This is a genomic window from Ancylobacter sp. G4_0304 (assembly GCF_047501495.1).
Lineage (GTDB): Bacteria > Pseudomonadota > Alphaproteobacteria > Rhizobiales > Xanthobacteraceae > Ancylobacter.
This window is the reverse complement of the sequence record NZ_JAZDRM010000027.1, coordinates 1-54,875: the sequence shown is the minus strand read 5'-3', so window position 1 is coordinate 54,875 and position 54,875 is coordinate 1. Positions and strand designations below refer to the sequence as shown.

Here is a 54,875-nt window from a genome sequence, read left to right as displayed (position 1 = left end):
TCGACCACCGCGGGCGGGCGGCCGCGCAGCGGCGTACCGAAGGCGAGCGGATTGGTGCCGAACACGGCGCGCCGCCCGCCGGCCGGGGCGATCGAGGCCGGGGCATTGGTGAAGGCGAGCGCCACGAGCCCGCGCTCGGCGAGCTTCTCCACCGGCTGGCCGGCAACGCCGAAATGATTGGAGCGGCGCACCGCCATCAGCCCGATTCCGGCCTCGCGCGCGATCGCCTCCAACTGCGGCAGGCCGAGTTCCAGCGCGGGATACGCGAAGCCGTTGCCGGCATCGACCGCCAGCACCGCCGGTGCCGCCCGCCAGGCGCGCGGCACGGCATGGCCGTCGATCTTGCCGCTCGCCACCATGGCGGAATAGCTCGGCAGCCGGGTCAGGCCGTGGCCGCCCAGCCCGTCGGCCTCCGCCGCGATCAGCGCGCGGGCGGTGGCCGTCGCGTTCGCCGCATTGGCGCCGAAGCGCTGCAGCACGCGGGAGGCGTAGTCGGTCGCCTGCTCCAGGGTGAGATGTAGATCGGCCAGCGCGGCGGGGGAGGCATGGTCCATCTAGAGCGCTCCTCCGCCCAGCGGCCCGGCAGCAAGCCGGGACAGATCGAATCTCTGCACATCGGCCAGCAGCTCGACGAAGGCGCGCGCGCCGTAGAGCGCGCAGGCCTCGCCCTTCTCAAGGCTCGCCTGCGTCGCGTCGCCCATCGCCCCGCTCGGCTGGATATCCTGCGACATCCAGCCGAAGCCGGCCGGCGTGCCGGCGCGCAGGAACGCGAATTCCTGCTCCATCGCCAGCGTCACCGGCGGGAAGTCCGCGATCTCGTCCTCGTTCACGGTGTCCGGGCGGAAGGCGAGCATCAGCGAGGTCTCCACCCCGCCGGCATGAATGCCGTGCTGGCGCTCGGTATTGGTGAACAGCCCCTCCGGGTAGCCGAAGCGATGCCACGACACGGTGACCGCCAGCATGCCGAGCCGCGCGCGCAGGTCGCGCGTCACAATGTCGAGGATCGGCACGTTGCCGCCGTGGGAATTCACGATCACCAGCTTGCGCAGGCCGGCGCGGTGCACACTCTCGCCGATCTCGGTCCACAGGCGGATGATGGTCTCGGCCGACAGGGTGAGCGTGCCGGGAAAATGGATGTGCTCGTTGGACTTGCCGATGGCCTGCATCGGCAGGAACACGGCCGGAATGTCGGCCGGCAGCAGCTTCATCGCCTCGTCGAGATAGCCCTGCCCGATATAGGCGTCGACGCCGACCGGCAGATGCGGTCCGTGCTGCTCCACCGCCGAGACCGGCAGAACGGCGATCCAGTTCTCGGTGTCGCCGGCCGCGAAATCGGTCCAGGCGAGTTCGGTCCAGAAACGTTTGGGAGGCATGGCGTCAAGGTCCGGCTGCTGCGCTGCCGCGCCTTCTAGCAAGGAACGCGCCCGGCCCCAACCATTCCGCCCGGGACGGCGGCCGGCAATCTGGTTGACAAGGAAACTTTATATGAGTAGTTTCCTTGGCAACAAATGAGGCTGCCATGTTGCCCACCCCCGCGCCGCTCACCGGCCATCTCGGCTACTGGCTGCGCCTCGTCTCTAATCAGGTGTCGCACAGCTTCGCCCGCCGTTTGGCGGAGCACGACGTCACCACGGCCGAATGGGTGGTGCTGCGCGAGCTATACGACGCGCAGGCGCTGGCCCCGAGCCGGCTCGCCGACCGGCTCGGCCTGACGCGCGGCGCGGTGAGCAAGCTCGCCGACCGGCTGATCGCCAAGGCGCTGCTGGCGCGCGCCGCCCATGAGAGCGACGGGCGCGCCCACACCCTCGCCCTCACCCCGCGCGGCCGGGCGCTGGTGCCCGCGCTCGCCGCAACGGCCGACGCCAATGACGCGCAGTTCTTCGGCCATCTCGCGCCCGACCAGCGTCGCGCGCTGGAAGAAACACTGCGCGAGATCGTCGCGCGCCAGGGGCTGAGCGCCCATCCCATCGACTGAACCACGGGAGATCCGAATGAGCACGCCGACACAGGACGCCATTCGCCGCTGCCACGACGCCACGGCGAGCGGCAGCATGGATTTTCCTCAGATCGTCGCCGTCCTCGCCGCCGCCGGGGTCGAGGGCTACATGGTGGATTTCCGCCGGGCCACGCAGACCTACTACCTGCCCGACGGCGGCAGCGTCGAACTCCCCGCCCGGCCGGTCGCGCCGCCGGCCGCCGCCTTCGACGAGGCCGCCATCGCGGCGGCGGTGCGCGAGGCGCAAGAGAAGGTCGCGGGCTACAGCTATGCCGGCTTCTGCGCCAAGGTCAGCGCCGCCGGCTGCGCCGGCTACATGGTGTCGTTTTCCGGCCGGCGAGCGGTCTATTTCGGCCGCACCGCGCAAACCCATGTCGAACACTTCCCGCAGGCGGCGTGAGCGGGGCTACGCCTTCGCCGCCAGCACTTCCACCTCGACCTTGAATTCGGGCCGTGTGAAGCCGGAGACGATCATCAGCGTCGAGGCCGGCGGCGGATCGACGGTGAAGCGGTCGCGCGCCGCCATGTAGCCGGCCATGTGCGCGCGATCGGTGACATAGGCGTTGATCCGCACCACATCGGCCGCGCTCATGCCGGCCTCCGCGAGGCAGGCGGAGATGGCGCGGAAGCAGATCTCGGCCTGTTGTTCCGCGCTGTCGGGAATCGCGTCGTCCGCGCTGATGCCGAGCTGGCCGGAGACCAGCAGCAGCCGGGCGCCCGCCGGCACCTCGACCGCGTGGCTGTAGCGCGCGAAGGGGCGGCGGATGAGGGCGGGGAGGAGATGGCGCAGCATGCGCGCAGTCTAACGGCCCGGACTTTCCGCGCACAAGCGCGCATCGCGCTCCAAGCGGTATCGGCGGAGGGCAGGCACGGCGCCCCGCGCGCGTGCGAACAAGCTGGGCTGCAATTGGTTGAAATCCGGGCACTTTCCCGGCCACGCGGCGATTTATTCGCTGCGCGAACCGCTCTACACTGCGCCGCCGCCCACGCTCCACCGGGAGATTTTCGATGCGCTTCGCGCCGCGCCTGCGTTCCGCCATCCTCGCTTTTGCCGCGCTCGCGACCGCCGCCTTCGCGGCCCAGCCCGCCAGCGCCGCCGACAAGGTGACCTTCGGCACCAATTGGGTGGCGCAGGCCGAGCATGGCGGCTTCTACCAGGCGGTGGCGGACGGCACCTATGCCAAATACGGGCTGGACGTCACCATCGTCCCCGGCGGACCGCAGGCCAATAACCGGCTGCTGCTCCCCGTGGGCAAGATCGACTTCTACATGGGCGCCAACATGCTGCAGGCGTTCTCCTCGGTGGTGGAGGGCATCCCGACGCTCATCGTCGCAGCGCTGTTCCAGAAGGACCCACAGGTCCTGATCGCCCACCCGGACGTGACCAAGTTCGAGCAGCTCAAGGACAGGACGCTGTTCATCTCCAAGGAGGGGCTGGCGAGCTATTACCAGTGGCTGATCGCCGATTACGGCTTCAGCGAAAGCCAGGTGAAGCCCTACACCTTCAACGCCGCCCCCTTCCTCGCCGACAAGAACAGCGCCATGCAGGGTTATGTTACCTCGGAGCCTGACGCGGTGGAGCGCCAGGGCGGGTTCAAGCCCAGCCTGTTCCTGCTGGCCGATTACGGCTTCGACACCTATTCCACCACGATCGAGACTCGCAGCGAGTTGGTGAACAAGGACCCCGAGCTGGTGCAGCGCTTCGTCGATGCCTCGATCATCGGCTGGTACAATTATCTCTATGGCGACAACGCCGCCGCCAACGCGCTGATCAAAAAAGACAATCCCGAGATGACCGACGAGATGATCGCCTTCTCCATCGCCAAGATGAAGGAGTTCGGCATCGTCGATTCCGGGGACGCCAAGACGCTCGGCATCGGCGCTATGACCGACGCCAAGATCAAGAGCTTCTACGACAAGATGGTCAACGCCAAGGTCGTGCAGGCCAATATCGACTACAAGAAATCCTACACCACCCAGTTCGTGAACAAGGGCGTCGGCAAGGAGCTCGGGCCGAAGTGACATTGGCACCGGCCCATTGTCGTCATCCCGGACGGCCGCAGCCCGATCCGCGATCGCGTGAAATTCGGGAAACCATCCCGGCTCGCCTCTTCGCTTCGGCCGGGATGACGCGATGACGCCCGACACCCTTCCCGCACCCCTGCTACGGCTCGACGCCGTCGAGAAGCGGTTTGCCAATGCCGTCACCGCCCTCAAAGGGCTGGACATGGAGGTGCGGCAGGGCGAATTCCTGTCGCTGCTCGGTCCTTCCGGCTGCGGCAAATCCACCGCGCTGCGGCTCATCGCCGGCCTGTCGGAGCCCACAGCCGGCCGGCTCATCTGGAACGAGAAGGAGCGCGCGCCGAACTCCATCGGCTTCGTGTTCCAGGAGCCGACGCTGATGCCCTGGGCCAGCGTGTTCGGCAATGTGTACCTCCCGCTCAGGCTCGCCGGCCAATCGCGGCGCGCGGCGGCGCCGGCGATCGAGGAAGCGCTGGAGCTGGTCGGGCTCGCCGGCTTTCGCGATGCCTATCCGCGCGAATTGTCCGGCGGCATGAAGATGCGCGTGTCCATCGCCCGCGCGCTGGTGACGAAGCCGCGCCTGCTGCTGATGGACGAGCCTTTCGCCGCGCTCGACGAAATCACCCGCTTCAAGCTGAATAACGACCTGTTGGAAGTGTGGCGCCGGCTGAACTGCACCATCGTCTTCGTCACCCATTCGGTGTTCGAATCGGTGTTCCTGTCGACGCGCATCCTGGTGTTCCGCGCCCGGCCGGGGCAGGTGTCCTCGGCGCTCGACATCGATCCGAACCAGCCGCGCGACGAGGCGTTCCGCACCTCGCCGGAATATGCCGGCCTGTGCCGCGATACCTCGCTCGCGCTGGCCCGCGCCATGGAAGCGGGCGAGCCCCTCTCCCCCGTCTCGCAGGCCGGCTGACGGAGGGCGGGGCGATGAACGCGAGGAGCTTCGAGAATTCGCCGTTCCGCTGGCTGCTCCCCGTGCTGGTGATGGCCGCCTTCGTTCTCGCCTGGGAGGCGGTGGTGCGGGTCAACGACCTGCCGCCCTATATCCTGCCGGCGCCCTCGCGCGTGATCGAGACGCTGATCGCCGACCGCGCCGTGCTGTTCGCCTCAATGCTGGTGACGCTGAAGACCACGGCGCTCGCTTTGCTCGTCGCCATTGTCGGCGGGGTGGCGCTGGCGCTGGTTTTCGCCAGCGCGCGCATCGTGGAATTCTCGCTGTTCCCGATTGCGGTGATCCTTCAGGTGACGCCGATCATCGCCATCGCGCCTTTGATGCTCATCTACCTGTCCACCGACACCGCCGTGCTGATGTGCGCCTTCATCGTCGCCTTCTTCCCGATCCTGTCCAACACCACGCTCGGGCTGAACTCGGTGGACCCGAATTTGCGCGACCTGTTCGCGCTGTCGGGCGCGAGCCGGCTGCAGACGCTATTGCAACTGCGCCTGCCGACCGCCCTGCCCTATTTCCTCGGCGGCGCGCGCATTGCTGGCGGGCTGGCGCTGATCGGCGCGGTGGTGGGCGAGATCGCGGCCGGCTCGGCGGGCCAGGGCTCCGGCCTTGCCTTCCGCATCGTGGAATCCGGCTACCGGCTGAACATTCCGCGCATGTTCGCCGCCCTGCTGCTGATATCGCTGGCGGGCATCCTGATCTATGCCGCGCTCAGCCTCGTCTCCTGGCTGCTGCTGCGGCGCTGGCACGAGAGCGCGCTGCAACGGAGCCGCTGACCGCCATGGCGTTCGACCTCGCCCATCCGCCCCGTCATTTCGCGCTGACAGGGCTGCGCGCCCCGGCCTGCCTGGTGCCGCATCTGCGCGCGGAGCCCGACCGCGAGGGGCTGGTCGCCCTCGATGTCGCGATCGACGACGGCGACATTTCCCGCGTCGTCCCGGCGGGCGCGCTGGACGGCGACGTCAGCAGCGATCTGCCCCGCCTCGCCATGGCCGGCGCCCTCGTCTTTCCGGGGCTGATCGACGCCCATACCCATCTCGACAAGGGCTTCATCTGGCCGCGCGCGCCGAACCCGGACGGCAGCTTCGCCGGCGCGGTGCGGGCGGCCGATACCGACCGCACCGCCAACTGGAATGCGGAGGACGTGCGCCGGCGCATGGAATTCGGCCTGCGCTGCGCTTATGCGCACGGCACGGCGACGATCCGCACCCATCTCGATTCCATCGGCCCGCAGACCGCCATCTCCTGGCCGGTGTTCGACGAAATGCGTGCGGAATGGGCGGGGCGCATCGCGCTCCAGGCGGTCAGCCTCACGCCCATCGACCTCGTGCTGGACGATGCCGAGTTCGACGCGATGCTCGCCGCCGTGCGCCGCTATAACGGGGTGCTCGGTGCCGTGACCTATGCCGGCCCGCATCTTGATGCCGGGCTGGAGCGGTTGTTCGACGCCGCCGAGCGTTTCGGCCTCGATCTGGATTTCCATGTCGACGAAAGCGCCGACCCCATGGCCCGCTCCCTCGCCCGCATCGCCGAGGTCGCGAACCGGCGGCGCTTTGCCGGGCGCATCCTCGCCGGCCATTGCTGCTCGCTGGCGCGGCAGGACGAGGCGTCGATTGACCGCACGCTGGACGCGGTGGCGCGGGCGAACATCGCCGTGGTCTCGCTCCCGATGTGCAACCTCTATCTTCTGGACCGCGCGCAGGGGCGCACGCCGCGCTGGCGCGGGGTCACGCTGCTGCACGAGATGGCGGCGCGCGGCATCCCTGTCATGGTGGCGAGCGATAATGCCCGCGACCCGTTCTATGCCTATGGCGACCTCGATCTGGTCGAGGTCTATCGTGAGGCCACCCGTATCGCCCATCTCGACCACCCGCTCGCCGGCTGGCCGGCCATCGTAACTCGCGCGCCAGCGGAGGCGCTCGGGCTCGACGGACACGGGCTGATCGCGCCGGATCGGCGCGCCGATCTGGCCATCTTCCGCGCCCGCAGCCTCAATGAGATGCTCGCCCGCCCGCAGGCCGACCGCATCGTGCTGCGCGCCGGCCGCGCCATCGACACCACGCCGCCGGACTATGCCGAGCTCGACGATTGGATGGGAGGCTGTGATGGCGCCTGAAGCCCGCTACGACCTGAGCGCCTTGCGCGCCCGCCTGCCCGGCATCCGTTTCGAGGACAATCCCGCGCTGGTGCGCCAGAAAAGCCGGGACTTCTACTGGTACTCGCCGACACTCAAGCGCCAGCTCGACGCGGTGAGCGCCGACCTCGTCGCCTTCGCCACAAGCGAGGACGAGGTCCTCGATATTCTGCGCGCCTGCTACGCCCTGCGCATCCCGGTCACCCCGCGCGGTGCCGGCACCGGCAATTACGGACAGGCCATGCCGCTGGCGGGCGGCGTGGTGCTGGACCTCTCCGGCCTCGACAAGGTGCTGGAAATCGCCCCCGGCCGGGTGCGGGCGCAGGCTGGCGCCATCCTCGCCGACATCGATGTCGCCTGCGCGGCCAGCGGGCAGGAATTGCGGCTGCACCCCTCGACCTATCGTACGGCAAGCCTCGGCGGCTTCATCGCCGGCGGCTCGGGCGGGGTCGGCTCCATCACCTGGGGCGGGCTGCGCGACCTCGGCAACATCATCGCCCTCACCATCGCCACCATGGAGGCCGAGCCGCGCGTGCTGGAGCTTACCGGTGATGAGGTCTCAAAGGTCGCCCATGCCTATGGCACCAACGGCATCATCCTTTCCGCCGAGGTTCCGCTCGCCCCGCGCTATGACTGGGTGGACGTCATCGTCGGCTTCGAGGAATTCGGCGCGGCGGCGTCCTATGCCAACGCGCTCGGCGAGCAGGATGCCATTCTCAAGAAGCTGCTTTCGGTGATCGCCGCCCCGGTGCCGCAGAGCTACTTCCTGCGACACCGCAAATATCTGCCGGACGGACGTCATGTGGTGCTCGCCACCATTGCCCCGATGGCAATGAGCGCGTTCGAGGCCTTCACCGCGCGCCATGGCGGGGGGATCCTGCTGCGCTCGGATCAACTCGCGCCGGAGGAAGCCAAGGGCCTGCCCCCGCTCTACGAACTCGCCTGGAACCACACCACGCTGCGCGCGCTCCGCATCGATCCGTCGATCACCTATCTGCAGGTGCTGTACCCGTTCCCGAACCAGCTTGACCTCGTGGCGAACATCCACGCCGCGCTCGGCGACGAAGTGCCGGCGCATCTGGAATTCGTGCGCTTCGACGGCAAGGTGACCTGCTTCGGCCTGCCGCTGGTGCGCTATTCCACCGAGGCGCGGCTGGAGGAGATCGTCGCGCGGCACGAGGCCATGGGCGCGCCAATCTTCAATCCGCACCGCTACACGCTGGAGGAAGGCGGCATGAAGCAGACCGACGCCGCCCAGCTTGCCTTCAAGCGGGACGCCGACCCTGTCGGCCTGCTCAATCCGGGAAAGATGATCGCCTGGGACCAGCCGGATTTCGACTTCGGCGCCGGGCGGACCTATCTGTTCGCCGGGCTCGGCAACTGATCCCGGAGGCCGGCCGCAATGCGCATCCTCGTCGTCTACTGCCACCCGGTTCCCGACAGCTTTGGCGCGGCGGTGCGCGACGCGGTGATTCGCGGCCTCGCCAATGCCGGGCACGAGGCCGATCTGCTTGATCTTTATGCCGAGCGTTTCAATCCGGTGATGAGCGAATCCGAGCGCCGCAACTATCACAGCGAGGGCGGCAACATCGCGCCGGTGGCCGACGAACTCGCGCGGTTGAAGCGCGCGGACGGGCTGGTCTTCGTCTATCCGACCTGGTGGTACGGCCCGCCCGCCATGCTGAAAGGCTGGCTCGACCGGGTGCTGGTGCCCCATGAGACCTTCGGCATGCCCGGCCCGCTGCGCATGCTGGAACGCCGGCTCACAAACATCCGCGTGCTCGCCGCCGTCTCGACGCTCGGCTCTCCCTGGCTGTGGTGGCTGTGGATGGGCCAGCCCGGCCGGCGCATCCTGCTCTCGGGCGTCGGCGAGATCGTGCATCCCAAGGCGCGCCGGCTATGGATGGCGCTGCACAGCATGGATTCGGCCAGCGCCTCCCGGCGCGCGGCGTTCCTCGCGCGGGTAGAGGCGCGGTTTTCCCAGCTGCGGGCCAAATAACGTCGCCTTACTGATAATTTTGACGGCGAAGCAGATTGCAGCCATGCTCCTGTCACGACATATCGTTTCTGTTACAACAAATAGTTGCTGCAATGGAGCGTCGGACGGAGGCCCCTATGAAGGACGGCTTCGATAAGAGCATCGGCAACCGGCTGCATCATGCGGCCCGGCTGCAGCGCGCGCTGGCGGCACGGCGGCTGACCGAAATCGGCCTGTTTCCCGGCCAGGAAACCGTGCTCAAGCTGCTCATGGAATCCGATGGCCGCACCATGACCGAGCTCGCCGACGCTCTCAGGGTGCGCCCGCCCACGGCCTCCAAGACCGTCGGCCGGCTCTCCGCCCAGGGGCTGCTGGTCCGCCGCGCCTCGGAGGGCGATGCCCGGCTGGTGCGGGTCCACCTCACCGAGGAGGGCCGCTCGCGCGCCGGGGCGATCGATGCCATCCGCGACTCGCTGGAGGACCAGATGGTCGCCGGGCTCGACGGCAAGGACCGCAAGCGCCTGCGCAAGCTGCTGCGCCGGCTGGAGAAAAACCTCTCGCTGCAACTCGGCGCCACCATTTCGGAGCCCGATGACGAGCCGGACGGCCCGGAAGAAGCGAGCTGAACCGACGAACCGGCACGGCGGCCGATCATTCCGCACGCATCGCGTGATCGGATGGAAACACATGATCGATAAAATCTGTTTCTTATCGTAATTTCCGTCGCCGCCCGCTTGTGGGGGCCGCCCGGCGCGCCTAATCCATGCTTGCGCTCCCTGAGCCGCTGTCGAGGGGGCGCGTCGGCACGGCCCGGCCCACGAGACCGACGCCTGCCTGCCGACGCCTGCCCTCAAGCCCGCGAGTAGCGCCTTGAAGCCCGCCTCCCCCGGCGCCTCGCCGAGCCGACTGCCCGATTCGGACGATCCCCGGACGCGCCTGACCGGCATCGGGCTGATCTGCGTGGCCTTCGTGCTGTTCACCCTGCTGGACACCACGGTCAAATGGCTGAACCACACCGTGCATCCGCTGGAGATCGCCTGGGCGCGCTATGCCGGGCAGTTCGTGCTGTCCTTCCTGGTGCTGAACCCGTGGTCGACGCCCGGCTTCTGGCGCACGCGGCGGCTGGGGCTGCAGATCACGCGCTCGTTGCTGCTGGTGGGAACCACGCTGGGCAATTTCTTCGCCCTGCAATATCTCCAGCTCGACCAGACCATGTCGATCACCTTCTCGACGCCGTTCCTGGTCGCGCTGTTCGCCGGCCCGCTGCTCGGCGAATGGATCGGCGTGCATCGCTGGCTCGCGATCATGGTCGGCTTTGCCGGCATATTGATCATCGTGCAGCCGAGCACGCAGGGCCTGCATCCGGCGGTGCTGGCTTCGCTCGGCGGGGCGCTGTGCTACGCGTTCTACAACATCTCGACGCGCATGCTGGCGGCCACCGATTCCACCGCGACGACGATGTTCTACACCTCCTTCGTCGGCACCGCGGTGCTCACCGTGCCGCTGCCCTGGTTCTGGTCGGTGCCGGGCGAGGCGCTCGTCATTGGCGGGCTGTCGCTGCTGGGCATTTTCGGTGGGCTCGGCCATCTGCTGGTGGTCATGGCCCATCGCCGCGCTCCGGCGGCGGTGCTCTCGCCCTTCCTCTACACGCAGATGATCTGGATGATGCTGTCGGGCTGGCTGATTTTCCACCAGACCCCGGACACCCCGACCCTGATCGGCGCCGGCATTGTCATCTGCTCGGGTCTTTACCTCCTGTGGCGCGAACGCGTGCGCCACGCCACCCGGTCGCTGGAAGCCAATCTCGGCGAATGAGCCACCTCCGGGTGCTTGAAACCGTCCCGGCTTTGATGACGAATAGCCGCGCAAGCGGTTTCCCGTGCCTGTCCGGAAAGCCGCCCGTACCAGAGGGAATGACGCCGATGAGCGATGCCGAGAACCGCCCCGACCTGCTGCAGACCGGCCCGATGATGCCGATGATCGAGGCGCAGCTCGCCGAGCATTTCACCGTGCACCGCCTCGATGCGCCCGACGCCGAACAGATACTCGGAGAGCTTGGGCCTCGCATCCGCGCCGTTGCCACTGGCGTCAATTCCACCAGCGGCGGCAAGACCCGCGTCACCGGCGCGCTGATGGCGAGGCTGCCGGCGCTGGAGATCGTGGCCAATTTCGGTGTCGGCTATGATGCGGTCGACGTGGCGGATGCCGCCGCGCGCGGCGTCATCATCACCAACACGCCCGGCGTGCTCGACGACGAGGTGGCCGACCTGTCGGTCGCGCTGCTGCTCGCCACGCTGCGCCGCGTGCCGCAGGCCGATCGCTTCGTGCGCGAGGGCAAATGGCCGAAGGGCGGCTTCCCGCTCTCGCCCACGCTACGCGACCGCACCATCGGCATTGTCGGCATGGGCCGCATCGGCCAGGCGATCGCAACGCGGCTGGAAGGCTTCGGCCGCCCGATCGCCTATCACAGCCGCCGCCCGGTGCCGGGCCTCGCCTACGCCCATTATCCCGAGCTGATCGCCATGGCGCGCGATGTCGATGCGATGATCGTCATCGTCCCCGGCGGGCCGGCGACGCTGAACATGATCAATGCCGAGGTGCTGGCGGCGCTGGGTCCGAATGGCGTGCTGATCAATGTCGCGCGCGGCTCGGTGGTCGACGAGCCGGCGCTGATCAAGGCGCTGGCCGACGGCACCATTGCCAGCGCCGGGCTCGATGTGTTCGCCGACGAGCCGAACGTGCCCGAGGCGCTGCGCGCCATGGATAATGTGGTGCTGCTGCCGCACATCGCCTCCGCCACCCATGTGACGCGCAACGCCATGGGCCAGCTCGTGGTCGACAACCTTCTCGCCTGGAAGGCCGGCAAGCCGCCGCTCACCCCGGTGCCCGAAACCCCCGTGCCTTCCGCCTGAACCGGGTAGGGCGTGACCTCGTAGCAGGGCGGTGCTAGCCTGCGGCGACATCTCCCTCGATGAAAGTGCCTCACATTCATGCGCGGAACCGTCCTTCCGGCTGTGAAGCTGCTTCTGGCGGGCCTGCTGGCGCTTGCCGCCCTGTTGCCGGCGCATGCCCAGACGCCGCCGCCCGCGACCGAGGCGGCCGGCGATGATGCCCATCTCGTCGGGGACTATCAGCTTGCCAGCGCCGACGGCATGAGGGCCTGCCCGATCCTGCTGTCGGCCCGCGCCCTGCGCGCCCCGGCGGCCGACGCGCCCACTCTCCACGAGGTGACGCTCGATCGTGCGGCCTGCGCGCAGACCATCGCATTCAGCGTCGACATCGCCGGCTGGAGCATGGGGCCGGGCAACGCCATCCGGCTCCATGACGCCCGCGGCGCGCTGGTGGCGGAGTTCACCGAGGGCGTGGGCGGCACCTGGGAAGCGCTGCGCGAGCGCGACGGCGTGTATTTCCTGATCAATCCGCGCCTCGCCGATCCGGTGGAACAGGCGCGGCCCGACGACATGTTCGGCCTGTGGGACGTGGCGCGCGCCTATGGGCGGCCGGTCTGCCGCATCCGGCTGTCGGATGCCTCGGCGCGGCAGGGCGCGTACCGGCTCGACCCGGACGGCGGCTGCCGCCTACTGTTCGGCCGCTTCATGCCTGACCGCTGGCGCATCGAGCGCGGCGATCTGGTGCTGGAATCGGCCGCCGGCGTCGCGCTGCGTTTCGCCAGCAACGAGGAAGGCGGCTTCACCAAGGTGCCCGAGGACAGCCGCCCGCTGTTCCTTTCCCGCGTGCGCTGAGCGCCCGCGTCTTCCGCTATCCCCGCTTCTGGTTGTAGACGTCGAGGCACACGGCGCCGAGCAGCACCAGCCCCTTGATGACCTGCTGGTAGTCAATGCCGATGCCGAGGATCGACATGCCGTTGTTCATCACGCCCATGATCAGCGCGCCGATCACCGCGCCACCGACCCGGCCGACGCCGCCATAGGCCGAGGCCCCGCCGATGAAGCACGCGGCGATCACGTCCAGCTCGAAGCCGAGGCCAGCCTTCGGCGTCGCCGTGTTCAGCCGGGCGGCGAAGATCAGGCCGGCGAGCGCCGCCAGCACGCCCATGTTCACGAAGGTGAGGAAGGTCAGCCGCTCGGTCTTGATGCCCGAGAGCTTGGCCGCCTTCTCGTTGCCGCCGACGGCGTAGATCTGCCGGCCGATCGTGGTGCGGGTTGTCACGAAGGCATAGAGCGCGATCAGCACCGCCATGATCACCAGCACGTTGGGCAGGCCGCGATGCGAGGCGATGAGATAGGCGAAATAGGTGATGATGGCGAACAGCACGACATTCTTGGCGAGGAAGAACCCGTAGGGTTCGGTCTCGACATTGTGGGCCTCCTGCCGGGCCCGTCCACGGAAGTTCAACCAGACCAGCGCGACGGCGAGTGCCGCGCCGAGCGCCAGCGAGGTCGGGTAGAGCGTGCCGGCGTCGGGCACCAGTTCCGGGATGAAGCCGGAGGACAGCCGCTGGAACCCGGTCGGGAACGGCCCGACCGACTGGCCGGCGAGAATGGCCAAAGCGAGCCCTTTGAACACCAGCATGCCGGCGAGCGTGACGATGAAGGATGGTATCCTGAAATAGGCCACCCAATAGCCCTGCGCCGCGCCGATAAGCCCGCCCAGCGCCAGGCAGATCACCACGGCGGGGATCGGGTGCAGGCCGTACCTCACCATCAGCACCGCCGCCACGGCACCGATGAAGCCCGCCACCGAGCCGACCGAGAGGTCGATATGGCCGGTGACGATGATCAGCAGCATGCCCAGCGCCATGATGACGATATAGCTGTTCTGCAGCACGAGATTGGTGAGGTTCAGCGGGCGCATCAGCGTGCCGTCGGTCACCACCTCGAAGAACACCATGATCGCGCAGAGCGAGATCAGCATCCCGTATTCGCGCAGATTGTTCTTCAGAAAGCCGGCATGGTGCGGCTTGTTCAGCGCGGTCTCGCTCATGCGCGTGCCTCCATTGGACGATGTTCTCCCTTGCGCATGATGGTGCGCATGATCCTCTCCTGCGTCGCCTCGGCGGCCGGGAACTCGCCGACGAAGGCGCCCTCGGCCATCACGCAGATGCGGTCGCAGATGCCGAGCAACTCCGGCATCTCGGAGGAAATCACCACCACGCCCTTGCCGGCATCTGCCAGCTCATTGATGATGCAATAGATTTCGTATTTGGCGCCGACATCGATGCCGCGCGTCGGCTCATCCAGGATCAGCACCTTGGGATCGGTGAACAGCCATTTCGACAGCACCACCTTCTGCTGGTTGCCGCCGGAAAGCTTGCCCACCTCCTGATAGACGCTGTGGCTGCGGATGCGCATGCGGCCACGATAGTCTGACGCGACGCGCAGCTCCTGAAGGTCGTCGATTACCTGTCCGGAGGCGACAGCCGGCAGATTGGCCAGCGTGATGTTCTTGCGGATGTCCTCGGCGAGCAGCAGGCCGAGCTGCTTGCGGTCTTCGGTGACATAGGCGAGGCCGGCGTCGACGGCGCGGCGCACCGTCGAGAGGTCCACCTCCCGCCCCTCGATCTCGGCGCGGCCGCTGATCTTCTGGCCCCAGGAGCGGCCGAAGACGCTCATGGCGAATTCGGTCCTCCCGGCGCCCATCAGGCCGGCAATGCCGACGATCTCGCCGCGGCGGACCTCGAAATCGACATGGCGGATCACCTGCCGCTCGCCATGCAGCGGGTGATAGGCCGACCAGTCCGAAACGGTGAAGATCGGTTCGCCGATATCGGGCGTGCGCCGGGGGTAGCGGTGTTCCAGATCGCGATCGACCATCTTCATGATGATGCGGTCTTCCTCCACTGCGCCATTGCTGCAGTCGAGCGTGTCGACGGTGCGCCCGTCGCGCAGCACGGTGATGCGGTCGGCGACCTTCGAGACCTCGTTCAGCTTGTGCGATATGAGGATCGAGGCGATGCCCTGCGCCTTGAACTCCAGCAGCAGGTCGAGCAGCGCCGCGCTGTCCTTTTCGGAGAGGCTGGCGGTCGGCTCGTCGAGGATGAGCAGGCGGACCTCCTTCGACAGCGCCTTGGCGATCTCCACCAATTGCTGCTTGCCGACGCCGATATCGGTCACCAGCGTGTCGGGCGCCTCGTCGAGGCCAACCTTGGCGAGCAACGCCTTGGTGCGCTGATGCACCGCGCCGCGGTCGATGACGCCGAAGCGTCCGGGCGGATTGGCGATAAAGATGTTCTCGGCGATCGACATCAGGGGGATCAGCGCCAGTTCCTGATGGATGATGATGATGCCGAGCCGCTCGCTGTCGGTAATGGCGCCGAAGCGGCGCTCCTCGCCGTCGAAGACGATGGCACCCTCATAGGAGCCGTGCGGGTAAACCCCGCTCAGCACCTTCATCAGCGTCGATTTGCCGGCGCCGTTCTCCCCGACCAGCGCGTGAATCTCGCCGGCCTCGACGGTGAAGCTGACCTCGTTCAGCGCCCGCACGCCGGCGAAGTGCTTGCTGATGCCCCGCATTTCCAGAAGCGCGCTCATGATGCCGCCTTGCCTGTGAGCTGAAGATGTCGGGCGCCTTGATGACGCCCCTTCCGGAGAACCGGCGCTTCGTTCACGCCCTCCGGCGCGAGGTTGCCCGGCGGATGCGGGGCCGGGAGACGCTCCTCGGCCCCGTCCAATCCTTAGGTACCAATCAGTTGACCTGATCGGCCTTATAGTAGCCGGAGCCCACCAGCACCTGCTCCCAATTGCCCTTGTCGACGACCACGGGCTTGAGCAGGTAGGACGGCACGACCTTCACGCCGTTATTGTAGGTCTTGGTGTCGTTCACCGGCACGGTCTTGCCGCTCAGCGAGGCGTCGACCATGTCGGCGGTCACCTTGGCAAGGTCGCGGGTGTCCTTGAACACGGTCGAATATTGCTGGCCGGCGAGGATCGACTTGACCGAGGGAACTTCCGCGTCCTGCCCGGTCACCACCGGCATCTTCATGTTGCCGGAGCCGTAGCCCACGCCCTTGAGCGAGGACAGGATGCCGATCGACAGCCCGTCATAGGGCGAGAGCACGCCGTCGAGCTTCTTGTCGGTGTAGTAGGCGCTCAGCAGATTATCCATGCGCGCCTGGGCGGTGGCGCCGTCCCAGCGCAGCGTCGAGACCTTGTCCATGCCCATCTGGCCGGAGGCGATCTTCAGCGTGCCGTTGTCGATCAGCGGCTTCAGCACCGACATGGCGCCATCGTAGAAGAAATAGGCGTTGTTGTCGTCCGGCGAGCCGCCGAACAGCTCGACATTGAAGGGGCCCTTGTTCTCAGGATAGCCGAGCCCCTTGAGCAGGGATTCCGCCTGCAGCACGCCGACCTGGAAATTGTCGAAGGTCGCGTAATAGTCGACATTCGGCGTGTCGCGGATCAGGCGGTCATAGGCGATGACCTTGATTCCCTGGGCCTGGGCCTGCTTCAGCACGTCCGAGAGCGTCGTGCCGTCGATCGAGGCGATCACCAGCACCTTCGCGCCCTTGGTCACCATGTTCTCGATCTGCGAGAGCTGGTTGGGGATGTCGTCTTCGGCATATTGCAGATCGGTGCCGTAGCCGCGTTCCTTCAGCACCTTCACCATGTTGTCGCCGTCGGCGATCCAGCGGGCGGAGGATTTGGTCGGCATGGCGATGCCGACCGTGCCCTTGTCCTGCGCGGCGGCCGGGAGGGCGAGCGATAGGGCGCCGAGCGACAGCGCGGCGGCGGAAAACAGCGTCGTGAGGCGTTTCATGTTCAGCTCCTTGAGCGTTCCGTGGTCTGCGTTTCCTTGGACGCCTTCGGCGTGCCGGGTTGTTGGCGGGAATGTCCCGCTTGAAGGGATCGCGCCTCACCGGTCGGCGCGCAGTGTCTCCCGTGACAGGGCGAAGGCGGCGTCATAGGCCGCGATCACGGCGCGTGCCTTCGCCTTCACCTCGCCGGGCGCGGCGCCGGGCCGGTAGAGGCTGGAGCCGAGGCCGAAGGTGCGGATGCCGGCGCGCGCATAGGCGGCGAACTCATTCGCGCCGACGCCCCCGACCGCGCCGACCACCGTGCCCGGCGGCAGCACCACCGCGATGGCCTGGATGAGGGCGGGGCCGAGCAGGTTCGCGGGAAAGAACTTGAGCGCGGAGGCGCCGGACCTTACCGCGAGCAGCGCCTCGGTCGGGGTCAGCACGCCCGGCATGGTCACCATGCCGTGGCCGGCGGCCCGCGCCAGCACCTGCGGATCGACATTCGGGCTGACCACGAGGCGTCCGCCGGCCGCCGCCAGCCGGTCGACCTCCGCGCACTCCAGCACGGTGCCGGCGCCGATCAGCACGCCCTGTGGGGCCAGCCGCGCCGCAATCTCGATAGAGGCGAACGGCTCGGGCGAATTGAGCGGGATCTCGATCGCCTCAAAACCTTCCTCGATCAGGGCATCGACGATGCCCTCAGCTTCGTCCGGGCGCACGCCGCGCAGGATCGCGACTAGCGGGCGCCGCATCGTCGGCCAGGGAACGCGGGCGTGGATCGTGGTCGTCATGCAAGGCTCCTTTCCGGCCGGAAGGCGGCGCACGCGGCGGCGTGAAGGCCGGCGCGGACGAGTTCGTCGGCGTCGAACGCCGCGACGCCGACGACCCCGGCGAGGGAGAGCGCCGTGCGATAGGCCGGGGCGGCCGGGCCGGACGCCACGAGCGCAAGACCGTCGAGCCCGCCGAAGCTCGACCGCGCGCCGGCGATTTCCACCCCGAGCAGCACGCCCGACAGGCGGTCGAGCGCGGCTTGGGGCTTTTGTCCCGCCAGCAACCAGGACGCCCGCAGGCGGAACAGGTCGCTGGCGAGCCGCTCGGGCGCGTCGAGGCCCTCGCGCACGCCGGCCGCGAAGGCCGGGGAACCGGCATCGACGGTCTCGGCCCCGGCAACCGCCGGCAAAATCACCGAGGTGCTGCGCAGCAACTGGAACAGTTCGCCGGTCATGAAGGTGGCGAAGCTTCGGACCGCGCCATCTTCCACCACCACCCATTTGGAATGGGTGCCGGGCAGGCAGGCGAGACCGCCGAAGCCCTGCCGTGCCAACCCAAGCAACTGCGTCTCCTCGCCCCGCATCACGTCCGGCTGGGCCGGATTGCGCTGGGCGAGGCCGGGCAGGATGCGGATGGGGCGGCGTGCCGAGGGCACCTCGACGGCCTGCCCGACGACATGTTCGAGCCTTGCGGGCATGTCGACATAGGCGGCCTCGACCCAGCCGCCGCGCGATCCCACCATGCCGCACATCATCACCGGCACGCCCTCGGCAACGCCGAGCGCGGCGAGATGGCTCTCCAGCACGTTCTCGAACCCCGCCTCGGCCGAGGCGGCGAGCCCCTGCCCGCTGCGCCGCTCGCCGAGCACCCGGCCGTCGCCGTCGAGCGTCCACAGCCGGAAGCTCGACGTGCCCCAGTCGACCACGACATGAGAGAGCGCGCACATCACACGCCTCCAAGCCTTGCGCGCGCCTCGGCAAGCCCGCGCACCCCGATGTCGAGCACGAAGGTCCGTCCGTGATGCGGATCGGCGGCGCGGGCCGCCTCGTCCATGTGCTGCCAGGCCGAGGTCACCAGCACCCGGTCGAAGCCGCGCCCGACGAAGACCGGGCAGCTCGCCTGCGACGCCGGAACGGCAACGCTGCGCACGAGTTCGCCTTCCGGCGAATAAGCGTTGAGCCGCGCGTCCCCCCAGATGGCGCACCAGAGCCGCCCGTCGGCATCGATCACCGCGCCGTCCAGGCCGCCTTGCCCGCGGTGGCGATGGAGCACGACGGGCGCCTCCAGCGGCAGCCCGGTCGCCGGGTCGAGGCGAACGCGGTAGAGGGCGTTCTCCGCAGTGTCGGCGAAGTAGCCGGTCGCGCCGTCACGCGAGAAGCAGATGGCATTGGGTATGGTGATGGCGGGAAAAAGCGGGCGCACCGTGCCGGCGTGCCAGGCATAGATCGTCCCGGCGCCTGGCTCAGCGCGCCGGCCCATCGTACTGAACCAGAACGTCCCGCTCGGGTGCACCCGCGCGTCGTTGGAGCGCGTCGCCGCATTGTCCGCTTCCACGGGCGCGACCATGGCGAGCGTGCCGCCGGCGATGTCGCGGCGCATCAGGCCGTGCTCGGTCGCCAGCAACTGGCTGCGGTCGTCGATCATGGCGAGCGCGCTCGCCATCACCGGCAGATCGTGGGCTACGATCTCACCGGTGCCGAGCCGCGCCTCGAACAGGCAACGTTCGAGAATGTCGAACCACCAGGCAGTGTCGCTCGCCGCGTCGTAGTTCGGCCCCTCGCCCAGATGGCAGCGCTGGTCGCACAGCAGCTCCGCCGGCAGCGCCTCGGGTGCCGCGATCGTGGCGGCCGGGGATGGGCTAGTGGGGAATGCGCTAGTGGTTGTCACGCGGCATCCCCCTGGTCTGGGCGATCCGCTGATAGTCGACCGCGGGCTCCAGCACCGCGCCGGTATCGAGCTGGCCGACGAAGCGGCGCTGGATTTCCTGCCACGGCGTCTGGCTGGCGGGATAGGCATAGCCGCCCGCCGCCGCCAATTCTTGCCGGCGCCGTTCAAGCTCCTCCTCCGGCACCAGCATGTTGGCGCTGTTGCGCCTCAGGTCGATGCGCACCCGGTCGCCGGTGCGCAGCAAGGCGAGCCCGCCGCCGGCCGCCGCTTCCGGCGAGGCGTTGAGGATCGAAGGCGAGCCCGACGTGCCGGACTGCCGGCCATCGCCGATGCACGGCAGTGCGTGGACGCCCGCCTTGATCAGGTAGTCGGGCGCCCGCATGTTCACGACTTCCGCCGCGCCGGGATAGCCGACCGGCCCGGCGCCGCGCATGAACAGGATCGTCGTCTCGTCGATGGCGAGAGCGGGATCGTCGATGCGGGCGTGGTAGTCCTCCGGCCCGTCGAACACCACGGCGCGGCCCTCGAAGGCTTCCGGGTCGTCGGGATTGGAGAGATAGCGGACACGGAACTCGGCTGAGATCACGCTGGTCTTCATGATGGCGGAGGAGAACAGATTGCCGCGCAGCACACGGAAGCCGGCGTTCTCCTTTAGCGGCCGCTCATAGGGGCGGATCACCGCCTCGTCCTCGATCCGCGCTGCCCGGCAATTGTCGCCCAGCGTGCGGCCATTGGCGGTGATGGCATCCTCGGCGATCAGCCCCTGCCCCATCAGCTGGTTGACCACGGCCGGCACCCCCCCGGCGTGGTAATAGTCCTCGCCGAGATACTCGCCGGCCGGCTGGAGGTTCACGAGCAGCGGCACTTCCTCGCCATAGGTCTGCCAGTCGTCGATGGAGAGCTCCACGCCGACATGGCGCGCCAGCGCGTTGAGGTGGACCGGCGCATTGGTCGAGCCGCCGATGGCGGAATTCACCCGGATGGCGTTGAGGAAGGCGTCGCGGGTGAGGATGTCCGAGGGCTTGAGGTCCTCGCGCACCATCTCCACGATGCGCAGCCCGGTGCGGTAGGCGATCTCCTGGCGGTCGCGATACGGCGCGGGTATCGCCGCCGAGCCCGGCAGCTGCATGCCCAGCGCCTCGGCGAGCGAGTTCATCGTCGTCGCCGTGCCCATGGTGTTGCAATAGCCGGTCGAGGGCGCCGAGGAGGCCACCAGCTTCACGAAGCCCTGATAGTCGATCTCGCCCTTGGCCAGCAGCTCGCGCGCCTTCCACACGATGGTGCCGGAGCCGGTACGCTGGCCCTTGTACCAGCCGTTGAGCATCGGCCCGACCGATAGCGCAATGGCCGGGATGTTGACGGTCGCCGCCGCCATCAGGCAGGCCGGCGTGGTCTTGTCGCAGCCGATGGTGAGCACCACGCCGTCGAGCGGGTAGCCGTACAGCACCTCGACGAGGCCGAGATAAGCGAGGTTACGATCAAGCCCGGCGGTGGGGCGCTTGCCAGTCTCCTGGATCGGGTGCACCGGGAATTCGATGGCGATGCCGCCGGCCTCGCGTATGCCCTCGCGGGTGCGCTTGGCGAGTTCGAGGTGGTGCCGGTTGCAGGGCGAGAGGTCCGAGCCGGTCTGGGCGATGCCGATGATCGGCCGCCCGCTCTGCAACTCCTCCTGGCTGAGGCCGAAATTGAGGTAGCGCTCCAGATAGAGCGCGGTCATGTCGACATTGTCCGGGTTGTCGAACCAGGCGCGGGAGCGGAGCGGACGCTCGGGTTTGGGAGATGTGCCGTGCATGGTGCGCTCCGGGGTCAAAGGGTCGAGAAGCGGTAGATCGAGACGTGGCGATAGGTCTCGCCGGGGTCGAGCCGCGCGGACGGGAAGTCGGGCCGGTTCGGCGAATCGGGCCAGGCTTGCGGTTCCAGGCAGAAGGCATCGGACTGGCGATGGAGCCGCCCAAACTTCCCCGCCGCCGTGCCGTCGAGGAAATTGCCGGAATAGAACTGCAGGCCCGGCTGATCGGTGAACAGCTCCATCACCCGTCCGGAGCCAGGGTGCTCGACACGGGCGGCGAGGCGCGGCGCATCGGCCGCCGGGTCGCGCAGGCAAAAATTATGATCGTAGCCGCGCCCGAGCTGGAGCTCTTCATGCGCCTCGCGGATCCGCTCGCCGATCGGGGTCGCGCTGCGGAAATCGAACGGCGTGCCGGCCACGGCGGCCGGACCGCCGGTCGGGATCGCCCCGGCGTCGACCGGCAGATAGGCGTCGGCGTGGAGCGTGAGGACATGGCCGAGCACGTCGCCGGCCTGCTCGACGCCGGCGAGGTTGAAATAGCCGTGATGGGTGAGGTTGACGATGGTCGGCGCCGTGGTCGTCGCCTCGAAAGTGATGCCGAGCTCGGTGCCGCTGACGCGGTAGGTGACGCGCACGCGCAGCTCGCCGGGAAAGCCCTGGTCGCCGTCCGGGCTGACGAGGCCGAGCGTGACCGAGGGCGCGGCGCCGCCGGTCGCCTCCTCGATGGTCCAGAGCCGGCGGTCGAAGCCGTCCGGCCCGCCATGGAGCGCGTTCGGCCCGTCATTGGCCGGAATGCGGCAGCTCCGCCCGTCGAGCGCGAAGCGCCCGCCCGCGATGCGGTTGGCGTAGCGCCCGACCGTCGCGCCGAAGAAGCGGCGCTCCCGCAGATAGTCCTCCGGCGTGTCGTGGCCGAGCACGACATCCCCCGGCGTGCCGTCGCGGTCCGGCACATGCAGAGCCTGCACGGTGGCGCCCAACGTGAGGATCGCCACTTCGAACCCGTCCGCCCCCCGCAGGCGGATGCACTCCACCGGCGCGCCGTCGGGCAGCGTGCCGAAGCGGTCGATCTGGAGCGTGTCGAGGGCGGAAGCGGTGCTCATCGCTCAGTACTCGAAAGGGTCGACAATGGTGCGCCGGCCAAGCAGGAAGGCGTCGGCAACGAGGGCGAGCGGGGTGGCGTCGACGTCGGAGCGCCCGGCGCGGATCAGCTCGACGAAATGCCGGTAGATGCCGGCATATTCCGCCTCCTTCGCGTTGATCAGCGCCACGCCGTCATGGAACAGCTTCGCGCCGCCGGAGGACAGAGTGAGATTGCCGGCGTCGGTTTCGACGCGGATGTCCCAGGTCTGCGAGCCGGTCTGCAGGAAATCGAGCTCGGCGCGGATCGGCACGCCTTCCGTGTCGGCCATGTCCAGCTCGGCGGCGATCGGCGCCGCCCGATTGGCGGGAAAGGCGAGATGCGCTGAGGTGAGGAACACCGGGCGCGGCAGGATGCGGGTGAGGATCGACAGCGCGTTGATCGCCGGATCGAACACGCCGAGCCCGCCCGGCTCCCAGATCCATTCCTGCCCCGGATGCCAGACCCGCACATCCTCCTTCCACTCGATGGTCACCGAGCGAATGTTGTGATCCGCGAGGAAGGCCCGCGCCGGCTCGACGGCAGCCGCGAAGCGCGAGTGCCAGGTGGCGAACAGGGTGCGGCCGGTCGCCTCTGCCGCCGCCGTCAGCGGCGCCAGCTCGCTCACCGTCGCGCCGGGCGGCTTCTCCAGCAGCACATGCTTGCCTGAGGCCAGCGCGAGCGCGGCCTGGCCGCGCCGGACCTGAGGCGGCGTGCACAGCGCGACCGCGTCGATCTCCAGCCCGTCCGCCAGCATGTCGTCGAGCGTGGCGAAATGGGCGATGCCGTCGAGCGCCGCGTTGCGGCTGGCGACTGCCGCGAGTTCGATGCCCGGCGTCGCGGCGATGGCGGGAATGTGCTGGTCGCGGGCGATCTTGCCGAGGCCGACAATGGCGAGGCGGAGCGGGTTCATGAGCGGGGCTCCGTGGGGGCGTCCATGATGCCGTCGACGAGGCGCGGCAGGTGCAGGGGATTGCCGTCCCGCACCGCGGGGGGCAGCAGCGCGTCCGGCAGATCCTGGTAGCAGACCGGCCGCAGGAAGCGGCGGATGGCGAGCGTGCCGACCGAGGTGGAGCGCGCGTCGCCGGTGGCCGGGAACGGGCCGCCATGAACCATGGCGTGGCAGACCTCGACGCCGGTCGGCCAGCCATTGGCGAGGATACGCCCGGCCTTCTCCTCCAGCAGCGGCAGCAGCTCCGCCGCCAGCGCGTGATCCGCCGGTTCCAGATGCAGCGTGGCGGTGAGCTGGCCTTCCAGCGCGCGGGCGACCTCCCGCATCTCGGCCGCGTCGGCGCAGCGTATGACGAGGGACGACGCGCCGAACACCTCGTGCGAAAGCACGGGCTCGGTAAGGAAGGCGCCCGCCTGCGCCACGAACAGAGCCGGGCGGCAACTGTTCGGCCCTGCATCGGCGCCCCGGGCAATCTCCGTCACACCGGCACTGCCTTCGAGCCCAGCGACACCCTTGCCATAGGCGCCGGCGATGCCGGGGGTGAGCATGGTCGCCGCCGGCGCCGCCGAAACCGCCGTGCCGGCGGCGGTGATGAAGCGGTCGAACCCCTCGCCCGCAAGGGCGATGACGAGCCCCGGATTGGTGCAGAACTGGCCCGCGCCCAGCGTCAGTGAGGCGACGAAGCCGGCGGCCAGCGCCTCGGCGCGTTCGGCCAGCGCGGTGGGCAGCAGGAACACCGGATTGATGCTGCTCATCTCGGCATAGACCGGGATCGGCACCGGGCGGTTCGCGGCGATCCTCATCAGGGCGAGGCCGCCGGCGCGGGAGCCGGTGAAGCCGACCGCCATGATGCGGGGATCGGCGACCAGCGCGCCGCCCAGTTCGTTGGAGCGACCGGTGAGCAGCGAAAACACGCCCTCCGGCAGACCGCTCTCCCGTACCGCCTCGCGGATCGCGCGGCCAACCAGCTCGGAAGTGCCGGGATGGGCGGGGTGGCCCTTGACGATGACCGGACAGCCGGCGGCGAGCGCGGAGGCGGTGTCGCCGCCGGCCACCGAAAAGGCCAGCGGGAAATTGGAGGCGCCGAACACCGCCACCGGCCCAACGCCGATATGGCGCAGCCGCAGATCCGCGCGCGGCAGGGGCTTGCGGTCGGGCTGCGGCGGATCGAGCCGCGGCTCGTCGGCGCCGCCGGCGCGCACCCAGCCCGCGAACAGCCGCAACTGTCCGATGGTGCGGGCCCGCTCGCCCTGCAGCCGAGCTGCCGGCAGGCCGGTCTCCTGCATCGCCCGCTCGATCAGGGCGTCGCCGATGGCCTCGATCTTGGCCGCTATCAGGTCGAGAAAGGCGGCCCGCCGTTCCGGCACGGTGGCGCGGTAGAGCGGGAAGGCCTCCGCCGCAAGGCGTGCGGCACTCTCGACCTCGGCCGGCCCCGCCTCGCTGAAGGCCGGCTCGATCTCGACGCCGCGCGACGGGTCGACGGCACGGAACGTCGCGGTAGTGGACAGGTCGCGCGAGCCGATGAGGATGGCGCCGGTGATCATGTCGCGTGTGGTCATGTCATTTGCCCCAGCGCAGAACGAGGGGATCGAGCCGGCGGGCGATCTCGATCAGCCCGGCGCGCGTGGCGGGGTGGACCGGCGGCAGCGGCGCGCGCAGCGTGTCATGGGCGATGACGCCACCTTCCTTCATCAGGATCTTGCACGCGGCGAGGCCGGTCTGCCGGTTCTCGTAGTTGATCAGCGGCAGCCAGCGCATATAGGCGTCGAGTGCCGCCTCGCGGTCACCCGCGACATAGGGGTCGAGGATCTGGCGGATGCCGTCCGGGTAACCGCCGCCGGTCATGGCGCCGGTGGCGCCGGCGTCGAGATCGGCCATCAGGGTGATCGCCTCCTCGCCGTCCCACGGCCCGATGATGGCGTCGCCGCCGGCCTCGATCAGCGCGCGCAGCTTGCCGGCGGCCTGCGGCACCTCGATCTTGAAATAGGCGAGGTGCTCGATCTCGCGCGCCATCTTCGCGAGGAAGGGCACGGAGAGCGGCGTGCCGGCCACGGGGGCATCCTGCACCATGATCGGGATGTCGATGGCATCGGAGACCGCCTTGTAGAAGGCGTAGATGGAGGCTTCCGGCACGCGGAAGGTGGCGCCGTGATAGGGCGGCATGATCATCACCATGGCCGCGCCCAGCTCCTGCGCCCGCCTTGATCGCTCGGCGCAGATATGGGTGGCGAAATGGGTGGTGGTGACGATCACCGGCACCCGGCCGGCGACATGATCCAGCACCGTCTCCATCACGAGATCGCGCTCCTCGTCGGTCAGCACGAACTGCTCGGAGAAATTGGCGAGGATGCACAGACCATGGGAGCCGGCATCGATCATGAAATCGATGGCGCGCTTCTGGCCGTCGAGGTCGAGCCGGCCCTCGGCGTCGAACACGGTCGGCGCGACAGGGAAGACGCCCTTATAGGGGCCGGCGGCGGCGGTGGTCGTCATCATGCAGCCTCAGTGGTTGTCGCGCGGGACCGGCGAGCCGGTGCGCCCGACGAGGAAATCGAAATCGGCGCCGCGGTCGGCCTGCAGCACATGGTCGATGTACAGGCGCTGGTAGCCGCGGCTGGCATGGGGCTCCGGCGGCACCCAGGCGGCGCGGCGGGCGGCGAGCTCGGCCTCGTCCACATGCAGGTGCAGCGAGCGGGCGGGGACGTCGAGCGTGATGAGATCGCCGTTGCGCACCAGCGCCAGCGGCCCGCCGGCGGTCGCCTCGGGCGCGACGTGCAGCACCACCGTGCCATAGGCCGTGCCGGACATGCGGGCATCGGAAATGCGGATCATATCGCGCACGCCCTGACGCAGCAGCTTGGCGGGCAGCGGCATGTTGCCGACCTCGGCCATGCCGGGATAGCCCTTCGGCCCGCAGTTCTTCAGCACCATGATGCAGCTCTCGTCGATGTCGAGCGCCTCGTCGTTCACCGCGTGGTGCATCTCCTCGACGCTCTCGAACACCACGGCGCGGCCGGTGTGCTGCATCAGTTGAGGCGAGGCGGCGCTGGGCTTGATGACCGCGCCATTCGGGGCGAGGTTGCCGGTGAGGATGGCGATGCCGGCATCGACCTTGAACGGCGCCTCAAAGGAGGTGATGACCTCGGGATTGTAGTTCGGCGCCTTCTCGACATTCTCCCAGATGCTGCGCCCGTTCACGGTGCGCGCGTCCTTGTGCAGCAGGCCGCGCTCGCCGAGCGCGCGCAACACCGCCGGCAGACCGCCGGCATAGTAGAAATCCTCCATTAGGAAGCGGCCGGATGGCATCAGGTCGACGAGGCAATGCATGTCGCGGCCGAGCCGGTCGAAATCGGCCAGCGTCAGCTCGACGCCGACCCGGCCGGCGATTGCGAGCAGATGCACCACCGCATTGGTGGAGCCACCGATCGCGGCCAGCGTGCGGATGGCATTCTCGAAGGCGGCGCGGGTGAGGATCTCAGAGGGCTTAAGGTCCTCGCCCACCATCTCGACAATGCGCCGGCCGGCCATGCGGGCCAGCAGGTTGCGCCGGGCGTCGACGGCGGGAATCGCCGCGTTTTCTGGCATGCCGAGACCCAGCGCCTCGACCATCGAGGCCATGGTGGAGGCGGTGCCCATGGTCATGCAGGAGCCGGAGGATCGGTTCATCGCCGCCTCGGCCTCATGGAATTCCGCCAGCGTGATCTCGCCGGCGCGCAGTTGCTCGCTCATCGAGATGATGTTGGTGCCGGAGCCGATGATCTGGCCGCGATAGACCCCGCGCAGCTGCGGCCCGCCGGAGACGCCGATGGCCGGCAGGTCGGCGGAGGCCGCGCCCATCAGGAGCGCCGGCGTGGTCTTGTCGCAGCCCATCAGCAGCACCACGCCGTCGAGCGGGTGCGCGCGGATCGCCTCCTCGACATCCATGGAGGCGAGGTTGCGGAACAGCATGGCGGTCGGGCGCATCGTCACCTCGCCGAGCGAGGAGACCGGAAACTCCAGCGGATAGCCGCCCGCATCCAGCACGCCGCGCCGCACATGCTCGGCGAGGTCGCGGAAATGGATGTTGCAGGGAGTGAGTTCCGACCAGGTGTTGCAGATGCCGATCACCGGGCGGCCCTCGAAGCGGTCCTGCGGCTGGCCGGAATTCTTCAGGAAGGAGCGGTAGTAGAACCCCATCTTGTCCTGGCGGCCGAACCATTGCTGGCTGCGCAGCGCCTTCGTGCCTTTGGTCGGATCGTCGTTACTCATGGGGCACCCGTTCAGCCGGCCGCGCCATGGCGGCGCAGGCCATTGAAGATCACGTTGGTCATCGCTGCGGCGGCAGCCTCGGCATCGCGGTCGCCGATCGCCTCGACGATGCGCTCATGCGCGGCGACCGCGATGTCGTGCTCGCGCGCATCGCCCGGCGCGCTCAGCGTGAAGGAGGCGCGCAGCGCCGCCTCGATCACCGCGCCGATCGAACGCATGAACGGGTTGCCCGAGGCCGTGGCCACCGCGACATGAAGGGTGAGATCGGCATCGGCGAAACGGTCCGAGGCGCCGGGCTCCACCTTCATGCGGGCCACGGCCTCGCGCATCACCGCGAGGTCCTCCTCGCTATGGCGCTCGGCGGCCAGCGCCGCGGCGCGGGGTTCCACGGCCAGCCGGATTTCCGAGAGGTCGCGCAGGAAGCGCTTGTCGATGCCGGCGTCGAGGTGCCAGGCCAGCACGTCGGGATCGAACATGTTCCAGAAGGCGCGCTCGCGCACCACGGTGCCGACGCGGGCCTTGGTGGAAAGCAGGCCCTTGGCGACCAGCGTCTTCACGCTCTCGCGCAGCACTGGGCGGGAGACGCCGAACAGCAAGGTAAGCTCGGCGTCGCCCGGCAGCTTGCAGCCCTCGCCATAGCGCCCGGCGATGATGTCGATGCCGATGGTCCGGGCGACCTCGCCATGGTTGGAATGGGCGCGGCGCGCGGGGATGACGATGATCTGCGAGGTCATGGCGCGGCTCCTGCGGCGGCGAGGCGTGAACGGCGCCGCGGGCGGCGGGCGAGATGGAGGGTCAGCTGCTGGAAGGCGATGAAGGCGAAGAGCAGGAGCCCGGTCGCGATCTTCGCCCACCAGCTCGACAGCGAGCCGTCGAAGCTGATGTAGGTCTGGATCAGGCCCTGGATCAGCACGCCGAGGAAGGAGCCGAACACGAAGCCATAGCCGCCGGACAGCAGCGTGCCGCCGATCACCACCGCCGCGATGGCGTCGAGCTCGACGCCCACGGCGGAAAGCGAGTAGCCCGACGAGGTGTAGAGCGAGAACACGATGCCCGCGAGCCCGGCGAGCACGCTGGAGAGCGTGTAGATCAGCACCGTGGTGCGGGCGACGTTGATGCCCATAAGTCCCGTCGCGACGCGCGAGCCGCCCAGCGCATAGACATTGGCACCGAAGCGGGTGAGGTGCAGCAGCACCATGCCGCCCAGCACCACCGCCAGCATGATCATGGCCGGCACGGTCAGCCGCGCCCCGCCGCCGAGCGCCACCGCGTGATCGGACAGGTGCGCATACAGATCGGCGGTGATCGGGAGGGATTCGGTGGAGAGCAGGAAGCTCACCCCGCGCGCCAGGAACATGCCGGCAAGCGTAACGATGAAGGGCGGTAGCTCGAAATACTGGATGACCGCGCCCATGGCCGCGCCGAAGGCGGCGCAGATCGCGAGGATTGCCACGAAGGCGACGAGCGGCGGCATGCCCAGCCGCTCGATCGCCAGCGCCAGGAACACGGTGGTGAAGCCGATCACCGAACCGACCGAGAGGTCGATACCGCCGGAGATGATCACGAAGGTCATGCCGACCGCGACGATGCCGAGGAAGGCATTGTCGGTGAGCAGGTTCATGACCACGCGCAGCGAGGCGAAGTTCGGATAGGCCGCCGAACAGAGGAGAAAGCCGGCGACGAACACTACGGTGGTGGCGATCACCGGCATGAGCCGGCCGAGAAGCGAGGCAGCGGGCGAGCGGGTCAAGAGTGCCTCCTCACGGCTTCCGGCGGCGGAAGGAAAAACCGGCGACATAGCCGCCGAGACGTGGTGACTGCGCCAGCAGGACGGTGAGCACCACGACCGCCTTCACGACGAGATTGGTCTCGGGCGGCAGGCCCGAGAGCAGGATGCCGGTGTTCATCGCCTGGATGATGAGCGCGCCAACCACCGCCAGGATGATGGAGAAGCGCCCGCCGAACAGCGAGGTGCCGCCGATCACCACGGCGAGGATGGCGTCCAGCTCCAGCCACAGCCCGGCATTGTTGGCGTCAGCGCCAAGGATATCCGCGCTGGCGACGATGCCGGCGAGCGCCGCGCACAGGCCGCTCCACATATAGACCGAAACTGTAATGAGCCGTGTCCCGATGCCGGCGAGCGCGCTGGCGCGCGGATTGCCGCCGGTGGCCTCGATCATCAGCCCGAGCGCGGTGCCGCGCACGATGAGCAGTGTCAGCGCCAGCATGCCCAGCGTGAGCACCACCGGGGTCGGCAGGCCGAGCACCGACCCGCCGCCGAGAAAGGCAAGCTCCGGCGAGGTGAAGGTGACGATGCGGCCCTCGGTGATGAGCTGCGCGATGCCGCGCCCCGCCACCATCAGGATGAGCGTCGCCACGATCGGCTGGATGCCGAGCACGGCGACCAGGAAGCCGTTCCACAGGCCGCAGGCGAGCCCGGCGCCGAGCGCCGCCGCCAGCACCACGGGCAGTGAATGGCTGTCGGCGAGGCTGGCCGCGATCGCCCCGCAGATCGCCATGACCGCGCCGACCGACAGGTCGATGCCGCGCATGGCGATGACCAGCACCATGCCGATCGACAGCAGCGCGACCGGCGCGCCGCGGTTCAGCACGTCGATGAGGCTGCCGAACAGCCTCCCGTCCTGCAGGCGAATGTCGAAGAACTGCGGCGACACCAGCCAGTTCGCGGCGAGGATCACCGCGAGCGCGACGACCTGCGAGGTGCCGATGGATGGAAGACGTCGCGCCACGCTACCCTCCCTCATGCCGGCATCGCGGCCGAAGCCGGCGCCTCGGCGATCGCGGCGAGGATGGAGGGCACCGTGACCGCCTCGCCGCGCAGGCGGGCGACATGGGCGCGGTCGCGCAGCACGACCACCTCGTCGGCATAGGTCACGAGTTCCTCCAGCTCCGAGGAGACGACCAGCAGCGCCATGCCCTCGGCGCACAGATCGCGGATCAACTTGATGATCTCGGCATGGGCGCCGACATCGATGCCGCGCGTCGGCTCGTCGAGGATGAGCAGGCGCGGCTTGGTGGCGAGCCAGCGGGCGAGCAGCGCCTTCTGCTGGTTGCCGCCGGAGAGCAGGCCGATGGGACGGGAAGGATCGGGCGGACGGATGTCGAGCAGCCGGATGAACCGCGCCGCAATCTCGTCCTGCTCACGGCGCGACAGCGGCCGCAGCGGCCCGCGCTGGGCCTGAAGCGCCAGCACGATGTTCTCACGCACCGAAAGCTCGGCGACGATGCCCTCGGTCTTGCGCTCCTCCGGGCAATAGCCGAAGCCGAGCCGCATCGCCTCGCGCGGCGAGCCCACCGTCCCCGCGCCCTCCCCCGTCCGCGCCGCGCCGCAATCCGCCTTCTCGACTCCGAACACCAGGCGGACCGTCTCGGTGCGCCCGGAGCCGAGCAGCCCGGCGAGGCCGACGACTTGGCCGGCATGCAAGGAGAGGTCGAAGGGGGCGAGATAGCCGGCCTTGCCATAGCCCTCGAAGACCGCGACGGGCTCGCGCACCGGGGCGGTCACAGGCCCGCGGCGCGCCGACGTCGCCTCGCTCAGTTCGCGGCCCAGCATTAGCGTAACGAGTTCGATCCGCGGCAGCTCCGCGATCGGCGCGGTGCCGGCGAGGCGGCCATTGCGCAGCACGGTGATACGGTCGCAGATCGTATAGACCTGATCGAGGAAATGGGTGACGAACACGATGCCGATGCCGCGCGCCTTGAGCTGGCGCATCACGGCGAACAGCACCTCGACCTCGTGGGCGTCGAGGCTCGCCGTCGGCTCGTCGAGGATCAGCACGCGCGCGGACTGGTCGACGGCGCGAGCGATGGCAACGATGTGCTGGATCGCGACGGAATAGCTCTCAAGCGGCGCGCTGACGTCGATCGACAGGCCGAACTCGGCGAGCAGTGCCTCGGCGCGCCGGCGCATCTCGCGATCGCGCACCAGCCCGAACCGCGTCGGCTGGCGGCCGAGAAACAGGTTCTGCGCGACCGAGAGGTTCGGGGCGAGGTTCACTTCCTGATAGACCGTGGCGATGCCGGCCTGCGCCGCCTCGGCGGCCGAGCGCGGCGATATCTCCTCGCCGTCGAGGCGCAGGGTCCCGAGGTCGCGCTGTACCACGCCGGTCATCGTCTTGATGAGGGTCGATTTGCCGGCGCCGTTCTCGCCCAGCAGGGCATGAATCTCCCCATGGCGCAGCGTGAAGTCGACCTGCTTAAGCGCAACGAAGCCGGCAAAGGACTTGCTGAAGCCCGCCACGTCGAGCAGCGGCGGCCGCGCATGGGCGGCAGCGGTCGGCGGAAGGGTCGGATCAGGGGAATGCATGAGAGCCTCCGAAGGGGACCGTCGGCCGCGACGCGCCGGGGATGACGGGTCGCGGCCGGGCGGAGCGGCGCGCTCGAGCGAGCCGCGCGATCGGCTCAGTAGCCGAGGTCCTTCTTGGACTCGTAGACCGCCATGGGATTGTCGGCCTGGGTGTAAAGCTTCGATTCCGTCTGGATCCACTTCGGCGGCACGGTGCCCTTGGCCTTGTAGGCAAGGACGGCGTCGAAGGCCGGGCCAGCCATATTGGGCGTCAGTTCGACCGTGGCATTGGCCTCGCCGGCCGCCATCGCCTTGAAGATGTCCGGCACGGCGTCGATCGATACGGTGAGCACGTCGGTGCCCGGCTTCAGCCCGGCTTCCTTCATCGCCTGGATGGCGCCCACCATCATGTCGTCATTATGCGCATAGACCGCGCAGATGTTCTTGCCGCCGCCTTCGGCCTTGATGAAGCTCTCCATCACTTCCTTGCCCTTGGCACGGGTGAAGTCGCCGGTCTGGCTGCGGACGATCTTGACGTTCGAGGCGCCGGCAATGCCGTCCTCGAAGCCCTTCTTGCGGTTGGTGGCGACCGAGGCGCCGACGGTGCCCTGAAGTTCGACAACGTTGCACGGCTTGCCGGCGACGGTCTTCACCAGCCATTCGCCCGCGACCTTGCCCTCATGTACCGAATCCGACGTGACGGCGGTCAGGTAGAGGTCCTTGCCGGCGGGATCGATATCGCGATCGAGCAGCACGACCGGAATCTTGGCTTCCTTCGCTTCCTTCAGCACCGAGTCCCAGCCGGTGGCGACGACCGGCGCGAGGAAGATCGCGTCCACGCCCTGCGCGATGAAGGAGCGGATCGCCTTGATCTGGTTCTCCTGCTTCTGCTGGGCGTCGGCGATCTTGAAGGTGATGTTGCGCTTCTTGGCTTCGGACTTCGAGACGGTGGTCTCAGCCGCGCGCCAGCCCGATTCCGAGCCGATCTGCGAGAAACCAATGGTCAGGTCCGCCGCTTGGGCGCCGGCGACGAAAAGCCCGCCGGCAAAGGCGGTCGCGAGAAGCATGGCTTTGAGTTTCATTGGCGCTCTCCCATGGGGTCATGCCCTCGTGCCACTGCCGGGCACGTTCGGACGGGGCATCTATGACACAGGATAGAACGGCTGAATAGTCATACTGTTTGACTTTTTAGCGAAGCGTCGTCCCGCGCGTTTTGCCACGCATACACCACCGCGGCTGGGCAAAGGGCCCGGCGCGGAGCGGCTAGTGCGAGTAAAGATCGAGTGGCGCCAACGGACGGGCAGGCTTTGCCTCACCCCCCTGAATCCCGACAGCGCTCAGATCAGCCTGAGCCCGCGCAGCGAGGCATGGCCGTCCTTGCCGACGATGATGTGGTCATGCACCTCGATGCCCAGCGGCTTGGCCACGTCGACGATGGTGCGCGTCATCTGGATGTCGGCCTGCGAGGGCGTCGGGTCGCCGGACGGGTGGTTGTGAACCATCCATATGGTCCGCATAACGTGTTGATTTATATGATCTACTTCGCTTAGAGGTGCCGAATGGTTCCGGGGATTGGGGGCGGTTCGCGATGACCGAGCGTGACGATCACGGCTGATCATACGTGCGCTCTTCGAGGCCCTTTGATGCACGGCACTGGACCTTATTCTTTTCGTCCCACGCATCAAGCTCATCGAGGGGATAAAGCACAGCTTTGCCAATTTTCACGTAGGACGGTCCGAGACGCATCGCGCGCCAATTTCGAAGAGTCCCGACTGAAATGCCGCCACGGTAGCGTTCAGCCACCTCGTCAGGGGTAAGGAATTTGCTATCTGACACTATCGCCTCCTTCGGCTGCACGATCCAGGCCGTCCCGCCGCGTCTTCAGTTGATCGTAGCGGTAGTCTCCTCAGGCCGCTTTCGGGCTTGTATTTGAGTGCCCGGAATCGGTGCCTCACGCTTCCGCACGGACATACATGCTGCGTCATTCACAGCCGTGGAAGGTGTTCCGGGCAGGTGTCGGAGAAACGGATAGCGTAGGGGGCACATAGGCGGGTTCGGCCGCGATGCCTTCGCCAGCGCCCGGCGCCGGTCAGATGCTGCGCTATGGAATTGTGGGCCGTTCCGGTGGGGACTTTGTAGCGGGTGTGCGGGCGAGGAAAGAAACGCCTTTTGTCCAAATATGAGGCTCGGCCCAGCCGCTACCCCGTCCTGTGATAAGCCATCTATGTTGGACTAGCCATCGCGTTCACCGAGCATACGGTGCTGGCTCGGGGGAAGGATGCCTAAGCGCTCTTTCAGGCTATCTGGGCAGAGCAAACGCTGAATAGTGCTGTCGAATATACGCCAGCTTCGGATCAATGTAGCGCTGACAGAAAGGCCTACTCGGATCGGTTCGATAGTAGTTCTGGTAGCGCGCATCCGACGCCTTAAAGCCTGCAAACGATAGCACCAAGGTGTGCACTGTCTCGCTAGACTCTTCGCCCAAGCGGGCAACCGCTTGCTCAGCTTCATGTCGCTGGCTCTCTTCAAATATGTAAATTGCACTGCGGTATTTGCTTTGGAGCGAACGGGCTCGAGTGGCGGAGTGCGTCCTGAGATGGACCTCGGACAGCGTCGTCAATCCAATGACCGTGGGATCGAAGGTGACGATCACCCCCTCCGCCCAGGTGTCTGCCGGCGCCATCGATTGTAGAAAACCCTGGTCGACCTGCGTGACGCCGCGCAACGCTTGGAAAACACCCTCGGTGCACCAGTGGCAGCCTCCACCAAAGCCGACCTTTGCCATCCTCAACTCCTACGCAAAGGCACAACGGCTGGGCCGGACTTATCGAGCTGGCGGACGAACGCGATGATCCGCTGTCCGACATCGTCCGCCATTTCTACATGAGGGTAGTGCCCGGCGCCCGCAACAATCATGGTTTCGGCATTGAGCCTCGAAGCCAAGCTCCGAGCTTCTTCGACGGGGTCCGGGAAGTCTGGATCCTTCGAGCCCATCACGATGAGGCTCGGCACGGAGACTTCGTCTAGGATCGCTGCGGTGTCAGACTTCGACAATGACAGCATCTTCAAGAGAGCCTGCATGCGTTTTGGCTCTCGGAGGTTTGCGGCGATTGCCGCTTTCACTTCAGCATGATCCGGTGCCGGCTTCGTCGGAAAAAGGCTGCTCCAGTACGTGGTCCAGAACCAAGTACGCCACGGGCCTGCGCATCCGAGCGAGAGGACAAGTTTCTGGATCGTCTTGAGGGGAAGATCGCGGACAATCGGCCCGAGCAGCACCACCCCGTTGACGAGGCCAGGAGACTCCCTGGCAGCCCAGAGCGCAGACCCGGCCGCGAACGAGTTGCCCATGATCGTGGCTGGACCGGCACCCAACTGTTGGAGGATGGAGATGGCGTCACGGCTGACCGCTCGCGCAGAGTAGTCCGGCCACTCGGCCGACGATTCTCCGAACCCGCGGACGTCCATCGTCACCACTCGGCATCCCGCATGCTGCAGCATAGGCTTCACGAGGCGGTACTCGGATCGCAAGTCGCCCATTCCCGGAATTCCGATGACGACAGGTCCGGTTCCGCCCGTGTCGTCGAAGGCTATCCTACCACTCTCTGTCTCCATAAACTGGGTCTGCGCATCGTTAGACGCCATGAAACGATCCGATCCGTTGAGCAGCAATCCTATCGGCTGACTTCGAAAAGAAACCACGCACGGCGTTCCGCCTCGTCGGTCCAGGTATCGATCAGGCCGGAGGTCGCATTGTCCTTCGCCTGGTCGGCGACGTCCTTTGCGCGACGCAGCGACTCGACCATGTGAAGATTATCAGCGCGCAATTCCGCCAGCATGTCCTGAGGCGTGACGAACTCCGCGTCGTTGTCCTTGATCGTCTGGTGGCGGGCGATATCGCCGATCGATCGGATGGTCGTATTACCGGTCTTCCGGGCGCGCTCAGCCATAGCATCGGTAGCAGCGAGGATCTCCGCAGCTTGCTCGTCGAGAAGCAGGTGGTAGTCCCTGAAGTACGGGCCCGAGACATGCCAGTGAAAGTTCTTGGTCTTGAGGTAGACCGCATAGCTGTTCGCCAAAATGATCTTCAGCGCATCCGCGACCGTCATGGTCGCGCTTTCGTCCAGGTCAGATGGTGAAGGCGCGGTTTCAGCACTGGAGTCTGTCATCGCTTGGACTTCCTCAATGATGGCTTGCACAAGAGACCAGCGCCGATTCTTTCGCACGCTAAGGTACAGAAAATGAATTTACCTCAGGACGAAGTCCAATGACCTGTAACTATAGTTTCGATAGTTCAGGCGACCAGAAAGGAGCCTAGGGGCCCAGGTTCGCGCCCATCACGGTCACGGCGTTTAGCGGTGAAGCCAAGCTCATGCGTCCGGTCGAAAGCTGAGCACGAATGCCACGACCTTTTCTGCAGACATCTCACACGGCTTGAGTGAAGCCTTGCCCGCTGAGACGCGGTACAGGTTGAAGCTGATGATGTCGGTTCCAGCCAGCTCTCGGGCAAAAAGGCTGTTACGTCGGCCATCTTTGGAGCGGCGGACTGTAACGCCGAAGCGCCGGGCTTTGTAAGTGCCCTCGCTATATCCGTCCGGTAGCCTAGCGAAAGCCGTATCGAATTCTTTCTCCTCCATTTCACGTCACTGGTGGCCGTTCGATGGCGAGTAGCTGGTCGAGCCCGCCTCTGGCATCGAGGGCATGGAGTTCGTCAGACCCGCCCACATGCGTGCCGTTGATGAATATCTGCGGCACGGTGCTTCGACCTGAGACGTCGATCATCGCTTTTCGGTTTTCCGCACTAGCCTCGATGTCGACTTCCGTGAACGCCACCCCCTTTTTTGTAAGCAGCGCTTTCGCTCGGCGGCAGTATGGGCACCAACTCGTGACATAGAGGAGGACCTCTGGCTTCATTTTGCATCTCCAATCGTTGACGCGTGACGTGAGTCCTTCGCGGCAGAACCTAAGTATCACCGCGACTCTCGAACGGCTGGGAGCGAGGGCGCAAAACTACGTGACGGCTGATTTGAGGAAGGCCGCAAGATCCAGGTCATCACGCAGCCATTTTCCTGACCGCATCCAGCACCCGGTCTTGCCGGTATGGCTTGGAAAAGAATGGAATATCCGGTGGGACAACAGCCTCTTCCGGCCACGGCCTTCCGGACGTGATTATGATCTGAATGGTCGGCCATTTGTTTCGAATACGGATGGCCAGCATGATGCCGTCGATGCCGCCCGGCATGTCCACGTCGGTGAAGACGACCCGGATGTCGCGCCGTTCTTCCAAAGCCACGAGCGCAGCAGAGGCATCTGATGCTTCCAGCACTTCGAAGCCGGCTTCTTCAATCATGTCCGATGCAAAGAGACGGAGAAGTGGCTCATCTTCCACGACAAGCACCACTGGTTTATTCATTCCACACACGTACTCCATCAAGCCTGGACCAACTGGCGCATAGAGGCATGCAGGTCCGCCGCGAGGCCTTCTGGATCGAAGCGAAGATCGACGCCACCAGTACCGACCAAACCGATGCTGATTAGCTTTGAGCCGAAGCCTTTACGCGTCGGCGGCACAACGGGAGGTCCGCCCTGCTCTCGCCACTCGATCTTCAGCAGATCGCCGTCCTGGCTGTCTTCGACGCCCCAAGACAGCGACACCTTCCCATAGTCGTTCGTCAGAGCGCCGTACTTGCAGGCGTTCGTTAGAAGTTCGTGCACGATGAGGGAAAAGGACAGCGCCGCTCTTGGCCCTAGCGCCACGGGCAATCCGGCCATTCTAACCCGATCCGAAAATCCGATCGCTTCTATGACGGTCGCCGCAACAGCTTGGAGATCAGCCTGTGTCCAGCTTGTCTGGAGCAGGGCGTCGTGTGCTGCGCTCAATGCCATCAGCCGGCCCTCGAAGGCGTAAACAGCATCGCGGTCGGTGACGGTTCGCAAGGTTTGGCTCGCGATAGCCTGAACCATGGTGAGCGTATTCTTCAGGCGATGCGCGATTTCACCATTTACGATGTGCTGGCGCTGCTCGGCACGATGCCGAGCGACCCCTGCCTCAAGTCGGTCTGCAGCGCTCCGCAAGAATGCAATCTCTTCGGCGGGCCAGAGCCGGGGGGTGCCGCAATGCACAAAGAAAACGGCAATTGTCTTGCCCTGATCGCGCACTGGCATGTCGATCACTGCGCGAATACCAATTCGCAACGCGCCATCGAGATTGTGCAGCGCGCGCTCGTCAGACAGGGCGTCCCTAACTATCAGAGGGTCGCCATCGACGAGTGGCTTGTGCAAACTCCCAAACTCGTCAAGCCGGTGTCGACCGGCGATGCTCATCACACCCGGTGCGGTCCAGTGTGTTTCAACGTTGATCGTCTCGACGTCATGGTCGACGGTTCCAAACCCGGCTCGGTCCGTGGCGAGGGTCCGACCAACGATGGCAGAGGTGCCAGACGTCATCTCCTCTGTGCCGCTACTGCTGCGGATTACCTCACCGATCTCAACAAGAGCAGTCTGGAGTTCAGTTAGGCGCTCGCTAGCCTTGGCGATCCGACGCAGTTCGAGATTCTCGCTGGCGAGACGGGCAAGCGCCTGGAGCATCGCCCTTTCCATCTCGCTCAGCCCTGCCGGCCGCGGAGCGGTATCGATAACACACAGCCGACCGACTACCGCCCCGGATCGAAGGACAAGCGGCGCGCCAGCATATGCCCTGAAGTGCTTCTCGCCGGTGACAAGTGGATTGCGTTTCGTTCGCGCATCGGCTGTCAAATCGACGATCTCTAGGAGGTCGCCTTTGTCGATGTCGATCCGACAGACCGAATGTTCGATATCCGTCTCGCACACGTCGAGCCCGTACTTGGCCTTGAACCATTGTCGGTCGGTGTCGAGAAGCGTGATCAGAGCGATAGGAACGCCACAGGCCTTAGCCGCAACGAACACGAGATCGTCGAAGGACTGCTCGTCCGGTGTGTCGAGAACCATGAGTTCAGCAAGCGCCTTCGCTCGCTGAACCGCCCCCGCGTCGGCCGCACTGGCGCTCAGGCTCAGCACGTCAATGTCCTTGCACGCGAGGCGGCCACTGCCCGCCCGATGTCCCAGCCTCACGCGTCACTGCAGCATCGCCACCTTCGACGATGAGGACAATCTTGCCTTGAATATGACCCGCCTCAGCACGCTCGTGGGCGGCAGCCGCTTCCGAGAGGGGGTACGTGCTATCGACCGCGACGCGAACGGTCCCGCTGTCCAGCAATCGGCCTAACTCGGCGAGTTGGGCTCCGTTGGATCGTACCTGTGTTGCAGAGACCGTAACGCCAAGGTTAGCGGCTTCATCGTGTCCCGCGAAGCCAAGCGGAAAGATTGGAAAAAGCGCGCCGCCGCGACGTATCGAACGCAAGAAGCGACTGGCTGTCGGGCCACCTACTGCATCGACGACGAGGTCCACCTCGCGCACCGAGTCTTCCGCCTTGATTTTCGTGTAGTCGATGAATTCGTCTGCGCCGAGATCGCGCAGAAATGTCTCGTGTCGGCCTGACGCAATAGCTATCACGCGCGCGCCCTTGTGTTTTGCTAACTGCAGTGCGAGGTGACCGACACCGCCGCCGGCGCCATTGATCATGACGCTTTTGCCTTCCAACGGGACCGGGTCGTGCCTCCCGGGCTGCAGGGGATTGGGTTCGCTATGACCCAGCTCTATCAGGTACTGCCACGCGGTCAGTCCCGACATCGGCGCTGCAGCGGCATGAACATGGTCGAGGCCGCGAGGTTTTAGCGCCAGATCTGATGCCGGTGCCGAAACGTACTCTGCGTATCCCAGGCTTTCGCCAAAACTTGGGAATCGGATCATTCCAAAAACTTCGTCACCCGGTGAAAACGCTGTGACATCCGGGGCGACAGCCTCAACGATCCCGGACACGTCCGAGCCGGGTATGGCCGGCAACTCGATCGGCGGTCTCCACTCGGGGGGCAGCGCCTTGTACCCTTCTCTGAGATACCAATCCGGAGGATTGAGGCCAGCCGCATGCACTCGGACGAGAACCTCGCCTGGCCTGACGGCGGGCTTTGGAGCATCCTCATAGCGGAGTACGCCGGGAGCACCGAATTCGTGGAAGCGGATTGCCTTCATCAATATCCTCCGGTCAAACGCGTTCAAGAAGAGCAACGGTGCCCTGGCCGCCGTCAGCGCAGATGCTGACGATCCCGCGCGACCCCACCGGCAGGGCCCACAGTTCCTTCACCGCTTGGCTAAGATCGCGCGCGCCGGTCGCCCCGAAGGGATGTCCGATGGCTACCGAACCGCCATTGGGGTTGACCCGAGTCCAATCGAACTCGCCCATGGCGGCCTCGACGCCGGCCTTTTCGCGTACCCAATCCGGATCGGCGATGGCCGCGACATTGGCCAACACCTGGGCGGCGAACGCTTCGTGGATCTCCCACAGAGCGATGTCGGAGAAGCCGAGGCGATGCCGCGCGAGCAAGCGCGGTATCCCGTAGGAAGGCGCCATCAGGAGCCCTTCCGTATGGAGGTCGACTGCCGACACTTCGTAGTCGACGAGCCGCGCGAAAGGCGTACCGGCGGGGAGTCTCCTCAGACCCGCGTCGTTGGCAACCCAGCAGCCGGCCGCTCCATCGGTGATGGGGGAACTGTTGCCGGCCGTCAGGCTGCCCTGTCCGCTCTCCCGATCGAAGGCTGGCTTTAGGGCGGCGAGGCGCTCGGCAGACGTATCTGCTCGCGGGTTCGCGTCGCGCGCCAGCTCCGGCAGAGAGGTGACAAGGTCGTCGAAGAAGCCGTTGTCCCAGCCGGCGACGGCTCGCTGGTGGCTCTTTAGAGCCCAGTCGTCCTGTGCTTCGCGCGAGACACGCCAAGCTTTGGCGGTCTCCTCCATGTGATCGCCCATCGTCCGACCGGTGATGCGGTTGGCCCACCCCTTGGTTGGAAGCACGAAGTCGTGCGGCGTCAGCGATTGCAGCGCCGAAAGTGCCGCGGCCGGATCCTGCCCGAACAGATCGGTCAGTCGCTTGGATGCTTCTGCGGTTAAGGCAAGCGATGGCCTGCTCATGACCTCTGCGCCGCCGACCATTGTCAGGTCGGTCCCGCCACCAAGCAGTCCTGCCGCAGCGAAGGTTGCAGTCATGCTGGTCGAGCACGCTAGGACAACGGAGAACGCGGGGATGCTGGGGTTGAGCTTGGCGTCCAGCCAAACTTCCCGAGCGATGTTGCTCCATCCCAGGTTGGGTATGACGGTTCCCCAAACAGCCAGGTCGGGCTCCGCAAGATTCGCCATCGCCTGGACCACAGGCACTGATAACGAGACCGCGTCGTAGTTGGCCAACGCCCCGCTACCTCGGCCGAAGGGTGTCCGTAGCCCAGCCGCTACGAAAACAGGTTCAGCAAAGCGGCTCATACTGATCTCCCGGACATCGAAAGTTGAAAAAGAATGAGCGTGGGCGCTTCGCTGCGTTTAACCACCATAACGCTCAGTCTTGATGATGGAGGGGTCCAGGCCTGCCGAGAGCGCACCATCCGTTGCGATGGTGACGAAGCCGTTGGAGCCGCAGACGAAGACCTGCGAAGGGTTTCGGCCGAGACGGGAGATTGTCTCCTTGACCATCAAGCTGTCGATGCGCCGATCAAAGTCCGACGCGCGCATGGGCGCCTCGCGGGTTATCGCCAGCGCCAAGCTGAATGCCGGGTCGTCCGTTTCAATTGTGTGCAGTTCCCTCGAGAACAGCACGTCTTGGGCGGTCCGCGCCGACAGGAGCAGCGCAACCGGGACCGACTGCGCTAGGGATCGGCGCTGGCGGATCATCGCCATCAGCGGCACCACGCCGGAGCCCGCTCCCATCAGTAGGACTGGCTCGTCAGCGGGCTCCGGCCATAGGAAATGGCCACCGAGCGGTCCGCGGAGTTCGATCTCGTCGCCGGTTGCTGCGATATCATGGAAGAACGGTGAGACCTCGCCATCGTGAAGGCGCTCGATGGCGAGTTCGAGGATCGGAGATGAAGCGGGCGACGAGGCGATCGAATAGCTTCGCATCGCGGTGTAGCCGTCCGGCGCGGTCAGACGGACATCGACATGCTGGCCCGCGACATGAGTGAACGGGTTCCCCAACCGCAGGAAGAAGCTCTTGATACTCGGAGTCTGTTGGACGATTCCGTCGATGAAGCAGGACTGCCACGATGCGGGTTGCGCGCCGATCTCAGTCATGGGTGTATCTTTGCTCGCGCCAAGGATCGCCGTAGATGTGGTAACCACGCAGCTCCCAGAAGCCGGCTTCATCGCGCGTTGTGAATTGCAGCGCGTTCACCCACTTTGCGGACTTCCAGAAGTATAGGTGGGGAACGAGGAGGCGCGCCGGTCCTCCATGGTCGCGCGGAAGCGGCTGGCCCTCATAGTTCAGAGCGACCATCGCCTTCCCCGACAACATGTCGGCCAAGGGAACATTCGTCGAATACCCATCGTAGCAATGCGCCAAGACGAATTCGGTTGGCCGCTCAATCCCTGCTGCCGCAAGGATGTCCTCGATGAGCACGCCTTCCCATGCAGTATCGAGCTTGGACCAGGACGTCACACAGTGAATGTCTTTGGTCACCTTCGTCTTGGGCAGCGCGTTGAACTCGCCCCAATTCCAGACCTTAATGGGTCTCGGGCCGATCTTGACCGTGAACTTCCAGTCGGATGTCTCAATGCGCGGCGTCGGTCCCGCTGTCAGAACCGGAAAATTCTCAACGAGGTGCTGACCAGGCGGAACTCGGTTCGAGTGGTCGCCGCCTGAGCCGCGGCCCGTAAAACCTCTGGTGACCATGCCCAACCCCCTTGCTTGTCACGACAGACCGAAACCGGGTTCATCACAGACTATTAGGAGCAAGAACGTAGCGTAAGCAAAGGTCATGCTTTCCGATAGGTCGGATATTAGATCACCGGTGTTCGTTGCAGTATTAAGATGATTTCGCCCACTATGAGTTACGACGATTGCCTAGATACTATAGAGGCATATCGCCAAGTTTGACCAATGCCTGTTCGCTATAGTTTCGATAGCTTCGTAGAATAGTCGAGGGAGCGCTGAGGCGAGAGGCGGCCCAGCGTCGGCCAAGGGTATAGAAACTATGCTGAGCAGCTATTGGAATTGTCTATCATAACAATTCATAGTCGTGGCTGCCGAAATCCTGGTTTTCTGAGGCATAGTTCGAAAGAAATCCCGATCTTATCGATCAAGAGACCTCAAGACGAACAGCGCAGATACGTGCAGCAGTTCGTCTGTCGCCGCCATCACCGGCCAGACATGGCCTGCTGCATTGAGGTTGGAGAAATCGGTGAGAGAGACCGGACCGCAAGCGCCCGAGCTTCGTGTGCAGCATTGGATCGGCGAGGATGGACACCGCCTCGATGCGTCCATCAAGCTTTCAGACATCGGTCCCGGGCCGAAGATTCTGTTCGCATTCCAGCACTGGTGCCGTGGCTGCCATCTGCATGGCTTTCCCACGCTTCAAAGGTTGCATGGGGCGTTGGAATCCAGGGGCGTCGGGTTTGCCGTCATCCAAACCGTCTTCGAAGGCGCCCAAGAGAATACGTTCGAAAAATTGCGCGTCAATCAGCTTCAGTACGGCCTACCTGTCGCCTTCGGTCACGACGAGCCACTGCCAGGCGCACCGTTCCCAACGTTTATGGGGGATTACCACACCCGGGGAACGCCGTGGTTCGTGGTGATCGATGCCGATGGTCACATTGTCTTTTCTGACTTTCATCTCGATGCGGATCGTCTTGTGGCAGAATTCGAGCGGGCGTGATCTATGCCGCGTTGGCTGATCCTAACCGCCACTCACATCCTCGTCTTGTCCGTAGGCTTCGCCGGCGGGATCTACCTGCTGCCTATCCTGACTGCGCCGCCTTCGCCCACTGAAGTTGCGCTTCAAAACTCTGCTTCTGAAGCGGTCTATTTTGGTCGATTTGCGCGCGATCTGGAAGGCAGTGATCTCCTCCATTGGGGCACTGGAGAAGTTCGGATTGCGCCCGATCGGATCGCGCACCTAGGGCGTCTTTCGCCTGGTCCGGATTACAAGCTCTACCTCGCGCCCCGGTTCGTCGAGACCAAGGCGGCCTTCCTCGAGATCAAAAGCTCTTCGGTTAGGCTGGGCGATGTGAAGACCTTCAATGGGTTTATATTGCAGGTGCCCAGAGGCGTCGATGTTGACGATTACAGTGCAGTTGTCATCTGGTGCGAGGCTTTTGATCAATTCATCAGCGCTGCAGAGTATCGTGTTCCACATCAGGCTCTCAAATGAGCCAGGTAATGGACAATGTGAAGGCTGCTTGCACGCGTGGCCTCGTCCTCGCGCCAGTAGCCGCCTTGCTGTTGAGCGTCGCCATCTTGCTGCTCGGCAACGGGCTGCTGGGCACGCTTTTGATCGTCAGAGCTGGTCAGGAGGGCTTCTCGGCCGCTGCGATCAGCGCGATGATGTCGTTCTACTTCGCAGGCTTCACGATTGGCGCGCTGGTTTTGCCTCGCATCATTGTGTCGGTGGGGCACGTACGGACCTTCGCCGGCTTTGCGGCGATCGCATCGATGACCGCCCTTCTCCATGTAGCGTTCGTAGATCCGGTAGCTTGGATGCCGCTTCGGCTCGTGACCGGCTTCGCATATGCGGGTATGATCCTCGCAACGGAAAGCTGGCTCAATGCCCACGCGGTTCAATCCACACGCGGTCAGCTTTTGTCGATTTTCGGCGTTGTATCCATGGGTTCTTGGGCGACCGGACAGGCGCTCCTCAACATCGCTCCACCCGCCGATGTTACACTTTTCCTCATCGTCTCGCTGCTGATATCTGCCGCAGTGGTTCCGATCACTCTACTTCCCAGTCATTCGCCGGCCGATGTACGGCACGAGTCGGTTGCATTCAGGGATCTCTTTTCTGTTTCGCCCTTGGCGTCGATCGGCGTCTTCTTGGCCGGGCTGGCCATAGGCGGCTTCTGGGGCATGGGGCCCAATTTTGCGCAAAGGATCGGTCTCGACGTCGTCGGCATCTCCGCCTTCATGGCCGCAGTTCTCGGAGGAACGCTTGTGTTGCAATGGCCGCTCGGTTGGCTCTCCGACCGGGTGTCCAGGAACCTGGTCATCGCAGGAGCGGCGCTGGCATCCGCCGTGGCAGCCATCGGCGTGTCGGTGGCGGCAGACGCCCCTTTGCCCGTCCTTCTTGCGGCGGGAGCGCTCTTCGGCGGTTTTGGCATCCCGATCTACTCGCTGTGTCTCGCCGCCGCGAACGACGACCTTCCTCCAGGGCGGCTGCTCGGCACCGCGCGAGGGCTTCTGCTGCTCAACGGGATCGGAACGGCGGCCGGACCACTTGTCGGGGGAGTGGTGATGGATCGTGTCGGGCCCGGTGGGCTGTTCGTCTATGCTGCTGTCCTGCTGACCATGCTAGCGGTGTTAGCGGGCCTACGCGGTCGCTCTCGCTCCGCAATCGAGGTAAAGGCGACACGTTGCCCGAGTACGCCGATGATCACCGCCTCTCTCGATGCGATGATACGAACCCAGGACGAGCCGCAGAGCGTTCGGAACTAGCGCTGCGGCCCTGGCGACCGTTTGCTATGAGACAGCTTCGACCTTCAGCTCTCGGCCGTTGAATTGAACGGTCTCGCCGGCCTGAGCCCCGTCGATTACCTCGAAGATCGGCGCCATCGTCGATATGCCCATAAGCTCGCGCCCATGGCAGACGAACTTGTCCGTTGACACCGCGACGACGAAGTAGCGACCCGACAACTTGATGACCGCCCCTTCTGTAACCGCCGTCTTCGGTCCGAAGTCGATTGTTCTCAGCTTGTCGAGCTTGTCGGCGTAATCGTCCAGCGTATCGTCGAGCGCCTCGGCGAAGTCGCTCGCGATCTCGGCTTGTGCCTGTTCGTCGTTCTCGATCGGCTCGCTCCGATCCAAGCGAGCCGTGGAAACATAATCGAGATACTTGTCGCGAGCGCTCTGCAGAGCAGCGGTCTCCAACGACAGCATCGTTTCCCGGATGTGGTCTTTATTCCAATCCATCTGCACCTCGTCGCATTGCAATTTGAAATGATAAGCCGATCTATCGGAGCAAGCCGTTGAAAGGCCGCGTTCCGCAGTCGGCGCCGTCATTCGTCGATGATGACGTCTTCGCCCTGGTAGGGGATCCTGATCAGCCGAGGATCCCGAATGATGCTGGTCACGAGCCAGACATACGTCTGTTCTGCGGTATCGAAGCCGAGAATGCTGAATGCGCCGCCGAACGGGCATGCCGGAAAGTCGGGGAAGCCTTCTCGAAGAACGTAACGCTCGGGTTCGCGATCGAATTCGGCCTTGTAGACCTTCCGCAGCCCATGCTTGCTCGGAACGTCTTCGTCGCCCGCAGGCGCTGTTTCACGATGTTCCAGGAGGCGCTCGGAAAGATCACGGTGGCAGATCTCGTCGAACACGTCGAAGGCATCAATCAGCAAACCTTTTCGCTCGGTCGCGGGATCGGTGATCGCGTAGATGTTCGAAGCATCTTCGGCACCGTCCCCGCTTTCGAGACGCAGCGCTGCGTCGACGCGAATGGAGCATGGATCGAGCCTCGATCCCAGTTCGAGATCGACCAGGTTGCCGTCCTTGACGCGGTACTCGCGGTCATAGCCCTTCGCGACGAAGGACTGCACTGCTTTTAGAACGTCGGTCACTTGGGCTGTCATTGATGCACCTCGAGTTCACGTTGGGACGGAAGAGCGGCCGTGGACGGCGCGCGGCAGCCTGCTGGGTCTAGTCGCGGCTCGCGCGTAGCGATCACAGCCACTTGGCCTTCTTGAACCGCACGAACAGGAAGAGGCAGAACATCAGCATGACACCAAGCACGACGAAGTAGCCGTAAGGCGTGTCCAGTTCCGGCATGTTCTTGAAGTTCATGCCGTATATGCCTGCAATCGCTGTCGGCACTGCGAGGATCGCGGCCCACGCCGCAAGTTGGCGGGTGACGACCCCGATTCTTTGCGCTTCGAGAAGGCTGCTGAACTCGAATACAGTGGATAGCACCTGCAGGAGGCCATCGACCATGGACTGGACACGATCAACATGGTCGGCAACGTCGTTGAAGTAGGGCCGCACCTCAGCGCTGATGCAGGGAAAGTGTCCGCGCACGAGCTTGCGCACCAGCTCGGCCATAGCGCCAAGGGTGCGCTGAAAGCGCGTCAGCTCGCATCTCAGGCCGAAGATGCGAGCAACGTCCTCTCGCCCAAGGAAGTCGTCGAGCGATCGCCTTTCCATCGCAAGTACGTCATCCTCGATCATTTCGAAGATGGGCAGATACTGATCCACGATCCGGTGAAGGATCGCGTGGAGGACGTAATCGACGCCTTTTCCGAACTGGGCGGGCGAACGCTCGAGTTGCTCTCGAAGGTTGCCCAATGCACCAGCGTTGCCGTGGCGAACGGTGATAAGATGGTTATGGCCAGTAAAGATCGCCGTCTTGCCGTAACGTATGCGGTCCCCGACCAGCTCAGCCGTCTGGGCGACGACGTAAAGCTCGCCGTTATAAACTTCGAGCTTGGGCGGGCATATCGGGTGCATCGCGTTGTCGATCGCTAAAGGATGCAGATTGTAGGTCGCCTGAAGCGCCCTCAGTTCGTTGACGGAGGGCTCGCTGAGCCCAATCCAGCAAAAGCCCGAACGGTTTTTGTCGAGTTCGACGCGCTCGTCGATAGCTACTTCCCGGATACGTCGACCCTCGTTGTAGTAATATGCAGCGATAACACTCATGCTGACCTCGCCGGAATGAGCAGCCCACGTTGGACTGCTGGGCGCGCGAGGCCGCGATCCAGCCACGCTTGGACATTCGAATGATTGCTAAGCCGCAGTAGGTCGCCGGCGTCGTAGGCGCCAACCAAGGCGTTGACCCAGCCGAGGGTCGCAATGTCGGCGATAGAATAGTCATCGACGATCCAGTCGCGCCCGTCCAGTTGGCGGTCTAAGACTCCCAGGAGGCGTTTGGATTCATCAGCGAAACGCTTCTGAGGACGCTTATCCTCATAGTCCTTGCCGCCCCCGCGCAGGAAAAAGCCGAGTTGACCGAACATCGGGCCAATCGCCGACATCTGGAAGAATACCCAGCTTAGCGCCTCGTAGCGCTTGGCTGATGCTCTCGGGACGAGCTGGTCGGCCTTCTCCGCCAAATAAACGAGGATCGCGCCGGATTCCCAAACGCCGAGCGGCTTACCGTCCGGACCCATTGGGTCGATGATCGCTGGTATGCGGCCATTCGGGTTTAGCGAAACGAAGGCCGGATCTTTGCTTTCGTTCTTAGAGATGTCGATAAAGTGCGGCTCGTACGGCAGGCCGATCTCCTCGAGCATGATCGAGACCTTGACGCCGTTGGGCGTGGGCGCGGCGTAGAGCTGCAGGAGGTCAGGGTTGGATGCCGGCCAGCGTTGTGCGATCGGAAACGACGAAAGATCTGGCATGATGTGGCGATCCTAACAACTCGATGGCTGAGGAGCGGTATGACCGCTTGATTAGCTGGGTTTCGGGCCCGCACCATCAGTGGATGCGGGTCCGATGGTGCGACCCAGGGGCTCAGCCGCAAATGTGGCTGCAGCTATTCCGCTGCCGCGCCGGCCTCAGCCTGGGTGTCGCCAGCGTCTTTACGCTTCGGGAGCACCCAGTTAGCGCGCGGGAAATGACAGGTATATCCGCCCGGCCTCTTCTCCAGATAATCCTGGTGCTCCGGCTCTGCTTCCCAGAAGTCACCCACGGGCTCGACTTCGGTGACGACCTTGCCGTCCCACAGTCCGGACGCGTCGACGTCGGCTATCGTATCTTCGGCGATGCGCTTCTGCTCCTCGTCGATGTAATAGATGCCAGATCGATAGGAGAGGCCGCGGTCGTTGCCCTGGCGGTTCTTTGTCGTCGGATCATGGATCTGGAAGAAGTATTCCAGGATATTACGGTAGCTCGTCACTGTCGGGTCGAAGGTGATCTCGATCCCCTCCGCATGAGTGCCATGGTTGCGATAGGTGGCGTTCGGCACGTCGCCGCCGGTGTAGCCGACGCGGGTCGAAACGATGCCGGGCTGCTTGCGGATCAGATCCTGCATTCCCCAAAAGCATCCGCCAGCGAGAACAGCGCGCTGATGCATGTTAAGCCTCCTCTACTTGGTCGAGATACTCGCCATAGCCCGCGGCTTCCATCTCATCGCGCGGGATGAATCGAAGCGATGCCGAGTTGATGCAGTAGCGCAGGCCGCCGCGGTCGGACGGCCCGTCCGGAAACACGTGGCCAAGATGGCTGTCGCCGTGCACCGAGCGAACCTCCGTCCGGACCATGCCATGCGAGCTGTCTCGCACTTCGTTCACGTGAGCCGCGACGATCGGCTTGGTAAAGCTCGGCCAGCCAGTGCCGGACTCGAACTTGTCCGTCGACGCGAACAACGGCTCGCCGGATACGACGTCAACGTAGATGCCCGCCTCCTTGTTGTCGTTATACTCGCCGGTAAAGGGTCTCTCGGTGCCGTCCTGCTGGGTGATCCGGCGTTGTTCCGGGGTCAGGCGTTCGATTGCTGCCTGCGACTTTTCAAACTTCATGGTGAGTCTCCATTACTTAGTTAGAGGGCCAGGCACACTACGTTCAATTTATCACGTCGATACTCACATCAACTATCGCAGTGGCTCCAACGATAATCCAATACGTCGTGCGTATAGTTTCTATACCGCACATGCCTCTTGCTTGGCGGGTCAACTCCAATCGTAACGGGCTGCAAGCTGAGCGACTTTTCGTATCTCGACCGGTGCCGTAGATCCGGACACGGTGGCGATTACGATCTCACGCTCCAACGCGAAGCCCTCGATCGGCCTTGTGATCAGGCCGTGGGTGGTGGCCGCGCGTTCGGGCAAAATGCATATCCCCCGCCCTTCGGCGACGACGCGCTGCACCCAGTCGTCTCGATCTGAGCGGAAGCGAGGGCGCATGCGCACCTCTCGACGCGCGAAGTGCTCGAAGATTTGATCGCGGCACTCGCATTTCAGTCGATCGACGAACGGGAAAGCAAGCAGGTCTTCACCACGAACGACTTCGCACGCCGCCAAGGGGTGATCTGCAGCGCAGCCGAGCACGAAGCGCTCCCGGAAGAGAGGACGCACATCAAGTTTACGATCCGGCCTTGATTCGCGAGGCAGGATGCACGCGTGATATTTGCCTGAGAGCACCTCCGACGTGTCCTCGCCCGATTGGAGCGAGTGCAGTTTGATCTCGATGGACGGCACCTCTTCCAGCGCGCTGTCGAAAAAGGCTGTGAAGGTCCTCGGGCCGACGCTGGAGGCGACAGCAACGTCGAGAACACGATGCCGCCCCATTGCCCAGTTTTCCGAGTGGTGTCTTACGCTCTTCATCGCGACCAGCATTCGGCGGAATTCCAACTCGACGTCCTGACCCAGGCTCGTCAGCCGGCTGTTCTTCCCGTCACGATAGATGAGCGGTCCACCGAGTTCCTCCTCCAGGCGGCGGATCGCTCGTGTCAGGCTTGGTTGTGAGACACCACTGAGACGAGCAGCCGCAGTGAAATTCAGCGTCTCGGCCAAGTTGATGAAATAGCTGACCTGATTGAGTTCCATAGCCCTTTGGCCTGCGCCCTGACGAGTGGCACCCCAGAGGACCGATCCGACTACAGCCTCAGAAGTATGCGCGACGCATATAATCATGGTTTAGGGGCTTGTCTATATGCGCCGCGCATATAGAAAGAATGTCTTGGGCTGCTAGTTCGGGTCGATGGTGCTCCTGCTAAGCCGCCGTTGGAGGCTCGACGCATATGGCAGGAACGCGGTTCACGTTTGCCGGGGGAGGGGGGTCTGAACTAACCGGGCACCTGGAGGCGCCAGAAGGCACTCCTCGCGGCTGGGCGATTTTCGCCCATTGTTTCACTTGCGGGAAGGACAGCCGCGCCGCCGTGCACATCGCACGCGCGCTCTCGCGGGCCGGTATCGGCGTCTTGCGGTTCGACTTCGCCGGCACAGGGATCGCGAGTTCCGCGGAAGAAGCGGTAAGCTTCGCTTCTGACGTCGACGATCTGAGGGCAGCCGCGGAGGCCATGGCGGCCGCCGGTATGCCACCCGCCCTCCTTGTCGGGCACAGCCTGGGTGGAACGGCTGCGATCGTAGCCGCTGCCGCGCTGCCGGATGTCGCCGCGGTGGTGACGATCGGTGCGCCGGCCGACCTTCAGCATATCTTGCGCGTTTTCCGGCCTGGCGACCTTGACGCGATAGCGAGCGAGGGCGAGGCCTCTGTGGAGATCGCTGGCAGGCCCTTCCTCATCCGCCGCACCTTCCTGGAAACGGTAGAGCGAGCCGACATCGAGAAGTCCATCGCCGCGCTTCGACGTCCGGTGCTGGTCATGCATTCGCCGGTGGACCAAGTCGTGGGCATCGAGCACGCCTCGCGCATCTTCGTCGCATCACGCCATCCTAAGAGTTTTGTCTCGCTCGACACGGCGGATCACCTTCTCACCGACGTCGACGATGCGAACTACGCCTCAGCTATGGTCGCCGCGTGGGCCAGCCGCTTTCTTCCGCCGCTAGCGGCGGATCTTCCGCAGGTCGAGGCGGCAAAAGGTGTCGTTGCGTCGGAGACGCTAGCGGGGAAGTTCCAGCTCACGGTCCGCAGTGGCGAGCATACTCTGTTCGCCGACGAGCCGGAATCGGTCGGAGGTCTTGGGAGCGGCCTGTCTCCCTACGAACTGGTGTCAGCCGGGCTAGCTGCCTGCACGGTGATGACGATGCGCCTTTACGCCAACCGCAAGGGCTTCCCGCTCGAAAGAGCGACGACGAGCGTGCGGCACGAGAAGGTGGCGGACATAATGCCTCCCGACCGCTTCACACGCACCATCGTTCTCGATGGGCCGCTCAGTGATGATCAACGCGCGCGCATTCTTGAGATCGCGGATCGGTGTCCCGTCGATCTGACGCTCGTCCGGGGTTCTGATGTGCAGACCGAGCTTTCGAGCGGCGGCCAGCCTGCAGGTGCAAGGCCGTCGAACTGATTGGCACACAGCGTTTAGGGTGATCGGATGATGAGCCTGCCAGCTACAGACCAGACGCCGACGCAAACCGAGCGAGCGATACTCGCGGGTGGCTGTTTCTGGGGCCTGGAGGATTTGCTGCGCCGCGCCAAGGGGGTCGTGGCCACGCGTGTCGGCTATATTGGCGGTGAAATGCCAGATCCGACTTATGCGAGACATTACGGCCACGCGGAAGCCGTCGAGGTGACCTTCGATCCGTCCATTCTGACGTATCGGGCTCTACTGGAACTATTCTTCCAGATTCATGATCCGACGACCTACGAGCAACAGGGCAGCGACGTCGGCCCAAGCTATCGGTCGGCGATATTCTATACGTCTAAAGCGCAGATGGACATCGCCTTAGCGACGATCGCCGAGATCGAAGCCTCGGGTCGCTGGCCTGGGCCAGTCGTGTCCGAGATCAACCCGGAAGAATCCTTCTGGGAGGCTGAGCCCGAGCATCAGAAGTATCTCCTGCGTCAACCCGGTGGCTATAGCTGCCACTTCCCGCGACCGACCTGGCGATTGGACCGAGCGAACCGATGAGCGAGCTTCGACTATCATCGACAATACTGCTGCAAGGGTGCTCGCGCTTTGTCGTGCTGCCAGCCGGGTCACCGTCATGATGCCGGAATACGTGATCGCCGGCTTGTGGGGCCTTTTGTCGGGAAGCGGACTGCTGGTGGGGGCGGTGCTGGCGGACGTGCTTTTCGGGCGGCTTACTCACCGCATGATCTCCGCAGTCATGGGCTTTGGTGGCGGCGTGATGATTGCCGTTGTCGCTACCGAACTCATCGGCGATCGCGTTTCGGCCGGGATGGGCCCATTTGCGATCTTCGCGCTACTCGCCGGAGCTGCGATCTTCAGCGGCACGAACTGGTTTTTGTCTCGCCAAGGCGCGAAGCACCGAAAGCGATGCGGTGAATGCACGGAACAGGCCACTGAACAGGAGCACCGCGGTAGTGGTGCTGCAATTGCGCTCGGCAGCGTTCTCGACGGAATTCCAGAGGCCCTTGTGATCGGGATGTCGGTGGCTGGTGGCGGCAGGATCAGCCTGGCCGTCGTGGCAGGCTTCTTTCTTGCAAACGTGCCCCAGGGCCTATCGAGCACTTCAGGAATGAAGGTTGCGGGCCGACCCCGAAGCTATATCTACGCGGTCTGGATCGGCATTCCCCTACTCGTTTGCGTTGCCGCCGGTGTGGGAAATCTCATCCTCGGCTCGGCATCGACTCAGGCGCCAGCCATCCTTTCTTTCGCGGCCGGCGCCGTCATAGCGATGCTGGCAGAAGCTATGATTCCCGAAGCGTTCGAAAAGGCGCCGCCGTTCATAGGGCTCATCACGGTCGTGGGATTTCTGGCGGCATATCTCATCGCTCAACATTGATTCATGCGATTGCGATGGTCCTACGCCTCGCCGCTGTTCTCGCGATCTACGCCACGCTCATGCAACTCGGCATCAATCGGGCAATTCGTGCAACCCTCATAGCAACACAAGCGGCAGATACGGTAGGAATGCTCAAGATTTTCCAGGCGATGCCGTAAGACGCGTTCCGCGATGTCGCAAAGAACTCTCAATTCGTCTGGGCTTAGGATGGATAACCCCTCAGCGATCACCTCGTCGCGTGAGGAAAGGACTTCGTCGCTCGCTACCTTGCCCGCCGCAGTGAGATAGAGAGACCGGGTGCGACCATCCGTGAAATGCTCACGGCGTTCGACCAATCCCTCAGCAGCTAACCGATCCACCAAACGGACAGTCGCTGCATGGGAGAGGCCGACGCCGATGGAGAGCATGCGAATCGAGAGCCCAGGCATGTGCGCAATCAACGCCAGGGCCGATGCTGCGGGTCCAGCTTCCGGCGCCCGCGATGAACTAGCGCGAACGATGTCGTCGCTGATCATGAGTGCGAACGCCCCGAAGATATTTCGATCTCGAGGTCCATCCATTGTCACATCTATATGTGCGCGAAGCATAGACAGCAAGTCATACGCGTGTGGTGCGGGTCGGCAAGCGTGCGGAAAAAAGGCCGGATTCCCAGAGGCTTACGACGTTCCGCCGATGACGCGGGAGATTGAAACTCCGCAATTTAGATCATGGCGCGCACGGACTGCCGATACCTGGCGGCTATAGATCGGTGAAGTTTGCCGTGGTTTCGGCTGCCTTGAGGCCGAATCACATCGTTCCAGCGCCAGCTACGCGTTGTGGCCAAATGTTATCGGCAGGCCTGGGAGCTCGCTTTCTGCGTCCCACCTCAACCGACTCACCCTGGTCAGCCACGACCGTGCTTTAGCCGCAGCCAGCCGGCAGATGGATATCAAACCCCCTATCCGTCTTGGGGACGCGTAGGCCTTGAACGCGTTTCACGCAGCCCCCCAAAGAACGGCTGCTTGTTTGGACGGCGCAAGCTGGATCGTCCGTGCTGACACTGCCGCGTTGACCCCGAGTGCCCACCCAGATAGGTCTATGCGTGACGCATACATAATGTGTTGTTGCGCACACGCCGCCAGAGCCGATTTCGTGCGCCATGTTTCACTGAGCGAATGGCGGATGCTTCAGTCAGTAAGGCGAGCCAGGGGAGATAGGCATGACGGTTAAGGTCGCAATCAACGGTTTCGGTCGGATCGGGCGACTAGCCTTACGGTCGATCGTCGAACTACATCGAGAGGACGTCGAAGTGGTTGCGATCAACGACCTCGGGCCGGTCGCTACCTTGGCGCACCTTCTGAGGTACGACTCGGTTCATGGTCCCTTTCGTGGATCGATCGACCTCGGCGAAGACTGGATCGACGTCGGGTCCGGTAAAATCAGGGTGTCGTCGGAACGCGATCCAGCAAACCTGCCCCATGATGAGCTTGGTGTTGACGTGGCGCTCGAATGCACGGGTGTTGATTTCCGCGAAGAACTGACCCTGGATTTCCACTGAGAATTGACCCGGGCTGATGGTGGTCGGCGGTCAGGTGGCGGTCAAGTTTCGTGGCTTCTCCCTGGTGGGTTTGGGTGGCTTTGCCG

General features: G+C 65.1%; 58 protein-coding genes and 2 pseudogenes (1 of these 60 running past the window's edge). 19 read left to right on the top strand and 41 right to left on the bottom strand.

Going from position 1 to position 54,875, the window contains the following annotated elements; genetic code table 11:
• Both VRZ77_RS15705 and VRZ77_RS15700 read right to left on the bottom strand, forming a co-directional pair.
• Positions 1 to 554: the 5' portion of an Ldh family oxidoreductase gene (locus VRZ77_RS15705; RefSeq protein WP_414593546.1), read on the bottom strand. It extends 481 nt beyond the left edge of the window; 554 of the gene's 1,035 nt are visible here — the first part of the coding sequence; it begins with the start codon at positions 552 to 554; its stop codon lies off the left edge, out of view.
• Positions 555 to 1,373, bottom strand: a complete 819-nt coding sequence (locus tag VRZ77_RS15700; protein WP_414593545.1) for a creatininase family protein — start codon at positions 1,371 to 1,373, stop codon at positions 555 to 557.
• Between the two features lie 146 nt (positions 1,374 to 1,519).
• Between VRZ77_RS15700 and VRZ77_RS15695 the strand changes: the two genes are divergently transcribed.
• Both VRZ77_RS15695 and VRZ77_RS15690 read left to right on the top strand, forming a co-directional pair.
• Positions 1,520 to 1,975 carry a MarR family winged helix-turn-helix transcriptional regulator gene (locus VRZ77_RS15695; protein WP_414593544.1) on the top strand — a complete coding sequence of 152 codons (456 nt, stop codon included), beginning with the start codon at positions 1,520 to 1,522 and terminating at the stop codon, positions 1,973 to 1,975.
• 16 nt (positions 1,976 to 1,991) lie between these two features.
• Positions 1,992 to 2,396, top strand: coding sequence for a DUF1398 domain-containing protein (locus tag VRZ77_RS15690; protein ID WP_414593543.1), 405 nt, complete (start codon positions 1,992 to 1,994; stop codon positions 2,394 to 2,396).
• A gap of 6 nt (positions 2,397 to 2,402) precedes the next feature.
• Here the strand turns inward: VRZ77_RS15690 and VRZ77_RS15685 are convergent, their stop codons facing one another.
• The gene (locus VRZ77_RS15685; protein WP_414593542.1) at positions 2,403 to 2,789 is read right to left on the bottom strand and encodes a RidA family protein; all 387 of its coding nucleotides are present in this window, start codon (positions 2,787 to 2,789) and stop codon (positions 2,403 to 2,405) included.
• A gap of 215 nt (positions 2,790 to 3,004) precedes the next feature.
• On the opposite strand from VRZ77_RS15685, the gene VRZ77_RS15680 reads away from it, so the two are divergent.
• From VRZ77_RS15680 to VRZ77_RS15635, 10 genes are all read left to right on the top strand, one after another.
• Positions 3,005 to 4,018 (top strand): ABC transporter substrate-binding protein, encoded by a 1,014-nt coding sequence (locus tag VRZ77_RS15680; RefSeq protein WP_414593541.1) that lies wholly within the window; start codon positions 3,005 to 3,007, stop codon positions 4,016 to 4,018.
• Positions 4,019 to 4,130: 112 nt separating this feature from the next.
• On the top strand, positions 4,131 to 4,934 hold the full coding sequence (locus tag VRZ77_RS15675; RefSeq protein WP_414593540.1) for an ABC transporter ATP-binding protein: 804 nt from the start codon (positions 4,131 to 4,133) through the stop codon (positions 4,932 to 4,934).
• A gap of 14 nt (positions 4,935 to 4,948) precedes the next feature.
• Positions 4,949 to 5,746, top strand: coding sequence for an ABC transporter permease (locus VRZ77_RS15670; protein ID WP_414593539.1), 798 nt, complete (start codon positions 4,949 to 4,951; stop codon positions 5,744 to 5,746).
• Between the two features lie 5 nt (positions 5,747 to 5,751).
• On the top strand, positions 5,752 to 7,086 hold the full coding sequence (locus VRZ77_RS15665; RefSeq protein WP_414593538.1) for a cytosine deaminase: 1,335 nt from the start codon (positions 5,752 to 5,754) through the stop codon (positions 7,084 to 7,086).
• The gene (locus VRZ77_RS15660; RefSeq protein ID WP_414593537.1) at positions 7,076 to 8,488 is read left to right on the top strand and encodes an FAD-binding oxidoreductase; all 1,413 of its coding nucleotides are present in this window, start codon (positions 7,076 to 7,078) and stop codon (positions 8,486 to 8,488) included. Before VRZ77_RS15665 ends, VRZ77_RS15660 begins: the two co-directional genes overlap by 11 nt.
• An 18-nt stretch (positions 8,489 to 8,506) precedes the next feature.
• Positions 8,507 to 9,103: an NAD(P)H-dependent oxidoreductase gene (locus VRZ77_RS15655; protein ID WP_414593536.1), complete on the top strand. Its 597-nt coding sequence runs from the start codon at positions 8,507 to 8,509 to the stop codon at positions 9,101 to 9,103.
• Between the two features lie 116 nt (positions 9,104 to 9,219).
• On the top strand, positions 9,220 to 9,708 hold the full coding sequence (locus tag VRZ77_RS15650) for a MarR family winged helix-turn-helix transcriptional regulator (protein ID WP_414593535.1): 489 nt from the start codon (positions 9,220 to 9,222) through the stop codon (positions 9,706 to 9,708).
• A gap of 244 nt (positions 9,709 to 9,952) precedes the next feature.
• Positions 9,953 to 10,897: a DMT family transporter gene (locus VRZ77_RS15645; protein ID WP_414593534.1), complete on the top strand. Its 945-nt coding sequence runs from the start codon at positions 9,953 to 9,955 to the stop codon at positions 10,895 to 10,897.
• A 107-nt stretch (positions 10,898 to 11,004) separates the two neighbouring features.
• Positions 11,005 to 11,994, top strand: a complete 990-nt coding sequence (locus VRZ77_RS15640; RefSeq protein ID WP_414593533.1) for a 2-hydroxyacid dehydrogenase — start codon at positions 11,005 to 11,007, stop codon at positions 11,992 to 11,994.
• A gap of 78 nt (positions 11,995 to 12,072) precedes the next feature.
• A complete protein-coding gene (locus tag VRZ77_RS15635) occupies positions 12,073 to 12,825 on the top strand; it encodes an AprI/Inh family metalloprotease inhibitor (RefSeq protein ID WP_414593532.1) in 753 nt (250 codons plus the stop codon).
• Between the two features lie 16 nt (positions 12,826 to 12,841).
• Here VRZ77_RS15635 and mmsB read toward each other — a convergent pair whose 3' ends face one another.
• From mmsB to VRZ77_RS15485, 30 genes and pseudogenes are all read right to left on the bottom strand, one after another.
• Complete coding sequence (gene mmsB / locus VRZ77_RS15630) at positions 12,842 to 14,026, bottom strand: multiple monosaccharide ABC transporter permease (RefSeq protein ID WP_414593531.1); 1,185 nt, start codon at positions 14,024 to 14,026, stop codon at positions 12,842 to 12,844.
• Complete coding sequence (gene mmsA, locus VRZ77_RS15625) at positions 14,023 to 15,573, bottom strand: multiple monosaccharide ABC transporter ATP-binding protein (protein ID WP_414593530.1); 1,551 nt, start codon at positions 15,571 to 15,573, stop codon at positions 14,023 to 14,025. Before mmsA ends, mmsB begins: the two co-directional genes overlap by 4 nt.
• 154 nt (positions 15,574 to 15,727) lie before the next feature.
• Positions 15,728 to 16,798, bottom strand: coding sequence for a multiple monosaccharide ABC transporter substrate-binding protein (gene chvE, locus VRZ77_RS15620; protein ID WP_414593529.1), 1,071 nt, complete (start codon positions 16,796 to 16,798; stop codon positions 15,728 to 15,730).
• Between the two features lie 96 nt (positions 16,799 to 16,894).
• Positions 16,895 to 17,569 carry a 2-dehydro-3-deoxy-6-phosphogalactonate aldolase gene (locus VRZ77_RS15615; protein ID WP_414593528.1) on the bottom strand — a complete coding sequence of 225 codons (675 nt, stop codon included), beginning with the start codon at positions 17,567 to 17,569 and terminating at the stop codon, positions 16,895 to 16,897.
• Entirely contained in the window at positions 17,566 to 18,495 is a 930-nt protein-coding gene (locus VRZ77_RS15610) for a 2-dehydro-3-deoxygalactonokinase (RefSeq protein ID WP_414593527.1), read from the bottom strand. The genes VRZ77_RS15615 and VRZ77_RS15610 overlap by 4 nt, the downstream gene beginning before the upstream one ends.
• Positions 18,495 to 19,436: an SMP-30/gluconolactonase/LRE family protein gene (locus VRZ77_RS15605; protein ID WP_414593526.1), complete on the bottom strand. Its 942-nt coding sequence runs from the start codon at positions 19,434 to 19,436 to the stop codon at positions 18,495 to 18,497. Before VRZ77_RS15605 ends, VRZ77_RS15610 begins: the two co-directional genes overlap by 1 nt.
• Positions 19,423 to 21,228: an IlvD/Edd family dehydratase gene (locus VRZ77_RS15600; protein WP_414593525.1), complete on the bottom strand. Its 1,806-nt coding sequence runs from the start codon at positions 21,226 to 21,228 to the stop codon at positions 19,423 to 19,425. The genes VRZ77_RS15605 and VRZ77_RS15600 overlap by 14 nt, the downstream gene beginning before the upstream one ends.
• Before the next feature lie 14 nt (positions 21,229 to 21,242).
• Complete coding sequence (locus VRZ77_RS15595; protein WP_414593524.1) at positions 21,243 to 22,325, bottom strand: aldose epimerase family protein; 1,083 nt, start codon at positions 22,323 to 22,325, stop codon at positions 21,243 to 21,245.
• 3 nt (positions 22,326 to 22,328) lie between these two features.
• Complete coding sequence (locus VRZ77_RS15590; protein WP_414593523.1) at positions 22,329 to 23,255, bottom strand: Gfo/Idh/MocA family protein; 927 nt, start codon at positions 23,253 to 23,255, stop codon at positions 22,329 to 22,331.
• Entirely contained in the window at positions 23,252 to 24,853 is a 1,602-nt protein-coding gene (locus VRZ77_RS15585; RefSeq protein WP_414593522.1) for an aldehyde dehydrogenase (NADP(+)), read from the bottom strand. Before VRZ77_RS15585 ends, VRZ77_RS15590 begins: the two co-directional genes overlap by 4 nt.
• A 1-nt stretch (position 24,854) precedes the next feature.
• Positions 24,855 to 25,787: a dihydrodipicolinate synthase family protein gene (locus VRZ77_RS15580; RefSeq protein ID WP_414593557.1), complete on the bottom strand. Its 933-nt coding sequence runs from the start codon at positions 25,785 to 25,787 to the stop codon at positions 24,855 to 24,857.
• A gap of 9 nt (positions 25,788 to 25,796) precedes the next feature.
• Positions 25,797 to 27,542 (bottom strand): IlvD/Edd family dehydratase, encoded by a 1,746-nt coding sequence (locus VRZ77_RS15575; RefSeq protein ID WP_414593521.1) that lies wholly within the window; start codon positions 27,540 to 27,542, stop codon positions 25,797 to 25,799.
• An 11-nt stretch (positions 27,543 to 27,553) separates the two neighbouring features.
• The gene (locus VRZ77_RS15570) at positions 27,554 to 28,276 is read right to left on the bottom strand and encodes a FadR/GntR family transcriptional regulator (RefSeq protein ID WP_414593520.1); all 723 of its coding nucleotides are present in this window, start codon (positions 28,274 to 28,276) and stop codon (positions 27,554 to 27,556) included.
• Complete coding sequence (gene yjfF / locus VRZ77_RS15565; protein WP_414593556.1) at positions 28,273 to 29,253, bottom strand: galactofuranose ABC transporter, permease protein YjfF; 981 nt, start codon at positions 29,251 to 29,253, stop codon at positions 28,273 to 28,275. Before yjfF ends, VRZ77_RS15570 begins: the two co-directional genes overlap by 4 nt.
• Before the next feature lie 49 nt (positions 29,254 to 29,302).
• On the bottom strand, positions 29,303 to 30,307 hold the full coding sequence (locus VRZ77_RS15560) for an ABC transporter permease (RefSeq protein WP_414593519.1): 1,005 nt from the start codon (positions 30,305 to 30,307) through the stop codon (positions 29,303 to 29,305).
• Positions 30,304 to 31,869: a sugar ABC transporter ATP-binding protein gene (locus tag VRZ77_RS15555; protein WP_414593518.1), complete on the bottom strand. Its 1,566-nt coding sequence runs from the start codon at positions 31,867 to 31,869 to the stop codon at positions 30,304 to 30,306. Before VRZ77_RS15555 ends, VRZ77_RS15560 begins: the two co-directional genes overlap by 4 nt.
• 95 nt (positions 31,870 to 31,964) lie before the next feature.
• Positions 31,965 to 32,930: a galactofuranose ABC transporter, galactofuranose-binding protein YtfQ gene (ytfQ, locus tag VRZ77_RS15550; RefSeq protein ID WP_414593517.1), complete on the bottom strand. Its 966-nt coding sequence runs from the start codon at positions 32,928 to 32,930 to the stop codon at positions 31,965 to 31,967.
• A gap of 255 nt (positions 32,931 to 33,185) precedes the next feature.
• Positions 33,186 to 33,350: pseudogene (locus tag VRZ77_RS15545) on the bottom strand (JAB domain-containing protein); the annotation flags it as partial.
• A gap of 103 nt (positions 33,351 to 33,453) precedes the next feature.
• On the bottom strand, positions 33,454 to 33,684 hold the full coding sequence (locus VRZ77_RS15540) for a helix-turn-helix transcriptional regulator (RefSeq protein WP_037520594.1): 231 nt from the start codon (positions 33,682 to 33,684) through the stop codon (positions 33,454 to 33,456).
• Positions 33,685 to 34,147: 463 nt separating this feature from the next.
• Positions 34,148 to 34,633 (bottom strand): peptide-methionine (S)-S-oxide reductase, encoded by a 486-nt coding sequence (locus VRZ77_RS15535; RefSeq protein WP_037520593.1) that lies wholly within the window; start codon positions 34,631 to 34,633, stop codon positions 34,148 to 34,150.
• Positions 34,634 to 34,635: 2 nt separating this feature from the next.
• Positions 34,636 to 35,490, bottom strand: coding sequence for an alpha/beta fold hydrolase (locus VRZ77_RS15530; RefSeq protein ID WP_051886777.1), 855 nt, complete (start codon positions 35,488 to 35,490; stop codon positions 34,636 to 34,638).
• Positions 35,491 to 35,519: 29 nt separating this feature from the next.
• A complete protein-coding gene (locus tag VRZ77_RS15525) occupies positions 35,520 to 36,014 on the bottom strand; it encodes a Dps family protein (protein WP_037520728.1) in 495 nt (164 codons plus the stop codon).
• Positions 36,015 to 36,215: 201 nt separating this feature from the next.
• Positions 36,216 to 36,482, bottom strand: a complete 267-nt coding sequence (locus tag VRZ77_RS15520) for a hypothetical protein (RefSeq protein WP_037520592.1) — start codon at positions 36,480 to 36,482, stop codon at positions 36,216 to 36,218.
• A gap of 1 nt (position 36,483) precedes the next feature.
• A complete protein-coding gene (gene grxC / locus VRZ77_RS15515) occupies positions 36,484 to 36,759 on the bottom strand; it encodes a glutaredoxin 3 (protein ID WP_037520591.1) in 276 nt (91 codons plus the stop codon).
• A gap of 139 nt (positions 36,760 to 36,898) precedes the next feature.
• Positions 36,899 to 37,258, bottom strand: coding sequence for a response regulator (locus tag VRZ77_RS15510; protein WP_037520727.1), 360 nt, complete (start codon positions 37,256 to 37,258; stop codon positions 36,899 to 36,901).
• A 17-nt stretch (positions 37,259 to 37,275) separates the two neighbouring features.
• A complete protein-coding gene (locus tag VRZ77_RS15505; protein ID WP_051886776.1) occupies positions 37,276 to 38,883 on the bottom strand; it encodes a sensor histidine kinase in 1,608 nt (535 codons plus the stop codon).
• Position 38,884: 1 nt separating this feature from the next.
• Positions 38,885 to 39,955: an NADP-dependent oxidoreductase gene (locus VRZ77_RS15500; RefSeq protein ID WP_051886774.1), complete on the bottom strand. Its 1,071-nt coding sequence runs from the start codon at positions 39,953 to 39,955 to the stop codon at positions 38,885 to 38,887.
• A 13-nt stretch (positions 39,956 to 39,968) separates the two neighbouring features.
• Positions 39,969 to 41,234 carry an acetyl-CoA C-acyltransferase gene (locus VRZ77_RS15495; protein WP_038303931.1) on the bottom strand — a complete coding sequence of 422 codons (1,266 nt, stop codon included), beginning with the start codon at positions 41,232 to 41,234 and terminating at the stop codon, positions 39,969 to 39,971.
• A gap of 57 nt (positions 41,235 to 41,291) precedes the next feature.
• Positions 41,292 to 42,038, bottom strand: a complete 747-nt coding sequence (locus VRZ77_RS15490; protein ID WP_037520589.1) for a ferredoxin reductase — start codon at positions 42,036 to 42,038, stop codon at positions 41,292 to 41,294.
• Positions 42,031 to 42,636 carry a sulfite oxidase-like oxidoreductase gene (locus VRZ77_RS15485; RefSeq protein WP_037520588.1) on the bottom strand — a complete coding sequence of 202 codons (606 nt, stop codon included), beginning with the start codon at positions 42,634 to 42,636 and terminating at the stop codon, positions 42,031 to 42,033. The genes VRZ77_RS15490 and VRZ77_RS15485 overlap by 8 nt, the downstream gene beginning before the upstream one ends.
• Before the next feature lie 508 nt (positions 42,637 to 43,144).
• Between VRZ77_RS15485 and VRZ77_RS15480 the strand changes: the two genes are divergently transcribed.
• Genes VRZ77_RS15480 through VRZ77_RS15470 form a run of 3 tightly spaced genes read left to right on the top strand, consistent with a single transcriptional unit; the run spans position 43,145 to position 45,390 of the window.
• Positions 43,145 to 43,618, top strand: a complete 474-nt coding sequence (locus VRZ77_RS15480) for a TlpA family protein disulfide reductase (protein WP_037520721.1) — start codon at positions 43,145 to 43,147, stop codon at positions 43,616 to 43,618.
• Positions 43,619 to 43,621: 3 nt separating this feature from the next.
• Complete coding sequence (locus VRZ77_RS15475) at positions 43,622 to 44,113, top strand: DM13 domain-containing protein (protein WP_037520587.1); 492 nt, start codon at positions 43,622 to 43,624, stop codon at positions 44,111 to 44,113.
• Positions 44,114 to 44,121: 8 nt separating this feature from the next.
• On the top strand, positions 44,122 to 45,390 hold the full coding sequence (locus VRZ77_RS15470) for an MFS transporter (protein WP_037520584.1): 1,269 nt from the start codon (positions 44,122 to 44,124) through the stop codon (positions 45,388 to 45,390).
• Between the two features lie 24 nt (positions 45,391 to 45,414).
• Here the strand turns inward: VRZ77_RS15470 and VRZ77_RS15465 are convergent, their stop codons facing one another.
• The 7 genes from VRZ77_RS15465 to VRZ77_RS15435 form a co-directional block, all read right to left on the bottom strand.
• Complete coding sequence (locus VRZ77_RS15465; RefSeq protein WP_037520719.1) at positions 45,415 to 45,864, bottom strand: hypothetical protein; 450 nt, start codon at positions 45,862 to 45,864, stop codon at positions 45,415 to 45,417.
• An 86-nt stretch (positions 45,865 to 45,950) separates the two neighbouring features.
• Positions 45,951 to 46,511: a hypothetical protein gene (locus VRZ77_RS15460; RefSeq protein ID WP_229342198.1), complete on the bottom strand. Its 561-nt coding sequence runs from the start codon at positions 46,509 to 46,511 to the stop codon at positions 45,951 to 45,953.
• A 103-nt stretch (positions 46,512 to 46,614) separates the two neighbouring features.
• A complete protein-coding gene (locus VRZ77_RS15455) occupies positions 46,615 to 47,583 on the bottom strand; it encodes a magnesium and cobalt transport protein CorA (RefSeq protein ID WP_037520579.1) in 969 nt (322 codons plus the stop codon).
• Positions 47,580 to 48,284 (bottom strand): glutathione S-transferase N-terminal domain-containing protein, encoded by a 705-nt coding sequence (locus tag VRZ77_RS15450; RefSeq protein ID WP_037520577.1) that lies wholly within the window; start codon positions 48,282 to 48,284, stop codon positions 47,580 to 47,582. The genes VRZ77_RS15455 and VRZ77_RS15450 overlap by 4 nt, the downstream gene beginning before the upstream one ends.
• Positions 48,285 to 48,418: 134 nt before the next feature.
• Positions 48,419 to 48,958: a peptide-methionine (S)-S-oxide reductase MsrA gene (gene msrA / locus VRZ77_RS15445; protein ID WP_037520576.1), complete on the bottom strand. Its 540-nt coding sequence runs from the start codon at positions 48,956 to 48,958 to the stop codon at positions 48,419 to 48,421.
• Between the two features lies 1 nt (position 48,959).
• A complete protein-coding gene (msrB, locus tag VRZ77_RS15440; RefSeq protein ID WP_037520575.1) occupies positions 48,960 to 49,403 on the bottom strand; it encodes a peptide-methionine (R)-S-oxide reductase MsrB in 444 nt (147 codons plus the stop codon).
• Between the two features lie 150 nt (positions 49,404 to 49,553).
• Positions 49,554 to 50,429: a LysR family transcriptional regulator gene (locus VRZ77_RS15435; RefSeq protein ID WP_037520573.1), complete on the bottom strand. Its 876-nt coding sequence runs from the start codon at positions 50,427 to 50,429 to the stop codon at positions 49,554 to 49,556.
• Positions 50,430 to 50,623: 194 nt separating this feature from the next.
• Between VRZ77_RS15435 and VRZ77_RS15430 the strand changes: the two genes are divergently transcribed.
• The 3 genes from VRZ77_RS15430 to VRZ77_RS15420 all read left to right on the top strand — a co-directional run bounded on the left by VRZ77_RS15430 (position 50,624) and on the right by VRZ77_RS15420 (position 53,252).
• Positions 50,624 to 51,850, top strand: coding sequence for a bifunctional alpha/beta hydrolase/OsmC family protein (locus VRZ77_RS15430; protein WP_037520572.1), 1,227 nt, complete (start codon positions 50,624 to 50,626; stop codon positions 51,848 to 51,850).
• A gap of 30 nt (positions 51,851 to 51,880) precedes the next feature.
• Positions 51,881 to 52,414, top strand: coding sequence for a peptide-methionine (S)-S-oxide reductase MsrA (gene msrA / locus VRZ77_RS15425; protein ID WP_051886815.1), 534 nt, complete (start codon positions 51,881 to 51,883; stop codon positions 52,412 to 52,414).
• Positions 52,415 to 52,490: 76 nt separating this feature from the next.
• Positions 52,491 to 53,252: a ZIP family metal transporter gene (locus VRZ77_RS15420; RefSeq protein WP_051886772.1), complete on the top strand. Its 762-nt coding sequence runs from the start codon at positions 52,491 to 52,493 to the stop codon at positions 53,250 to 53,252.
• 20 nt (positions 53,253 to 53,272) lie between these two features.
• On the opposite strand, the gene VRZ77_RS15415 is transcribed toward VRZ77_RS15420, so the two are convergent.
• Positions 53,273 to 53,767: a MarR family winged helix-turn-helix transcriptional regulator gene (locus VRZ77_RS15415; protein WP_206366640.1), complete on the bottom strand. Its 495-nt coding sequence runs from the start codon at positions 53,765 to 53,767 to the stop codon at positions 53,273 to 53,275.
• A gap of 683 nt (positions 53,768 to 54,450) precedes the next feature.
• Between VRZ77_RS15415 and VRZ77_RS15410 the strand changes: the two are divergent.
• A pseudogene (locus tag VRZ77_RS15410) lies at positions 54,451 to 54,753 on the top strand (glyceraldehyde 3-phosphate dehydrogenase NAD-binding domain-containing protein); the annotation flags it as partial.
• Positions 54,754 to 54,875: the final 122 nt, after the last annotated feature.

Coding starts and splice junctions, on each gene's coding strand:
- VRZ77_RS15700 (WP_414593545.1), bottom strand. CDS start 1,373: ATGCCTCCCAAACGTTTCTGGACCGAACTCGCCTGGACCGATTTCGCG.
- VRZ77_RS15695 (WP_414593544.1), top strand. CDS start 1,520: ATGTTGCCCACCCCCGCGCCGCTCACCGGCCATCTCGGCTACTGGCTG.
- VRZ77_RS15690 (WP_414593543.1), top strand. CDS start 1,992: ATGAGCACGCCGACACAGGACGCCATTCGCCGCTGCCACGACGCCACG.
- VRZ77_RS15685 (WP_414593542.1), bottom strand. CDS start 2,789: ATGCTGCGCCATCTCCTCCCCGCCCTCATCCGCCGCCCCTTCGCGCGC.
- VRZ77_RS15680 (WP_414593541.1), top strand. CDS start 3,005: ATGCGCTTCGCGCCGCGCCTGCGTTCCGCCATCCTCGCTTTTGCCGCG.
- VRZ77_RS15675 (WP_414593540.1), top strand. CDS start 4,131: ATGACGCCCGACACCCTTCCCGCACCCCTGCTACGGCTCGACGCCGTC.
- VRZ77_RS15670 (WP_414593539.1), top strand. CDS start 4,949: ATGAACGCGAGGAGCTTCGAGAATTCGCCGTTCCGCTGGCTGCTCCCC.
- VRZ77_RS15665 (WP_414593538.1), top strand. CDS start 5,752: ATGGCGTTCGACCTCGCCCATCCGCCCCGTCATTTCGCGCTGACAGGG.
- VRZ77_RS15660 (WP_414593537.1), top strand. CDS start 7,076: ATGGCGCCTGAAGCCCGCTACGACCTGAGCGCCTTGCGCGCCCGCCTG.
- VRZ77_RS15655 (WP_414593536.1), top strand. CDS start 8,507: ATGCGCATCCTCGTCGTCTACTGCCACCCGGTTCCCGACAGCTTTGGC.
- VRZ77_RS15650 (WP_414593535.1), top strand. CDS start 9,220: ATGAAGGACGGCTTCGATAAGAGCATCGGCAACCGGCTGCATCATGCG.
- VRZ77_RS15640 (WP_414593533.1), top strand. CDS start 11,005: ATGAGCGATGCCGAGAACCGCCCCGACCTGCTGCAGACCGGCCCGATG.
- VRZ77_RS15635 (WP_414593532.1), top strand. CDS start 12,073: ATGCGCGGAACCGTCCTTCCGGCTGTGAAGCTGCTTCTGGCGGGCCTG.
- mmsB (WP_414593531.1), bottom strand. CDS start 14,026: ATGAGCGAGACCGCGCTGAACAAGCCGCACCATGCCGGCTTTCTGAAG.
- mmsA (WP_414593530.1), bottom strand. CDS start 15,573: ATGAGCGCGCTTCTGGAAATGCGGGGCATCAGCAAGCACTTCGCCGGC.
- chvE (WP_414593529.1), bottom strand. CDS start 16,798: ATGAAACGCCTCACGACGCTGTTTTCCGCCGCCGCGCTGTCGCTCGGC.
- VRZ77_RS15615 (WP_414593528.1), bottom strand. CDS start 17,569: ATGACGACCACGATCCACGCCCGCGTTCCCTGGCCGACGATGCGGCGC.
- VRZ77_RS15610 (WP_414593527.1), bottom strand. CDS start 18,495: ATGTGCGCGCTCTCTCATGTCGTGGTCGACTGGGGCACGTCGAGCTTC.
- VRZ77_RS15600 (WP_414593525.1), bottom strand. CDS start 21,228: ATGCACGGCACATCTCCCAAACCCGAGCGTCCGCTCCGCTCCCGCGCC.
- VRZ77_RS15595 (WP_414593524.1), bottom strand. CDS start 22,325: ATGAGCACCGCTTCCGCCCTCGACACGCTCCAGATCGACCGCTTCGGC.
- VRZ77_RS15590 (WP_414593523.1), bottom strand. CDS start 23,255: ATGAACCCGCTCCGCCTCGCCATTGTCGGCCTCGGCAAGATCGCCCGC.
- VRZ77_RS15585 (WP_414593522.1), bottom strand. CDS start 24,853: ATGACCACACGCGACATGATCACCGGCGCCATCCTCATCGGCTCGCGC.
- VRZ77_RS15580 (WP_414593557.1), bottom strand. CDS start 25,787: ATGACGACCACCGCCGCCGCCGGCCCCTATAAGGGCGTCTTCCCTGTC.
- VRZ77_RS15575 (WP_414593521.1), bottom strand. CDS start 27,542: ATGAGTAACGACGATCCGACCAAAGGCACGAAGGCGCTGCGCAGCCAG.
- VRZ77_RS15570 (WP_414593520.1), bottom strand. CDS start 28,276: ATGACCTCGCAGATCATCGTCATCCCCGCGCGCCGCGCCCATTCCAAC.
- yjfF (WP_414593556.1), bottom strand. CDS start 29,253: ATGCCGGTGATCGCCACCACCGTAGTGTTCGTCGCCGGCTTTCTCCTC.
- VRZ77_RS15560 (WP_414593519.1), bottom strand. CDS start 30,307: ATGAGGGAGGGTAGCGTGGCGCGACGTCTTCCATCCATCGGCACCTCG.
- VRZ77_RS15555 (WP_414593518.1), bottom strand. CDS start 31,869: ATGCATTCCCCTGATCCGACCCTTCCGCCGACCGCTGCCGCCCATGCG.
- ytfQ (WP_414593517.1), bottom strand. CDS start 32,930: ATGAAACTCAAAGCCATGCTTCTCGCGACCGCCTTTGCCGGCGGGCTT.
- VRZ77_RS15535 (WP_037520593.1), bottom strand. CDS start 34,633: ATGGCAAAGGTCGGCTTTGGTGGAGGCTGCCACTGGTGCACCGAGGGT.
- VRZ77_RS15530 (WP_051886777.1), bottom strand. CDS start 35,490: ATGGCGTCTAACGATGCGCAGACCCAGTTTATGGAGACAGAGAGTGGT.
- VRZ77_RS15525 (WP_037520728.1), bottom strand. CDS start 36,014: ATGACAGACTCCAGTGCTGAAACCGCGCCTTCACCATCTGACCTGGAC.
- VRZ77_RS15520 (WP_037520592.1), bottom strand. CDS start 36,482: ATGGAGGAGAAAGAATTCGATACGGCTTTCGCTAGGCTACCGGACGGA.
- grxC (WP_037520591.1), bottom strand. CDS start 36,759: ATGAAGCCAGAGGTCCTCCTCTATGTCACGAGTTGGTGCCCATACTGC.
- VRZ77_RS15510 (WP_037520727.1), bottom strand. CDS start 37,258: ATGAATAAACCAGTGGTGCTTGTCGTGGAAGATGAGCCACTTCTCCGT.
- VRZ77_RS15500 (WP_051886774.1), bottom strand. CDS start 39,955: ATGAAGGCAATCCGCTTCCACGAATTCGGTGCTCCCGGCGTACTCCGC.
- VRZ77_RS15495 (WP_038303931.1), bottom strand. CDS start 41,234: ATGAGCCGCTTTGCTGAACCTGTTTTCGTAGCGGCTGGGCTACGGACA.
- VRZ77_RS15490 (WP_037520589.1), bottom strand. CDS start 42,038: ATGACTGAGATCGGCGCGCAACCCGCATCGTGGCAGTCCTGCTTCATC.
- VRZ77_RS15485 (WP_037520588.1), bottom strand. CDS start 42,636: ATGGTCACCAGAGGTTTTACGGGCCGCGGCTCAGGCGGCGACCACTCG.
- VRZ77_RS15475 (WP_037520587.1), top strand. CDS start 43,622: ATGCCGCGTTGGCTGATCCTAACCGCCACTCACATCCTCGTCTTGTCC.
- VRZ77_RS15470 (WP_037520584.1), top strand. CDS start 44,122: ATGGACAATGTGAAGGCTGCTTGCACGCGTGGCCTCGTCCTCGCGCCA.
- VRZ77_RS15465 (WP_037520719.1), bottom strand. CDS start 45,864: ATGGATTGGAATAAAGACCACATCCGGGAAACGATGCTGTCGTTGGAG.
- VRZ77_RS15455 (WP_037520579.1), bottom strand. CDS start 47,583: ATGAGTGTTATCGCTGCATATTACTACAACGAGGGTCGACGTATCCGG.
- VRZ77_RS15450 (WP_037520577.1), bottom strand. CDS start 48,284: ATGCCAGATCTTTCGTCGTTTCCGATCGCACAACGCTGGCCGGCATCC.
- msrA (WP_037520576.1), bottom strand. CDS start 48,958: ATGCATCAGCGCGCTGTTCTCGCTGGCGGATGCTTTTGGGGAATGCAG.
- msrB (WP_037520575.1), bottom strand. CDS start 49,403: ATGAAGTTTGAAAAGTCGCAGGCAGCAATCGAACGCCTGACCCCGGAA.
- VRZ77_RS15435 (WP_037520573.1), bottom strand. CDS start 50,429: ATGGAACTCAATCAGGTCAGCTATTTCATCAACTTGGCCGAGACGCTG.
- VRZ77_RS15430 (WP_037520572.1), top strand. CDS start 50,624: ATGGCAGGAACGCGGTTCACGTTTGCCGGGGGAGGGGGGTCTGAACTA.
- msrA (WP_051886815.1), top strand. CDS start 51,881: ATGAGCCTGCCAGCTACAGACCAGACGCCGACGCAAACCGAGCGAGCG.
- VRZ77_RS15420 (WP_051886772.1), top strand. CDS start 52,491: ATGATGCCGGAATACGTGATCGCCGGCTTGTGGGGCCTTTTGTCGGGA.
- VRZ77_RS15415 (WP_206366640.1), bottom strand. CDS start 53,767: ATGATCAGCGACGACATCGTTCGCGCTAGTTCATCGCGGGCGCCGGAA.